The 56,245-nt window shown below is 74.4% G+C and carries 53 protein-coding genes, 1 pseudogene and 1 riboswitch (1 of these 55 cut by a window edge); of the genes and pseudogenes, 16 read left to right on the top strand and 38 right to left on the bottom strand.

Going from position 1 to position 56,245, the window contains the following annotated elements; genetic code table 11:
• Both ACZ34W_RS14240 and ACZ34W_RS14235 read left to right on the top strand, forming a co-directional pair.
• Positions 1-347: the 3' portion of a GNAT family N-acetyltransferase gene (locus tag ACZ34W_RS14240; protein ID WP_465603892.1), read on the top strand. Its footprint begins 211 nt before the window's first position; the window shows 347 of its 558 coding nt (coding positions 212-558); its start codon lies off the left edge, out of view; the stop codon is at positions 345-347.
• Positions 348-456: 109 nt separating this feature from the next.
• Positions 457-813 (top strand): SDR family NAD(P)-dependent oxidoreductase, encoded by a 357-nt coding sequence (locus ACZ34W_RS14235; protein WP_465603890.1) that lies wholly within the window; start codon positions 457-459, stop codon positions 811-813.
• On the opposite strand, the gene metE is transcribed toward ACZ34W_RS14235, so the two are convergent.
• Positions 707-3,016 carry a 5-methyltetrahydropteroyltriglutamate--homocysteine S-methyltransferase gene (metE, locus tag ACZ34W_RS14230; RefSeq protein ID WP_465603888.1) on the bottom strand — a complete coding sequence of 770 codons (2,310 nt, stop codon included), beginning with the start codon at positions 3,014-3,016 and terminating at the stop codon, positions 707-709. The genes ACZ34W_RS14235 and metE overlap by 107 nt on opposite strands.
• A 138-nt stretch (positions 3,017-3,154) precedes the next feature.
• Positions 3,155-3,378, bottom strand: a riboswitch (cobalamin riboswitch).
• 88 nt (positions 3,379-3,466) lie between these two features.
• On the opposite strand from metE, the gene ACZ34W_RS14225 reads away from it, so the two are divergent.
• Both ACZ34W_RS14225 and cobF read left to right on the top strand, forming a co-directional pair.
• Complete coding sequence (locus ACZ34W_RS14225; protein WP_329486603.1) at positions 3,467-3,589, top strand: hypothetical protein; 123 nt, start codon at positions 3,467-3,469, stop codon at positions 3,587-3,589.
• Between the two features lie 151 nt (positions 3,590-3,740).
• Entirely contained in the window at positions 3,741-4,499 is a 759-nt protein-coding gene (gene cobF / locus ACZ34W_RS14220; protein ID WP_465603886.1) for a precorrin-6A synthase (deacetylating), read from the top strand.
• Here cobF and ACZ34W_RS14215 read toward each other — a convergent pair.
• From ACZ34W_RS14215 to ACZ34W_RS14200, 4 genes are all read right to left on the bottom strand, one after another.
• On the bottom strand, positions 4,472-4,744 hold the full coding sequence (locus ACZ34W_RS14215) for a CopD family protein (protein WP_465603884.1): 273 nt from the start codon (positions 4,742-4,744) through the stop codon (positions 4,472-4,474). The two genes, cobF and ACZ34W_RS14215, sit on opposite strands and share 28 nt — an antisense overlap.
• A gap of 93 nt (positions 4,745-4,837) precedes the next feature.
• Complete coding sequence (locus tag ACZ34W_RS14210) at positions 4,838-5,464, bottom strand: hypothetical protein (protein ID WP_465603882.1); 627 nt, start codon at positions 5,462-5,464, stop codon at positions 4,838-4,840.
• A 258-nt stretch (positions 5,465-5,722) separates the two neighbouring features.
• Positions 5,723-6,667 (bottom strand): M56 family metallopeptidase, encoded by a 945-nt coding sequence (locus tag ACZ34W_RS14205; protein ID WP_465603880.1) that lies wholly within the window; start codon positions 6,665-6,667, stop codon positions 5,723-5,725.
• A complete protein-coding gene (locus tag ACZ34W_RS14200; protein WP_465603878.1) occupies positions 6,664-7,053 on the bottom strand; it encodes a BlaI/MecI/CopY family transcriptional regulator in 390 nt (129 codons plus the stop codon). The genes ACZ34W_RS14205 and ACZ34W_RS14200 overlap by 4 nt, the downstream gene beginning before the upstream one ends.
• Before the next feature lie 188 nt (positions 7,054-7,241).
• On the opposite strand from ACZ34W_RS14200, the gene ACZ34W_RS14195 reads away from it, so the two are divergent.
• A complete protein-coding gene (locus ACZ34W_RS14195; RefSeq protein WP_465603876.1) occupies positions 7,242-7,820 on the top strand; it encodes a flavoprotein in 579 nt (192 codons plus the stop codon).
• 16 nt (positions 7,821-7,836) lie between these two features.
• On the opposite strand, the gene ACZ34W_RS14190 is transcribed toward ACZ34W_RS14195, so the two are convergent.
• The 15 genes from ACZ34W_RS14190 to rpe form a co-directional block, all read right to left on the bottom strand.
• Complete coding sequence (locus ACZ34W_RS14190) at positions 7,837-8,862, bottom strand: chitinase (protein WP_329486611.1); 1,026 nt, start codon at positions 8,860-8,862, stop codon at positions 7,837-7,839.
• A 439-nt stretch (positions 8,863-9,301) separates the two neighbouring features.
• The gene (locus ACZ34W_RS14185) at positions 9,302-9,439 is read right to left on the bottom strand and encodes a hypothetical protein (RefSeq protein WP_465603874.1); all 138 of its coding nucleotides are present in this window, start codon (positions 9,437-9,439) and stop codon (positions 9,302-9,304) included.
• 257 nt (positions 9,440-9,696) lie between these two features.
• A complete protein-coding gene (locus ACZ34W_RS14180; RefSeq protein ID WP_329486613.1) occupies positions 9,697-10,602 on the bottom strand; it encodes an AraC family transcriptional regulator in 906 nt (301 codons plus the stop codon).
• The gene (locus ACZ34W_RS14175) at positions 10,599-11,357 is read right to left on the bottom strand and encodes a phytanoyl-CoA dioxygenase family protein (protein WP_465603872.1); all 759 of its coding nucleotides are present in this window, start codon (positions 11,355-11,357) and stop codon (positions 10,599-10,601) included. The genes ACZ34W_RS14180 and ACZ34W_RS14175 overlap by 4 nt, the downstream gene beginning before the upstream one ends.
• Positions 11,358-11,677: 320 nt before the next feature.
• Complete coding sequence (locus ACZ34W_RS14170) at positions 11,678-14,500, bottom strand: condensation domain-containing protein (protein ID WP_465603870.1); 2,823 nt, start codon at positions 14,498-14,500, stop codon at positions 11,678-11,680.
• A complete protein-coding gene (locus ACZ34W_RS14165) occupies positions 14,497-16,320 on the bottom strand; it encodes a non-ribosomal peptide synthetase (protein ID WP_465603868.1) in 1,824 nt (607 codons plus the stop codon). The genes ACZ34W_RS14170 and ACZ34W_RS14165 overlap by 4 nt, the downstream gene beginning before the upstream one ends.
• A gap of 64 nt (positions 16,321-16,384) precedes the next feature.
• On the bottom strand, positions 16,385-18,196 hold the full coding sequence (locus ACZ34W_RS14160; RefSeq protein WP_465603866.1) for an amino acid adenylation domain-containing protein: 1,812 nt from the start codon (positions 18,194-18,196) through the stop codon (positions 16,385-16,387).
• A gap of 27 nt (positions 18,197-18,223) precedes the next feature.
• The gene (locus tag ACZ34W_RS14155) at positions 18,224-19,399 is read right to left on the bottom strand and encodes an acyl-CoA dehydrogenase family protein (RefSeq protein ID WP_359836532.1); all 1,176 of its coding nucleotides are present in this window, start codon (positions 19,397-19,399) and stop codon (positions 18,224-18,226) included.
• 14 nt (positions 19,400-19,413) lie between these two features.
• Entirely contained in the window at positions 19,414-22,524 is a 3,111-nt protein-coding gene (locus ACZ34W_RS14150; RefSeq protein ID WP_465603865.1) for a non-ribosomal peptide synthetase, read from the bottom strand.
• A gap of 513 nt (positions 22,525-23,037) precedes the next feature.
• A complete protein-coding gene (locus ACZ34W_RS14145) occupies positions 23,038-24,324 on the bottom strand; it encodes a non-ribosomal peptide synthetase (RefSeq protein ID WP_465603863.1) in 1,287 nt (428 codons plus the stop codon).
• Positions 24,325-24,375: 51 nt separating this feature from the next.
• Entirely contained in the window at positions 24,376-25,743 is a 1,368-nt protein-coding gene (locus tag ACZ34W_RS14140) for an MFS transporter (protein ID WP_465603861.1), read from the bottom strand.
• 434 nt (positions 25,744-26,177) lie between these two features.
• Positions 26,178-27,278 carry a PP2C family protein-serine/threonine phosphatase gene (locus ACZ34W_RS14135; RefSeq protein WP_465603859.1) on the bottom strand — a complete coding sequence of 367 codons (1,101 nt, stop codon included), beginning with the start codon at positions 27,276-27,278 and terminating at the stop codon, positions 26,178-26,180.
• Positions 27,279-27,707: 429 nt separating this feature from the next.
• Positions 27,708-28,667: a pirin family protein gene (locus ACZ34W_RS14130; protein WP_465603857.1), complete on the bottom strand. Its 960-nt coding sequence runs from the start codon at positions 28,665-28,667 to the stop codon at positions 27,708-27,710.
• A 162-nt stretch (positions 28,668-28,829) separates the two neighbouring features.
• Entirely contained in the window at positions 28,830-29,960 is a 1,131-nt protein-coding gene (locus ACZ34W_RS14125) for an alpha/beta hydrolase (protein ID WP_329486719.1), read from the bottom strand.
• A 121-nt stretch (positions 29,961-30,081) separates the two neighbouring features.
• Positions 30,082-30,765, bottom strand: a complete 684-nt coding sequence (rpe, locus tag ACZ34W_RS14120) for a ribulose-phosphate 3-epimerase (protein WP_329486720.1) — start codon at positions 30,763-30,765, stop codon at positions 30,082-30,084.
• A 369-nt stretch (positions 30,766-31,134) separates the two neighbouring features.
• Here rpe and ACZ34W_RS14115 point away from each other — a divergent pair, with 369 nt between their 5' ends.
• Positions 31,135-31,992: an SCO6745 family protein gene (locus ACZ34W_RS14115; protein ID WP_329486721.1), complete on the top strand. Its 858-nt coding sequence runs from the start codon at positions 31,135-31,137 to the stop codon at positions 31,990-31,992.
• Between the two features lie 114 nt (positions 31,993-32,106).
• Here ACZ34W_RS14115 and ACZ34W_RS14110 read toward each other — a convergent pair whose 3' ends face one another.
• The 5 genes from ACZ34W_RS14110 to ACZ34W_RS14090 form a co-directional block, all read right to left on the bottom strand.
• Complete coding sequence (locus ACZ34W_RS14110) at positions 32,107-32,841, bottom strand: C39 family peptidase (RefSeq protein ID WP_465603854.1); 735 nt, start codon at positions 32,839-32,841, stop codon at positions 32,107-32,109.
• 104 nt (positions 32,842-32,945) lie between these two features.
• Positions 32,946-33,509, bottom strand: coding sequence for a DUF4188 domain-containing protein (locus ACZ34W_RS14105; protein ID WP_465603852.1), 564 nt, complete (start codon positions 33,507-33,509; stop codon positions 32,946-32,948).
• Between the two features lie 131 nt (positions 33,510-33,640).
• Entirely contained in the window at positions 33,641-34,243 is a 603-nt protein-coding gene (locus tag ACZ34W_RS14100) for a TetR/AcrR family transcriptional regulator (RefSeq protein WP_329486725.1), read from the bottom strand.
• A gap of 202 nt (positions 34,244-34,445) precedes the next feature.
• Positions 34,446-35,432 carry an aldo/keto reductase gene (locus ACZ34W_RS14095; RefSeq protein ID WP_352290815.1) on the bottom strand — a complete coding sequence of 329 codons (987 nt, stop codon included), beginning with the start codon at positions 35,430-35,432 and terminating at the stop codon, positions 34,446-34,448.
• A 220-nt stretch (positions 35,433-35,652) separates the two neighbouring features.
• The gene (locus ACZ34W_RS14090) at positions 35,653-36,033 is read right to left on the bottom strand and encodes a winged helix-turn-helix transcriptional regulator (protein ID WP_329486727.1); all 381 of its coding nucleotides are present in this window, start codon (positions 36,031-36,033) and stop codon (positions 35,653-35,655) included.
• A 229-nt stretch (positions 36,034-36,262) separates the two neighbouring features.
• On the opposite strand from ACZ34W_RS14090, the gene ACZ34W_RS14085 reads away from it, so the two are divergent.
• Together ACZ34W_RS14085 and ACZ34W_RS14080 are read left to right on the top strand one after the other, a co-directional pair.
• Complete coding sequence (locus ACZ34W_RS14085; RefSeq protein WP_465603849.1) at positions 36,263-37,453, top strand: serine hydrolase domain-containing protein; 1,191 nt, start codon at positions 36,263-36,265, stop codon at positions 37,451-37,453.
• Positions 37,454-37,898: 445 nt separating this feature from the next.
• Complete coding sequence (locus tag ACZ34W_RS14080) at positions 37,899-39,131, top strand: serine hydrolase domain-containing protein (RefSeq protein ID WP_465603847.1); 1,233 nt, start codon at positions 37,899-37,901, stop codon at positions 39,129-39,131.
• A gap of 169 nt (positions 39,132-39,300) precedes the next feature.
• On the opposite strand, the gene ACZ34W_RS14075 is transcribed toward ACZ34W_RS14080, so the two are convergent.
• Positions 39,301-40,128, bottom strand: a complete 828-nt coding sequence (locus ACZ34W_RS14075; protein WP_465603845.1) for an alpha/beta fold hydrolase — start codon at positions 40,126-40,128, stop codon at positions 39,301-39,303.
• A 77-nt stretch (positions 40,129-40,205) separates the two neighbouring features.
• Between ACZ34W_RS14075 and ACZ34W_RS14070 the strand changes: the two genes are divergently transcribed.
• On the top strand, positions 40,206-40,856 hold the full coding sequence (locus ACZ34W_RS14070; RefSeq protein ID WP_465603843.1) for a sigma-70 family RNA polymerase sigma factor: 651 nt from the start codon (positions 40,206-40,208) through the stop codon (positions 40,854-40,856).
• Between the two features lie 63 nt (positions 40,857-40,919).
• The gene (locus ACZ34W_RS14065; RefSeq protein WP_329486732.1) at positions 40,920-41,372 is read left to right on the top strand and encodes a carboxymuconolactone decarboxylase family protein; all 453 of its coding nucleotides are present in this window, start codon (positions 40,920-40,922) and stop codon (positions 41,370-41,372) included.
• Between the two features lie 135 nt (positions 41,373-41,507).
• Here the strand turns inward: ACZ34W_RS14065 and ACZ34W_RS14060 are convergent, their stop codons facing one another.
• From ACZ34W_RS14060 to ACZ34W_RS14050, 3 genes are all read right to left on the bottom strand, one after another.
• Positions 41,508-42,317 (bottom strand): alpha/beta fold hydrolase, encoded by an 810-nt coding sequence (locus tag ACZ34W_RS14060; protein ID WP_465603841.1) that lies wholly within the window; start codon positions 42,315-42,317, stop codon positions 41,508-41,510.
• 582 nt (positions 42,318-42,899) lie between these two features.
• Positions 42,900-43,109, bottom strand: a complete 210-nt coding sequence (locus ACZ34W_RS14055) for a hypothetical protein (RefSeq protein WP_329486734.1) — start codon at positions 43,107-43,109, stop codon at positions 42,900-42,902.
• A 167-nt stretch (positions 43,110-43,276) separates the two neighbouring features.
• On the bottom strand, positions 43,277-43,711 hold the full coding sequence (locus tag ACZ34W_RS14050; RefSeq protein WP_329486735.1) for an ATP-binding protein: 435 nt from the start codon (positions 43,709-43,711) through the stop codon (positions 43,277-43,279).
• A 196-nt stretch (positions 43,712-43,907) separates the two neighbouring features.
• On the opposite strand from ACZ34W_RS14050, the gene ACZ34W_RS14045 reads away from it, so the two are divergent.
• Complete coding sequence (locus tag ACZ34W_RS14045; protein WP_465603838.1) at positions 43,908-44,768, top strand: helix-turn-helix domain-containing protein; 861 nt, start codon at positions 43,908-43,910, stop codon at positions 44,766-44,768.
• On the top strand, positions 44,765-44,998 hold the full coding sequence (locus ACZ34W_RS14040) for a DUF397 domain-containing protein (RefSeq protein ID WP_465603836.1): 234 nt from the start codon (positions 44,765-44,767) through the stop codon (positions 44,996-44,998). Before ACZ34W_RS14045 ends, ACZ34W_RS14040 begins: the two co-directional genes overlap by 4 nt.
• A gap of 155 nt (positions 44,999-45,153) precedes the next feature.
• Here the strand turns inward: ACZ34W_RS14040 and ACZ34W_RS14035 are convergent, their stop codons facing one another.
• On the bottom strand, positions 45,154-45,972 hold the full coding sequence (locus tag ACZ34W_RS14035) for a class I SAM-dependent methyltransferase (RefSeq protein WP_465603834.1): 819 nt from the start codon (positions 45,970-45,972) through the stop codon (positions 45,154-45,156).
• Positions 45,973-46,174: 202 nt separating this feature from the next.
• Between ACZ34W_RS14035 and ACZ34W_RS14030 the strand changes: the two genes are divergently transcribed.
• A complete protein-coding gene (locus ACZ34W_RS14030) occupies positions 46,175-46,534 on the top strand; it encodes a VOC family protein (RefSeq protein ID WP_465603832.1) in 360 nt (119 codons plus the stop codon).
• A 102-nt stretch (positions 46,535-46,636) separates the two neighbouring features.
• On the opposite strand, the gene ACZ34W_RS14025 is transcribed toward ACZ34W_RS14030, so the two are convergent.
• On the bottom strand, positions 46,637-46,828 hold the full coding sequence (locus tag ACZ34W_RS14025) for a hypothetical protein (protein ID WP_465603935.1): 192 nt from the start codon (positions 46,826-46,828) through the stop codon (positions 46,637-46,639).
• Between the two features lie 110 nt (positions 46,829-46,938).
• Positions 46,939-47,157: pseudogene (locus ACZ34W_RS14020) on the bottom strand (putative immunity protein); the annotation flags it as partial.
• A gap of 106 nt (positions 47,158-47,263) precedes the next feature.
• Here ACZ34W_RS14020 and ACZ34W_RS14015 point away from each other — a divergent pair.
• A complete protein-coding gene (locus ACZ34W_RS14015) occupies positions 47,264-47,617 on the top strand; it encodes an NUDIX hydrolase (RefSeq protein ID WP_465603830.1) in 354 nt (117 codons plus the stop codon).
• 119 nt (positions 47,618-47,736) lie between these two features.
• Here ACZ34W_RS14015 and ACZ34W_RS14010 read toward each other — a convergent pair whose 3' ends face one another.
• The 4 genes from ACZ34W_RS14010 to ACZ34W_RS13995 all read right to left on the bottom strand — a co-directional run bounded on the left by ACZ34W_RS14010 (position 47,737) and on the right by ACZ34W_RS13995 (position 51,603).
• Positions 47,737-47,862, bottom strand: a complete 126-nt coding sequence (locus tag ACZ34W_RS14010) for a hypothetical protein (RefSeq protein WP_465603828.1) — start codon at positions 47,860-47,862, stop codon at positions 47,737-47,739.
• Positions 47,863-47,978: 116 nt separating this feature from the next.
• A complete protein-coding gene (locus tag ACZ34W_RS14005) occupies positions 47,979-49,292 on the bottom strand; it encodes a UDP-glucose dehydrogenase family protein (protein ID WP_465603826.1) in 1,314 nt (437 codons plus the stop codon).
• Between the two features lie 69 nt (positions 49,293-49,361).
• Positions 49,362-49,808: an NUDIX domain-containing protein gene (locus ACZ34W_RS14000; protein WP_465603824.1), complete on the bottom strand. Its 447-nt coding sequence runs from the start codon at positions 49,806-49,808 to the stop codon at positions 49,362-49,364.
• Between the two features lie 28 nt (positions 49,809-49,836).
• Positions 49,837-51,603 carry an asparagine synthetase B family protein gene (locus ACZ34W_RS13995; protein ID WP_465603822.1) on the bottom strand — a complete coding sequence of 589 codons (1,767 nt, stop codon included), beginning with the start codon at positions 51,601-51,603 and terminating at the stop codon, positions 49,837-49,839.
• Between the two features lie 273 nt (positions 51,604-51,876).
• On the opposite strand from ACZ34W_RS13995, the gene ACZ34W_RS13990 reads away from it, so the two are divergent.
• A complete protein-coding gene (locus ACZ34W_RS13990; protein ID WP_465603820.1) occupies positions 51,877-53,268 on the top strand; it encodes a sporulation protein in 1,392 nt (463 codons plus the stop codon).
• Between the two features lie 360 nt (positions 53,269-53,628).
• Here ACZ34W_RS13990 and ACZ34W_RS13985 read toward each other — a convergent pair whose 3' ends face one another.
• The gene (locus ACZ34W_RS13985) at positions 53,629-54,180 is read right to left on the bottom strand and encodes a MarR family winged helix-turn-helix transcriptional regulator (RefSeq protein ID WP_465603818.1); all 552 of its coding nucleotides are present in this window, start codon (positions 54,178-54,180) and stop codon (positions 53,629-53,631) included.
• A gap of 128 nt (positions 54,181-54,308) precedes the next feature.
• Between ACZ34W_RS13985 and ACZ34W_RS13980 the strand changes: the two genes are divergently transcribed.
• On the top strand, positions 54,309-55,205 hold the full coding sequence (locus ACZ34W_RS13980; RefSeq protein WP_465603816.1) for a haloalkane dehalogenase: 897 nt from the start codon (positions 54,309-54,311) through the stop codon (positions 55,203-55,205).
• 83 nt (positions 55,206-55,288) lie between these two features.
• On the opposite strand, the gene ACZ34W_RS13975 is transcribed toward ACZ34W_RS13980, so the two are convergent.
• Positions 55,289-55,792, bottom strand: a complete 504-nt coding sequence (locus ACZ34W_RS13975) for a beta-class carbonic anhydrase (RefSeq protein ID WP_329486750.1) — start codon at positions 55,790-55,792, stop codon at positions 55,289-55,291.
• Between the last annotated feature and the right edge of the window lie 453 nt (positions 55,793-56,245).

The raw sequence follows: 56,245 nt of genomic DNA, 5'->3' as shown, positions 1-56,245 counted from the left end.
GCGACCTCGCCGGCGAGGCCCTCCTCTGGGGCATCGACACCCACAACCGCACCGCCCATCTCGGCCTCGCCCTGCGCCCCGCCCTCCGCGGCCGGGGCCTGGCCCGCGAGGTCGTCGCGCTGCTGTGCCACTACGGCTTCACCGTCCGCGGCCTGCACCGCCTCCAGATCGACACCCTCGCCGAGAACCTGCCGATGATCGCCGCCGCGACCCGCGCCGGCTTCACCCTCGAAGGCACCCTGCGCCGCTCCGCCTGGGCCTACGGCGCCCACCGCGACGAGGTCGTGCTCGGCCTGCTCGCCGAGGATTGGACCACCCCGGCCGACGTGGCCTCCGACCGGGTCTGACCAGCCCCCGAGGCCCGGATGAGGCCCGGGGCAGAGCTGCGATGGTTCCAGCCTGGGCCGCGCCCGGCCGGGCGGACGGCGGCCGGGCAGCGCGCCGGCGGAGTCGACGATGGACCTGCACCTGTCGGGCGAGGCCGCCGTGGCGACCGGGGCGGGCAAGGGCATCGGCCTCGCCGTCACCCGGGCCCTCGCCGCCGAGGGCGTCAGGGTGCTGGCCGCCTGCCGGACCGTGACCGAGGACCTCGCCGCACTCGGCCGCACGACCGACGTCCTGCCGCTCCAGGCGGACCTCACCGCCGCGGACGGCCCGGAGCGGGCGGCGGGCCGGGGGCCGGCCCGCCGCCCGCTCCGGCGCGGTGTCAGCCGCCCAGTTCGGCGCGGACCAGCCTGGCCGCCTCGACCAGGTGCTCCAGCGAGGCCCGGGTCTCCGCCCAACCGCGGGTCTTCAGGCCGCAGTCGGGGTTGACCCAGAGCCGCTCGGCCGGGATCGCGGCCAGCCCGGCGCGGAGCAGCGAGGCCGCCTCCTCGGTGCTCGGCACCCGGGGCGAGTGGATGTCGTAGACGCCGGGGCCGACCTCGCGCGGGTAGCCTGCCCCGGCCAGCTCGTGGGCGACCTCCATGTGCGAGCGGGCCGCCTCCAGGGAGATCACGTCGGCGTCGAGCTCGTCGATGGCGGTCATGATCGCGCCGAACTCGGCGTAGCACATGTGGGTGTGGATCTGGGTGTCGGCGCGGACCCCGGAGGTGGAGAGCCGGAAGGACTCGGTGGCCCACTCCAGGTAGGCCGCCCGGTCGGCGGACCGCAGCGGCAGGGTCTCGCGCAGCGCCGGCTCGTCGACCTGGATGACGGCGGCGCCGGCGGCCTCCAGGTCGGTGACCTCGTCGCGCAGGGCGAGCGCGACCTGCCGGGCGGTGTCGCCGGTCGGCTGGTCGTCCCGGACGAAGGACCAGGCGAGCATGGTCACCGGTCCGGTGAGCATGCCCTTGACCGGACGGTCCGTCAGATCGGCCGCGTAGCGGTACCAGTCGACGGTCATCGGGTGCGGGCGGGAGATGTCCCCGGCCAGCACCGGCGGCCGGACGTAGCGGGTGCCGTAGGACTGCACCCAGCCGTGCCGGGTGGCCAGGTAGCCGGTCAGCTGCTCGGCGAAGTACTGCACCATGTCGTTGCGTTCGGGCTCGCCGTGGACGAGCACGTCGAGGCCCGCCTTCTCCTGGTAGGCGATCACCTCGCGGACCTCGGCCCGCATCCGGTCCCGGTAGGTTCCGTCGTCGATGCGGCCGGCGCGCAGGTCGGCGCGGGCGGTGCGCAGTTCGGTGGTCTGCGGGAAGGAGCCGATGGTGGTGGTCGGCAGCAGCGGCAGGCCGAGCCGGGCCCGCTGCGCCTCGGCGCGCTCGGGGTAGGCCGGGGCGCGGCGGGCGTCCTCGGGGGCGGTGGCGGCGACCCGGGCCCGGACGGCCGGGTCGCGGGTCAGCGCCGAGCCGGCGCGGGAGGCCAGGTCGGCCCGGTTGGCGGCCAGTTGGGCCGCGATGGTGTCGGTGCCGTGGGCCAGGCCGCGGGCCAGGGTGGCGACCTCGGTGGTCTTCTGACGGGCGAAGGCGAGCCAGCGGGCGACCTGCGGGTCGAGGTCGCGCTCCAGGTCGGCGTCGAGCGGGACGTGCAGCAGCGAGCAGGACGGTGCGACGTCGACCCGGTCCGCCAGGCCGAGCAGCGTGCCGAGGGTGGCGAGGGACTTCTCCAGGTTGTTGATCCAGATGTTGCGGCCGTCCACCACACCCGCGACCAGGCGCTTGCCGGGCACTCCGCCGACGGCGGCGAGGTCGTCGAGGTTGGCGGCGCCGGGGCCGGTGAAGTCCAGGCCGATGCCCTCGATCGGGGCCTTGGCCAGGACGGGCAGGGCCTCGCCGAGCCGGTCGAAGTAGCTGGTGACCAGCAGTTGCGGGCGGTCGGTGAGCGCACCGAGCTCGCGGTAGACGCGGGTGGCGGCGTTCAGCTCGGCCGGGGTGCGGTCCTGGACGAGCGCGGGCTCGTCCAGCTGGACCCAGTCGGCGCCGGCGGCCCGCAGGTCGGCGAGGAGTTCCGCGTAGACCGGCAGCAGCCGGTCCAGCAGGGTGACCGGCCGGAAGTCGGCGGCCACGCCGGGGGCGGGCTTGGCGAGCAGCAGGTAGGTCAGCGGTCCGACCAGCACGGGCCGGGGGCGGTGGCCGAGGCCGAGCGCCTCACGCAGTTCGGAGACCGGCTTGGCGGAGTTCGCGGCGAAGACCGTGTCCGGGCCCAACTCCGGTACGAGGTAGTGGTAGTTGGTGTCGAACCACTTGGTCATCTCCAGCGGTGCGACGTCCTGGGTGCCGCGCGCCATGGCGAAGTAGCCGTCCAGCGGGTCGGTGTCGACGGCGGCGCGGTGGCGGGCCGGGATCGCGCCGACCGCGACCGTGGTGTCCAGGACGTGGTCGTAGAGCGAGAAGTCGCCGGTGGGGACTTCGGTGATGCCCGCGTCCGCCAGCTGCCGCCAGTTGGCGCGGCGCAGGACGGCGGCGGTGGCGTGCAGGGCGGCGGCGTCGACGCGGCCCGCCCAGTACCCCTCGACGGCCTTCTTCAGCTCCCGGTCGGCACCCTGCCTCGGGTAGCCGTACACGGTGGCCTGCGGGGTGGTGGAACTCGGTGACACGGAACTCTCCTTCGCGAGTCGCGCTGCGATCCCGGGAGAGCACGACGGCGTGGAGGTACGGCAGTGGGGGCACGGCACCGGGGTGGGCCCGCCCGCTCCGCCGACCCGCCCTCGAGGTCACCGAGATCACCGCGTGCGGGGTGCACGCGGGCAGTGGCAGGTCTTCGGACTCGCGGGCGCGTCCGCCTGGCTTCCAGGCCGGACACCTACTGGCCGTCGCTTCCCGGGCCCGGCTGGGCCCAGTGCGTGTGACGGCGGTCGTTCCCACTCACCGCTGCGGGGCAGTCCCGGATTCCCACCGGGTTCCCTCTTGCGACGCCGTGGCTGGAGGACACGGCGAACCGACTGCACCGCCCACCCTAGGCCCATCGCCGGCGGCGCGTCAGTGATTGTCCGGATCGCGGATGGCCGGCACGGCCCCGGCGGCCCCCGGCCGCCCGGGCAGTTCAGGTGGTGGTCGAGGCGGTGGTCGAGGACGAGCGCGTCACGAAGGACGTGCTGGTCACCCCGGCCAAGGTGCTCGCCGCCGCGCACGCCGTGCCGGCTACCCCTGACGGCGGAGCCAGAACATGACGGCCCGCCATGGCAACGGCCGAAAGGCCGGGTCGAGGGCGCGTGCATGACGTCACAGTGCCACCGGACCGGTCGCCCGCGGCCCACCCGGCGGTTCGCCCGGGACCGGCCGCGCCCGGCGGACGGGCAGCCGCACGGCACAATCACTGTCATGCGGCACATCTTCCTCATCGGCATCGGGGCGGGCGATCCCGACCACCTCACCCTGCAGGCGGTCAAGGCCCTCGCCCGCACCGACGTCTTCTTCATCCTCGACAAGAACGAGGAACGGCAGGACCTCATCCGGCTGCGCCGGCAGCTGCTGACCGAGCACGGCCGCCCGGGCCACCGCGTCATCGAGGTCGCGGACGCCGAGCGGGACCGCGCCACCCCGGCGTACACCGCGGCCGTGGACGACTGGCGCACCCGCCGGGCCGACCTGGTCGAGCGGCTGGTCGCCGAGCACCTCGGCCCGGAGGAGACCGGCGCGTTCCTGGTCTGGGGCGACCCGAGCCTCTACGACAGCGTCATCGCCGTGATCGACGAGGTCCTGGCCCGCGGCGGCGCCACCTTCGGGTACGAGGTGGTCCCGGGCATCAGCAGCGTCTCGGCGCTCGCCGCCCGGCACCGCACCACCCTGACCCGGGTCGGCCGCCCGCTGCAGATCACCACCGGCCGCCGTCTCGCCGAGGGCTTCCCCGAGCAGGTGGACGACGTGGTGGTGATGCTGGACGGGCGGGCCGCGTTCACCGGGATCGACCCCGAGGGGCTGGAGGTCTTCTACGGCGCCTACCTGGGCACCCCGGACGAGATCCTCGTCTCCGGCCCCCTCGCCGAAACCGCCCCCCGGATCCGCGCGCTCCGCGACGAGGCCCGCGAACGCAAGGGCTGGATCATGGACACCTACCTCCTCCGCCGCTCCGGGAGCTGACCCACACCCGCCCCCGGGGCCGACCGGCCCGGGGCCCGGGCGATCCGGGGCATCAGCCGGAACTGGTTGAAGGCGCCCGCGGTGACCAGGCCGACGACCAGCAGGATCTTGACCAGCAGGGCGGTGCCGTAGCCGGTGGTCCAGAGCGGGGAGACCGCGCCGACGTGCTTCCAGCCGAGCCGGAGGCCGGCGACGGTGACCGCGCCGACGCAGATCATCGCGACCGGACTGAAGCGGCGCCACATCTCGGCCCAGAGCAGGCCGACCCCGTCGCCGAGGCGGCCGGGGTGACCGATCAGTGGCGCGCGGCGCCCGTTTCACCTGGTGAGGCGGGACGGCTACGAACCGGCCGGGGCCCCGCCGGCGTCCCGGTCGGCCACGTCCTCGGACCGCTCGCCGGCCACCCCGGGCGCCCCGGCTGCCCCGCCGGCGCCCTCGCGCTCGACGGCCCACTCCGTGCGGCGTTCGCGGGTCAGGACCCAGTCGGCGGCCCGGCGCGGAGCCGAGCCCGCCGAGCCGCTCCGGGCTGCGGCGGCGCACACCCGCCGCAGCAGGGAGTTCAACTGGGTGCGCTCACCGCGCGTCAGGGACACCAGCAGGTCGTCCTGCACGGCCGACTCGTCGCTGTGCAGGATCTCCAGCGCGAGCTGCCCCGAGGAGGTGAGCGTCAGCACCTCGTGCCGACCGCCGACCTGGACGAACAGGGACTGGACCAGGCCCGCCGCGACGAGATCGTCGAGGGTCTGCGCGGTGTCGACCGCACCCCCGTCGATCCCGGCGACCAGGTCGGGCCGGGCGTGCGGGCCCAGCCGGGCCAGCGTGGAGAGGACGGACAGGTGCGCCGGGCTCATCCCCCGGAACTCCAGGCGCGCCGCGAGCAGGGCGTCCGCCGCCCGGCCGGCCGCCGACAGGAGGTGGACGGTCTGCTCGAAGGGACTCGACGATCCCTTCCCCCTGTCGTACACGTCGCATCCAATCGCTGGTGGAGGGCTGCACCACCTCCGGCGGGGGTCACGGGACCACCGACGCCATGCCACGCTGCCGAACGCCGATCACCGGAGGGCCGCGAAGCCCGCTCGCGCGCCACGCCGGGCACGGCGCCGCATCGCGCCGCACGGCGCACCGAGGCCAACGATAGCCGCGCCGCGCCGATCGGTCTACATCGATGTCGTCCGCGACACCCGCTCCCCCGCCGTCGGCGGCCGGCGCCGACAACGGCCCCGTCACCGGCCCGGGACGGCCCGCGCGGCGTACTCCACGTACTCGTGCAGCCCGTACGCCAGCCCCGGGATCAGCACCGACACCGCCACCACCGCCACCAGCCAGGCCACGCCCACCCGCATCGCGCGACCGCGCGGCAGGACCGGCACCGACCCCAGCAGCGCCTCGACCCGCCGCGGCACCGGACCGGCGCCCACCGACAGCAACGGGTTCCGGCTCCCGCCCGCCCGGGTGGCGGCGGACCCGGCCAGCGCCGCCCGCGCGATCGCCGTCGCCGCCAGCCGGCGGTCCCCCACCGACCCGGCCGCGGCCTCGTCGGCCCACCGTTCCAGGTGGAAGCCCAGCGCCTCCCGCAGGCCCCGCAGCGCCGGGTGCACCGCCGCCGCGAGGTCCGTGACGACGGACAGCACGTGGTGGCGCCCCGCCAGGTGGGCCCGCTCGTGCGCGAGCAGCACCTCGCGCTCCGCCGGACCGAGTTCGCGCACCATGCCCGAGGTCACCACGACCCGCCCGGGGCGCCCGCGGAAGCCGGGCAGGGCGAAGGCCTCCGCGTCGCCGCCCGGCACCACCAGCACGTCGCCGTCGGCCACCCCGTCACCGGTGGACTCCCAGGCCTTCGCGAGCAGCGCGCGATGGGCGAGCCAGCGGCGCGCCAGCAGCACGGCCTGGAACGCCAGCACCACCCCGGCCGCACCGGAGACCGGCACGACGGCCGGCCACCGCTCCAGCACGCGCGCCGGCGGCACCCGCTCCATCGAGGCGAGGAACGGCACGTGGAACAGCGCGACCAGCGCCGCCGCGGTGCCGCCCGCCAGCAGTACGGCCGCACCCGTCAGCGCCACGCACGCCTCGCGCGGCGGCAGGAGCGCGGCCAGCCGGCGGGCGGCGGGCGCCGCGCCCCACGGAGCCAGCAGCGTCAGCGCGACCAGGGCGAGGGCCAGGGTCATGCGCGGCCCTCTCCGTCCGGGGCCTCCAGCAGGAGGCGCCGGAGTACCTCCTCGTCCCCCTCGGACAGCGATGACACGAACCGCTTCAGCACCAGCTCACGGTGCGGGTCGCTCTCCAGTTCACGGCGCATCCGCCCGGCCGCCAGACCGGCGGCGTCGGCGACCGGCGCGTACGCGAAGCCCCGCCCCGGGCGGCTGCGCTCCAGCGTCCCGTTCTCGTGCAGCCGGCCCAGCACCGTCGCCACCGTCGTCCGGGCCAGCCCCCGGTCGAGCGCCTCGTTGACCTCCTGCGCCGTCAGCGGCCGCTCGGCCGCCCACAGCACGGCCAGTACGTCCGCGACCAGCTCGCCGTGCGGCCGCCTCGTGTCCCGGCTGTCGTCCACCATGTCTCCCGTCCACGGCCGCGCCGCCGGGCAGACGTACAGCGAACCCGGCGACGCCTGCGCCCTCACCACGGCCGACTACATGGTCGTAGACGATCCGGTCGGATGTTCGTAAGGTATGCCTCACCCAACTGTACTGGCCCCACCGGCAGGGCAGACTGGCCGCAGGAGCGCCGCCCTGGGGCTTCACCATGGTGGCCGGGAGAGTCGGGAGTTCAGGTGTGACCGCGCATCGCGAGCCGTTCCTCTACATCGTCGTCTGCGCGTCGGGCATCGCCGGCGGGGTGGACGAGCTGATCACCGCCGCCCGGGCCGAGGGCTGGGGAGTCGGCGTGATCGCCACCCCGAACGGACTCGGGTTCATCGACCGGAAGGCCGTCGAAGCCCGGACCGGCTACCCGATCCGCTCCGCCTGGCGCACGCCGGGCGACCCCCGGCCGCTGCCCCCGGCGGACGCCATCGCCGTGGCACCCGCCACGTTCAACACCATCAACAAGTGGGCCGCCGGCATCTCCGACACCCTCGCCCTCGGCATCCTCTGCGAGGCGTACGGCCTGGGCATCCCGGTGGCCGTCCAGCCCTACCTCAACGCCGCCCAGGCCGCCCACCCCGCCTACCCGGAGAGCCTGACCCGGCTCCGGTCGATGGGCGTCCTGATCGGTGACGCCACCCCCCACCAGGCCAAGGCCGAGGGGGCCGGCGCCGCGTACGACTGGACCCGGGTGCTCGACCTGCTCCGCCCGGTGATCACTGCGGCGGGCCGGGAGTAACGGCCCGCCGCCACCGTCACCGGGGGGTCTTCCGGAAGGCGTCCGGGGTGCGGGCGGTCCACGGCCGGGAGTGCGTGCGCGGGAACGGGTCGAGGATGCGGGAGAAGTGGGCGGGATCCTGGGCGGTGCCGCTGCACCGCTCAGAGAGGGTGCCCGCCACCGCGCAGGGCCGGTCCCGCCCGACCGACCAGAAGGCGAGCAGCCGGATGCCCTTCTCGGCCGCGAACCTCGCCAGGCGGGCGGCGTCCTCGGTGGAGAAGACCTCGTTGACGGCGTCGTTGACCCCGATCATCGGGGTGTTGCCCTGCATCGCCCACAGCTGCTCGGGGCTCTTCTCCGGCCAGAGCCGCCCGAGTTGCTCGTGCAGTCCGGTCGCGGCCCCGATCGCGGCGGCGCCCATGTCGAGGTCGGGCCCGTAGTCCATCGTCATGACGTTGACCACGTCCACGTCCAGTCCGTGCTGCCGCGCGTTGGTCAGCAGCCACACCCCGTTGTCGGACAGGCCCCAGGGGTTGACCGGCAGGGTGTAGTCCACGTCGAGCGGGCGGCCGACCAGGCGGTACTCCTGCTGCAGTTCGGCGAGCGCCCGGTTGCGGCGGTCGTCGGCCGGCTGGTCGTCCAGCGCCGCGCCCTCGATGTCGAGGTCGATCCTGGTGACGCCCAGGGTGTTCACCACGCGCCGGTAGGCGGCCTTCAGGGCGCTCACCGTGTCGCAGGCCTGGGCGAGTTCGCGCCCACCGGCCCCGCCGAAGGAGACGATCGCGTCGCCGCCCGCCGTCCGCAGACCCCGCAGGGCCGAGAGCCACTCCGGGTCGTCGACGGGGATGGTGCCGTCGAAGGCGCCGTTGCACCCGCCGTCGCTGACGACGAAGGCGAGGGTGAAGTAGCTCAGGCCGGTGTTCCTGCGGACCTCGGCGAGCGTGTCGGGCGAGTTCCAGGTCTCCAGGTAGGGGGCGGTGAAGTGGGCCGGGAACCCGGGGCGGTGGTGGATCGGCGGCCGCACCGGGCCCGTGGAGCCGCGGGAGACGGCGCTCGCGGGCACGACACCGAGCGGCACGGGAGCCGGGGGCGGGGGGCCGGCAGCCGTGGCACCCGGCGGCGTGGAACCGAGCGGCGCAGCTCCGACGGCGGGCGTATCGACAGGGTGACCGCCGACCGCCGGGGTACCGAGAGGCGGGGAGCCGACCGCGAGGCCCGGCATGGCGGTCGCATGGGCGGGTGCGACGAGCAGCAGAGCCGCGCCCAGGGCCAGCGGGGGGAGGAACGAACTCGGACGGAAGGGGCTGGGCAAGGTGCTGCTCTCTCTTCTGATCCTGGATCGGTGGTCCCCGAGGCTGCCGAGGAGGCCGCCCGGCTCAGAGCCGGACGCCGGAGCGGGTGTCGTGCGGGGGCGGAGGTGGCGGGCGAGACCCTCGGTCCTCGCAGGCGGGACCGTGGACGGCCCCACCCGGGCGGACGCAGGGCGCCGGGGCCGACGGGCGTCAGTCCCGGGTGGCCGGGAAATCCACCCCGAGCCCGTCCCCCACCCCGCTGAAGATCCCGACGAAGCACCCGCCGGCCGGCATCAGCGGGCCGCACAGCACGGCGGCGGACTTCTTGGCGTGCGGGAAACGCGACACGGGGGTGCTCCCTCGACAGCGTGAGGCGGGCGGCGCCGGCCTCGATTGCGTCGATTCGTTCCCGTGCGAAGAGTCGGCGGGGGTCGGCCGCCGCGAAATTCACCTGATGGGACGTCACGACCGCCGCCCTGAGGACCGGGCTGCGGGCGGTTCAGAGGCTGCGGGCGGTGATGTCGCCGTGGGAGGTGGTGGCGCGGATGGTGAACGCCCCGCCGGGCCACCGGCCGGCCCGTCGGGGCGCCGCCCCGCCGGGTAACTCAGAGGTGCAGGGTGCCCCGGAGCGTGCGGTGGGCGGCGGGTGGGTGGCCGTGGTGGCGGCGGAAGGCGGTGGTGAAGGCGCGGGTGTCGAGGTAGCCGCAGGACCGGGCGATGTCGGCGATGCCGGTGGCGGAGTCCAGGAGCAGCATCGCCGCCAGGTCGAGCCGCATCCGGCGCAGCGAGGCCATCAGGGAGGAACCGGTCTCGGCCAGGAAGAGGCGTTCGGCATGGCGTGCGGAGAGGTGCGCGGCGGCCGCCACGTCGCGGACGGTGACGGGTCGGGCCAGGTTGTCGGCCAGGTAGCGCCGCATCAGCACCACCGGTGGCGAGAGGCGGGTACCGGGGCTCGCCGTCACCCGCAGGTCCTCCTCGGGGGCGAAGGCCCGGGCCGTCTCCACCACCAGGGCTGTGCCGAGACCGGTCAGCCCCGCCTGGTAGCCGGAGCGCAGCGGGACCGCCTGTTCGGCGAGGGCGGCCACCAGGGAGGCCAGCGAACCGATGCTCCGCGACACCGCCGGCCCGGCCAGGTCGGTGAGTCCGGACCACCAGCCGCGCTCGCCCGGCAGCGGCCCGGGCCGCCCCTCCCGGAGGGTGAACCCCCAGTAGACGATGCCGAGCGGCTCGGCGCGGCTCGACTCGATCTCGTGCACCACGCCGGGGCGGGCGACGAAGACGTCCCCCGCTCCGATCTCGTGGTGCTCCTGGCCGGTGCTGAACCGGCCGGCGCCGCCGTAGGCGAGGCACACCTCGTAGAAGGAGTGCCGGTGCCAGTAGTTGCGCCACGGCGAGGTCGGATAGAACCCCAGGTGGACGAAGTCGGCTCGGAAGTCGTCCACCGGGCAGCTCCGCAGGACGCCGGTGAGCTCGCCGAACGCCCCGGCGTGCGCCAGTTGTCCCAGCGTCAAGCGTTCCTCCTGCCCGTGGGGTCGACCCCGGCCAGCATCATGCCCTGGCCCAGCGACTGGTCATGCGTGCGGACCGCCGGCGGATCCGCCGGGTCGCGGAACTGCACCAGCCAGGTGGTCCGCGCCTCCTCACTGGTGTTGACCCCGGAGGCGTGGATCGTCAGGTAGGAGAAGAAGAGCACGTCCCCGGCCTCGGCGGGCAGGGGCAGCGCCGAGGCCAACGGCACCTGCGGGAGGTGGTGACTGCCCTCCTCCACGTGCTCCAGCGGGCCGAGCCGGTGGCTGCCCGGGACGATGCGCACGCAGCCCCTCTCCTCCGGGGCGTCGTCCAAGTGGAAGATCGCGGCGGCCACCCGGTGGTGGGTGTGCGGGAAGAACGGGTGGTCCTGGTGCGGCGGGAAGGGCGAGCCGTTCTCCGGGGGCTTCACGAACAGCTTGGTGTGGTGCAGTTGCACGTTCGGACCGCCCAGCACGGCCGCCGCGACGGAGGTGAAGCGTTCGTCCACCAGCAGTCGGGAGAAGGCCGCGGAATGGAACTGCGCGTCGTGCAGGTGCTGGATGCGGGTCGGCCGGCCGCCCGCGAGGACGGCCGCCGCACCCCAGGTCGGGTCCTCGCCGGTGTCCAGTGCGGCCAGCAGCCGGTGGGCGCCGCGGCGCAGCTCCGCCGCCTCCGCGCGGTCGAGCAGCCCCTTGACCAGTACGTAGCCGTTCTCCGCGTACTGCTCGGCCAGGGCCGCGAGGTCGGTCACCGTCACGCTCTCACTCCTTCGCCCGGGCGGGAGGCTCCCGCCCGGTTCGGGATCGACGGTAGGCACTCGCCCGCGGCCGTGACAGACACGTGGCGGACGGCTCTGTTCGCGGGACGGACACGCCTGCCGGGGCCTCGTCCAACCGGTCGACGAGGTCCGCGGTGCTCAGGCCCGGGGTGGTCTCCCGCACGACGGCGTCGACTTCGTCCCGGTGGGCGACCCGGTCGGCGTTGCCCAGGAACCGGAGGTCGTCGGCCGTGGAACAGATCCAAGGAGCCCCGCCAGAAGGAGTTCTGGCGGGGCTCCTTGACATGCGGGGGGCCGGCTCAGCCGACCATTGTCGCCAGGACGGTGCGCCAGTCCTCGCCCGGTTCCGGGGTGAGGGGGGCGGTCAGGGTCTCGGTCAGGTAGTGCCAGGGGCGGCGGAGTTCCTCGTCGGTGTCGGGGGCGGTGGTGATCGGGCTGTCGGTGCCGAGGAGGCGGACCAGTTCGGCGGTGAACTCCGCCCAGGAGACGTGTCCGCTCACCGCGTTGACGACCCGGCCGGCCGCCGGGTGCCCCGGCGTGGTGCAGGCGGCGAGGGCGCGGGCCAGGGCGGCGGCGTGCACCCAGGAGGCGCCGTACCAGTGGTCGGCCACCGGGAGGGCGATCGGGCGGCCGGCCAGGGCGGCCTGGTAGAGGGCGCCGGTGGAGCCCCAGCGGAGCTGGTCGCGCAGGCGGTGGTGCGGGCCCCAGACGATCGGGGCGCGCACGGCGGTGGCCTGGCCGCTCCGGGTGGCGGCGGCTTCGAACAGGATCCGTTCGCAGTCCAGCTTGGCCTGCCCGTACGGGGTGACCGCCGCGCCGCTGGGGCTGCCCTCGGGGACTCGGGTGCCCGTCGGGCGGCCGTACGCGTCGATGCTGCTGACGAAGACGAACGGGCCGCCGCCCCGCCAGCCGTCGACCAGGGCGCGCATCGCGGCGAGGTCGGTGGCGTGGTCGGTGAAGGTGCAGGCGGAGTGGATCACGGCGTCCGCCCCCTCGACGGCGCGCCGCAGGCTGTCCGGGTCGGCGAGGTCGCCCTCCGCCACCTCGGCGCCGTTCAGGGCGGGCAGGTGCGCGGACTCGGGCCGGACCAGCACGCGGACCGGCCTGCCCTGGGCCATCAGCTCCTGGAGGACCGCCGCGCCGACCCCGCCGGTCGCGCCGGTGAGCAGCACGGTGCCGGTGCGGGAGCGGGTGCGCGGGCGGGCGCCGGAGGTCCGGGCGAGGGCCGCGCGGCGCTCGTCCTCGCGGCTGGCGAGCACCGCGGCGAGGGCGCGCGGGGTGCGCTGCTCCAGGATGTCGAGGCCGGTGAGCGGCAGCCCGGTGCGGATCCGCAGGCGTTCGGCGAGCTGGACGGCGACCAGGGAGTGGCCGCCGAGGGCGAAGAAGTCGCCGTCGGCGGGCGGGGTGGTGCCCAGCAGTTCGCCGAACGCCTCCCGGACGGTGTCCACCGGGCCGTCCGGAGGCAGTCCGTCACCGGGAGGTGTGGCGGCGCCCGGCAGCCGGGCGGGGTCGGGCGCGCCGTCGGGGTGGCGCGGCAGTCGGTCCACCAGGGTGACGGCGTGCGGGAGTTCGGCGGCCGGGAGGCGTCCGCGCAGGGCGGCGCGCAGCTCGGTGCCGGTCGGGGCGACCGGTCCGCGGACCACCGCGTAGGCGAGCGGCGGGCCGTCGGCGCGCTCGATCACGGCCGCCTCGACCACGCCGGGGTCGGCCAGCAGGCCTTCCACCACCGGGTGTTCGGCGGCGGCCAGGAGGCGTCCCGGCAGTTCGGACAGGTGCGGGTCCGCCTCCCCCGCCACCGCCGTGAGCACGGCGGCGAAGGCGTCGAGCAGGTGGACGGCGGTGGCCTCGTCCAGCACGTCCCGGTCGTGCTGCACCAGGCAGCGCGGCGCGGGGCCCTCCTCGACGAGCAGGGCCAGGCCGAACTTGGCCAGCCCCAGGTCGAGTTCGACGTTCTCGGAGGTCAGGCTCGGCAGCGTCAGCGGTGCGGCGGGCTGGATCAGGTCGCAGGTGACCGACAGCAGCGGGGTGCCGTCGGTGCCGCGGGCGGCCGCGCCGAGCCGCTCGACCACGAGGTCGAACGGCACGTCGTGGTGCCGCTGGGCGTCGAGCAGTTCGCCCCGTACGGCGGTCAGCAGTTCCGCGAACGACGGGTCTCCGGCCGGGTCGGCCCGGACGGCGAGGGTGTTGACCGCGAGGCCGACGGTGTGCCGCAGGTCGGGCCGGGCGCGGTGGCCGCTGGCGCAGCCGAGGACGAGGTCGTCCTGCCCGGAGGCGGTCCGCAGGGTGGCGAACGCGGCGGCCAGGACGACGGTGAACAGGGTGGCGCCGTGCCGGGCGCCGAGGCCGCGCAGGCGGTCCAGGACGGCGGGGTCCAACGGAGCGGCGTGCAGCGCGGCCCGGCGTTCGCGGGCGCCGGGCGGGACGGCCCGCAGCAGCGCCGGCGGGCGGGCGCCGGTCAGCCGGGCGGCGAGCGCGTCGGCGGCGGCCGTGAGTTCGGCGTCCCGGGCGCGCTCCTGGCGGGCGTACTCGGCGTACGACGGTCCCGGCGCCGGGAGTCGGGGCGGCGTGCCGTCGCGAGCGGCCTCGTACAGCGCGGCCAGGTCGGCGGCCAGGACCGGCAGCGAGCCTCCGTCGACGGCGATGTGATGGATCGTCAGGACCAGGGTGTGGTCCTGCGGCCCGTTCCGCAGCAGGAGGGCGCGCAGCACCGGTCCGGTGGCGAGGTCGAACGGGCGGGCGGCCTCGGCGGCGAGCTGCACCGCGGCCGCCTCGTCCGTCGTGGCGTCCACGACCGGCAGCGGCACCGGGGCGACCGGGTCGGTCTGCTGGTACGGCTGTCCGGCGCGGCTCGGGTAGCGGGTGCGCAGGACGGCGTGCCGTTCGGTCAGCCCGGTGAGCGCGGCGGCGAGGGCCGCCCGGTCGAGCGGACCGCGCAGCCGGGCGGCGATCGGGACGTTGTACAGGGCGCCGCCCTGGCCGAGGTGGTCCATCAGCCACATCCGCTGCTGGGCGTGCGAGAGCGGGGCCGGGCCGTCGGGCACGGTCGGGCGGCGCGGCGGGGCGGCGGCGCTGCGCCGGCCACGGGCGCGGCGCAGCAGGTCGGCCTGGTCGACAGCGGTCACCGGCCCGCTCCCGGCGCCTCGTCCGAAGCGGCGGCGGGGACCTTTGCGGCGGGAGCTCCCGCACCGCCCACGCCGTCGGCGGCCCGCAGGCCCCGTTCGAGCAGCTCCGCCTGCCCGGCGACGGTCGGGTGGTCGAGGAAGTCGCCGAGCGACAGCTCGACGCCGAGGTCCTCCCGCAGGTCGTCGACGACCCACATGGCGAGCAGCGAGTGGCCGCCCTCGGCGAGGAAGTCGGCGGCCGGGTCGGTGATCGGACGCTCCAGGGCCCGGCTCCAGGCCTCGGCGACGACCTGCTGGATCGGGGTGAGCGCGACGCGCTCGGCGGGGCGCTGCCCGACCTCGTCGGCGGCGGCCAGTGCCCGCCGGTCCACCTTTCCGGCACCGGTCAGCGGCAGCGCGGCGAGCACCGTCCAGGCGGTGGGCAGCAGATGGGCGGGCAGTCGCTCGGCGAGCCGGGCGCGCAGCGTCCCGACGGCCTGGCCGGCGCCTTCGGCGAGGACGACGCAGGCGGTGAGGGCGGCGTCGTCCTGCCCGGCCCTGCGGACCACGACGGCCGCCTCGGCGACCTCGGGGAGCTGCAGCAGCGCGTGCTCGACCTCGCCCGGTTCGATCCGGAAGCCCCGCACCTTGACCTGCTCGTCCGTACGGCCGTGGAACTCCAGCGTGCCGTCGGGCAGTTCGCGCACCAGGTCGCCGCTGCGGTAGGCACGCCCGACGTCCGGCAGCTCGCGGAAGCGCTCGGCGGTCAGCTCGGGCCGGTTGACATAGCCCTGGGCGAGGCGTTCACCGGCGATCCACAGCTCGCCGACGGTGCCCGGCGGGACCGGCGCGAGCCGCTCGTCCAGGACGAGGACGCGGGCACCGCCGAAGGGCCGGCCGATCGGAACGGCGTCGGCGCAGTCGGCCTGGGTGACCCGGTGCAGGGTGGTGAAGGTGGTGGCCTCGGTCGGTCCGTAGACGTTGACCAGTTCGAGCCACGGGAAGGCGCGCAGCACCGAGCCCGCGTGCTCGGGCGACAGCACCTCGCCGCCGACCGCCAGGGTGCGCAGCACCCCGAAGATCCGCGACTGCCGGGCGGCGAGATGGTGGAAGAGCGCACTGGTGAGCAGCAGGGTGGTGACGCCGAACCGCTCGACGTCACGGCCCAGGTCCTCCGCGGTCGGCCGGTCGGCCGGCGAGACGGCGACGGCGGCGCCGCGGGCCAGCGGGGCCCACAGCTCGAAGGTGGAGGCGTCGAAGGTGACGGCGGAGTGGAAGAGCACCCGGTCGCGCGGGCCGAGCGCGATGGCGTCCGGGGCGGTGACCAGGTCGGTGACGGCGCCGTGCGGGACGAGCACGCCCTTGGGCCGCCCGGTGGAGCCGGAGGTGTAGAAGACCAGGGCGGGCGCGGCCGGGTCGGCGGCGTCGGGCGCCACCGCCCCGGTCGCGTCGGTGCCGTGCTCGGTCAGCACGAGGGTCCGGTCCTCGGTGAGGCCGGCCTCGGCGAGCAGCGCCTTGTCGCCGAGGACGAGCCGGACTCCGGCGTCGGCGGTCATCTCGGCGATGCGCGGGCGCGGGTAGGCCGGGTCGAGCGGGAGGACGTGGCCGCCGGTGCGCCAGATCGCGAGCTGGGCGACGACCAGGCGGGTGGAGCGGGCGCAGAGCAGGCCGACGGCGCTGCCGGGGCCGATTCCCCGGGCGGTCAGGACGGCGGCCAACCTGGCTGCGGCGTGCACGAGTTCGCGGTAGGTGAGGACGGTGGAGCCGTCGGTCACGGCGAGCGCGTCGGGCTGCCGTTCGGCCTGTTGGGCGATCAGCGCGGGCAAGGTCGCGATGGTCATGGTGTTCCCTTCCGGGCGCCCCGGCGGTACGGCCGGGGCGCCCCAGTGAGGCGGTGCGGGAGGGTCAGGCGGTCGCGGCCGGGGCGGCCGCCCGCTCCTCGACCAGTCGGGCGACGGCCCGCAGGTCCGGCTGGCGCAGCACCAGGGGTGCGCGCAGCCGGATCCCGTACGCGCTTTCGAGCGCCTCCAGCAGTCGGGCGGCGGCGAGCGAATTGCCGCCGGAGGCGAGGAAGTTGTCGGCGAGGCCGAGGTCGGCACGGCCGATCAGCTCACGGCAGAGCTTCAGTACGGTGCGCTCGGCGGGGGTGTCGCCCTCCTCCGCCGCCGCGGGCTCCGGCGGCACCGCGGCCAGCAGCGCCCGGCGGTCCACCTTGCCGTTGGCGTCCAGCGGGAAGCGGTCCACCAACCGGACGGCGGAGGGCACCGCCTGCTCGGGAAGCCAGGGCCGGACGGCGTCCAGCAGCCGCGCCGGGTCGATGCCGCCCTCGGAGGCGGCCCCGCCGGCCTCCCCGCCGTCGCCCACCTGGACGAAGGCGAGCAGCTGGACGCCACCGGCGGGCGCCTGCTCGGCGGCCACGACCGCCCGGCGCACCCGCGGATCGCGCTCGAACGCGGCCTCGACCTCGGCGGGTTCGATCCGCACACCGCTGACCTTGACCTGGTCGTCCAGGCGGCCCTGGAACTCCAGCACCCCGTCCGCACGCATGACGACCCGGTCGCCGGTGCGGTAGACCCGGTCGGTGCCGTCCACGCCCTCGGGGGCATCGAGGAAGCGGAGGGCGGTCAGCTCGGGGTCGAGGTACCCGGCGGCCAGGCCGCGCCCGCCGATCCGCAGCTCACCGGAGACGCCGCGCGGCACCGGCCGGCCCTCCTCGTCGGTGACCAGCACGACCGCGCCCGCGATCGGCAGCCCGATCGGCGGTGCGCCGTCGCCGTGGTCGCCGCCGGGGGCCATCGTGTGCACGGTGGTGGTGACGGTGGCCTCGGCGGGGCCGTAGGCGTTGTGGACGGTGGCGGTGACGTCCGGCCCGGGGGCGCGGCGCAGCCGGTCGCCGCCGACGGTGAGGTGGCGCAGCGCCAGCCCGGCGGGCCACGGGCGCCCCAGGACGGGCTCGGCCAGCGGGGTGGGCAGGACGGCCACGGTGATGCCGGCCTCGCCCCACCAGTCGGTGAGCGCGCCGGAGTCCCAGCGGACGGCCTCGGGGGCCACCACCAGGGCGGCGCCGGAGGTGAGACCGGCCCACAGCTCCATCACGTGCGGGTCGAAGGCGACGCCGATCAGCAGGCTGTGCCGCTCGCCGGGGCCGAGGCCGGTCAGCTCGCGGTACCACCGCAGCATCGCGCCGAGCGCGGGCCCGGTGACGGCGACGGCCTTCGGGGTGCCGGTGGACCCGGAGGTGAGCACCGCGTAGTGGGTGCCGGCCGGGACGGGCACCTGCGTGCCGGACGCCAGGGCGGCCACCACGCCCTCGGTGGGCAGGTCCAGCGCGAGGCGTTCGCCACCCGGCGGCAGCAGGTCCGGCTCGCCGACCAGGCAGGCCGGTCGCAGCTGCTCGGCGACGGCCCGCAGCCGGCGCTCGCCGGGGCGCGGACCGAGCGGCAGGTGGACGGCGCCGAGCTTGGCGGCGGCCAGGGTGACGGCCACCAGCGACACCGAGTGGCCGAGGCAGACGCCGAGCAGGTCGCCCGGGCCGACCTTGCCGCGCAGGGCTTCGGCCGTTCTGTCGGCGAGGCGGTCGAGCTCGGCGTAGCTGTAGGTCCGCTCGCCGTCGATCAGCGCGGGGGCGTCCGGGGTGCGCTGCGCCCAGCTGGTGAACAGGTCGAGGATCGCGCCGTCCCGGTACGGACGGCCGGATGCGACGCTCAGGGATTCCATCATGGTCTCCTCAGTCTTGACGGACCGTCAGTTCAGGCCCATGGAGCGGGCGATGATGACCTTCTGCACCTCGGAGGTGCCCTCGATGATCGTGGTCATCCGCACGTAGCGGTACAGGAACTCCAGCGGGTGGCCCCGCACCCATCCGGTGGCGCCGTGCACCTGGAGCGAGCGGTCGACCGCCCGCACCGCGGTCTCGGAGGCGGTGAGCTTGGCGAGCGCGGCGTTCTCGGGCGACTCGGTGCCCTCGTCGACCAGCCGGGCGCAGGCGAGGGTGAGCAGCTTGGAGGACTCGACCTCGGCCCGGGTCGACACCAGGTGCTCCTGGACGTGCTGGTACTCGCCGATCACCCGGCCGAAGGCACGCCGGTCCCTGGCGTACTCGACGCCGATGCGCAGCGCGTACTCCGCGATGCCGTTGCACATCGCGGCGACCACCAGGCGGCCGCGCGAGAGGCTGTCCATGGCGAGGGCGGTGGCGGCGCCGACCCCCTCCTCGCCGCCGATCACGGCCTCCGGGCCGACGGTGACCCCGTCGAGGAGCAGCTCGAACAGCGGCTCGCCGGACATGCCCTCATAGCGCTGGCCGATCCGCAGCCCGGGCTGGTCCATCGGCAGCACGAAGGCGGTGGACCCGGTCGTGGGACCGGCGCCGTCGCCGAGATCGGTGGCGGCCACGACCAGCGCGATCCCGGCGTGCTCGGCGTTGCTGACGAAGGTCTTGCGCCCGTTCAGCACCCACCGGTCGCCGTCGCGCCGCGCGGTGGTGGTGAGCCGGAAGGCGTCGGAACCGGCGTGCGGCTCGGTGAGGGCGAGGCAGCGGGTCTGCTCGCCGCGCACCAGCGGGATCAGGTGGCGCTCGATCTGCTCGGGGGTGCCGTGGCGCAGCAGCGGGCTGGGACCGTCCGAGCCGGCCAGCGCGTACGGGGCCAGGACGCAGCCGCTGCGCCCGGCGGCGTGGTGCAGCAGGACGACGGCGGTGAACGGCATGCCGGAGCCGCCGAGCTCCTCCGGGTAGTCGCCGGCGTAGAAGCCGAGCGCGGCGGAGCGCTTGCGGACGTAGCTGCGCAGGTCGCCCGGCACCTGGTCGGCAGTCTCGGGCAACTCGGCTGCCAGCGGGACGAGTTCGCGTCGGACGAAGCTCTCGAAGGCCTCGACGAGTTCGCGGTGGCCGTCTTCCAGGACGGCGGAGGGCGCGGTCATTTCGGTGCCGCCTTTCACTTCTGGCCGATGAGGGCGCGGGCCTGGTCGGCCAGCACGGCGTGGCGGAACAGGGTGCGCAGCGGCGGGCGGCTGCCGAGGTGCGGCTCCAGGTGGGCGGCGAGCTGCGCGGCGAGCAGCGAGTGGCCGCCGACCTCGAAGAAGTGCGAGTCCGCGGAGAAGCGGTCGTGGCCGAGCACCTCGCGCCAGGCGGCGGCGATCAACTCCTGGGCGGGGTCGGCGAAGGCGCTCGGCACGGTCTCCGCGTCGGCGGCCTCCTCGGCCTCGTCCGCCAGCCGGGCGAGGGCGGCGCGGTCGGGCTTGCCGCCGGGCAGGGTCGGCATCGCCGCGACGGCGGTCCAGCTCGCCGGGACGAGTCCGCCGGGCAGCCGGCGGGCGAGCGCCTCGTGCAGGCCGGCCTGGTCGGGGCGGTCGGTGCCCTCCAGGAATCCGAGCAGCCGGGGACCGGTCTGCGGGTCGGTGTGCAGCACCACCGCGCAGGAACGGCCGCCGAGTTCGGCGGAGGCGGCGGCCTCGATCTCCTCCAGCTCGATGCGGTGGCCGCGGAGCTTGACCTGGTTGTCGGCGCGGCCGAGGAAGCACAGCCGGCCGTCCAGGTCGCGGTAGCCGCGGTCGCCGGTGCGGTAGACGCGGGCGCCGTCGAGCGCGGGGACGCTGACGAAGCGGGCGGCGGTCGCCTCCGGCAGGCCGAGGTAGCCGTCGGCCAGCATCGGCCCAGCGACGACGAGTTCGCCGACGCAGCCGGCCGGCAGCGGGCGCAGGGTGTCGTCCAGGACGTACATCCGGACGCCGTCCAGCTCGGTGCCGAGCGGGACCTCGGCATCCTCGGCGACATCGGCGGCGGTCACCTGGTACACGGTGGAGGTGACGGTGGCCTCGGTGACGCCGTAGCCGTTCAGCACGGTGGTGTGCTCGATCAGGTCCGCGAGCGCCCGGGCGGGCAGCCGCTCGCCGCCGAGCACGAGCAGCCGGGGCGACCAGCGGTCGTCGCGCAGCGCCTCGCACAGGTCCTCGCGGACGGCGAGCAGGTAGCTGGTCGGCAGGTTGGCGACGGTGACGCCGCGGGCGGCGAGGACGGCCACCAGCTCGGGCCCGGTGGGCACCTCGCGCTGCGGCACGACCAGGGCGGCGCCCACGGCGAGCGCGGGCAGCACCTCCTCCAGCGCCACGTCGAAGGACGGCCGGGCGAACAGCAGCACCCGGTCGGCGGAGGTGAGTTCGTAGCGCGCGGCGATCGCGGCGACGTAGCCGGCGAGCGCCGCACGGCCGACCCGGACGGGCTTGGGCACACCGGTGGAGCCGGAGGTGTGGATCAGGTAGGCGGCGCCGTCCAGGACCTCGGCGGGCTCGGCCTTCGGGAACGCCGGGCCGTCCAGGAGCGCCGGGGTGACGCCCTCGGCGGGCAGCGCGAGGGCGCTCTGCCGGGTGGCCAGGACGAGGGCCGGGCTCAGCCGCTCCAGCAGCAGGCCGAGCCGGGCGGCCGGGTCCTCGGTGGACAGCGGCGCGTAGACGGCGCCGTGACGCAGGCAGGCGAGCAGGGCGACCACGCTGTCCGCGCCGCGCGGCAGGACGGTGGCCACCGGCTGACCGGGGGCGACGCCGGCGGCGCGCAGCCGCTCGACCAGCGCGGCGACGCGGCGGTCGAGTTCGCCGTAGCTGATCCGCTCGCTGCCGGCCAGCAGGGCGAGCGCGCTCGGATCGTGGGCGGCGGCCGGGTCGAGCAGTGCCTGGTCGGGCACGGCCGGGGCGTCCGCGGGCACGGTGGCGGGCGGCTCTGCCGCGGGCGCCGGGGCCAGCTCGGCGATCGGCGCCAGCGGGCGGTCGAGGTAGCAGCGCAGCAGCTCCAGCAGCCGCTCGGACAGCAGCACGGCCTCGGACTCGCGGAACAGGTCCGCGTCGTAGTCCCAGACCAGGGTCATGCCGGCGACGCCGTGCTTCTCGCCGACCACCCGGCGGTCGTCGGGCAGCAGCACCAGGTCGAGGTCGAAGCGGGTGGTGCCGGTGTTGAAGCCCTCGTACAGCGAGACCTCCAGCCCGGGAGCCTGGACGTCCGGCAGCGCCGCGTCGTGCGCGCTGAACATCACGTTCCACAGCGGGTTGTCGGCGCCGCTGGTGTGCAGGCCCAGGCGGCGGGTCAGCTCCTGCACCGGCAGGTCCTGGTACGGCAGCGCGCGCATCAGGACGTCGGTCACCTCGTCCACCGCCTCGGTGCCGGGCGCGGCGGGATCGGGCCGCAGGCGCAGCGGCACGGTGTTCACGAACATGCCGACGGTGCCCTCGAAGCCCTCCGGGCGGTTGCCGACGGCGGTGCCGACCACGAGCTCGCGGTGCCCGCTGTGCCGGCGCAGCAGCTCGGCGAGCAGGGCGAGCATGGTGCTGAACGGGGTGTGGCCGTCCGCCTTGCTGCGCTCGCGCAGCCGCTCGGCCAGGTCGGCGCCGATCGACTGGCGCAGCTGGCCGCCCCGGTGGCGGCGCTCGGCGCCCGGCCGGGCCAGCCCGGGCAGCGTGACCTCGCGCGGCGCGTCGGCCAGCTCCTTGGTCCAGAAGTCGAGTGCGCGCTCGCGGGACACGTCGGCGGCGGTCCGCGCGTGCTCCTCGTACGAGGGGGCGGCGGGCAGCTCGTAGGGCTCGCCGAGGACCTGGGCGCGGTAGACGGTGAACAGGTCGCGCAGCAGGATCGCGAAGGAGTGGCCGTCGTGGACGAGGTGGTGCTCGACGTGGATCAGCCGGTGGTGCTGCTCGGCGATCCGGACCAGGTGCCAGCGCAGCACCGGCGCCCGCTCGGTGTCCACCGGCTCCTCGGCCTCGGCGGCGAGCAGTCGCCGGAAGGCGGCGTCCGGGTCGTCCTCGGCGGTGAAGTCGCTGTGGCGCAGCTCCGGTCGACACCCCTCGGCGACCCGCTGGCCGGGCAGGCCCTCGGGCCGGGGCACCAACTCCAGGCGCAGGCCCGGGTGGTGGTCCAGGACGGCGGTCAGGCCCGCGTGCAGCGCGTCCCGGTCGAGGGTGCCGTACAGGTCGAGGACGGCGGTGAAGTTGTAGGCGCGGCTGCCCGGCAGCATCTGTTCGTGCAGCCAGACGATCTCTTGCGACGGAGAGAGCGCGAACATGGGCGGTTCCCTTGTGTGGTGGGCTTGTCGGCACGTCGGTGGTGGCGCCGGCGGCGGGCGTGGGGTGGTCCCGGTCCGGCTGGCGACCGGGGCGCACCGAGGTGACGGTGCGGTCCCGGGTCGGGGCACCTGCACGGTCGGGCCCGTCAGGGCCCGCGCGTCCAGGCGCGGTGGATCCGGCGAGGCGGATCCGGTGGGGGAGCTCAGGCCCGCGCGGGAGGGCGCGGGAGGTCGGGCCGTGGGGGCCGGCAACGGGCTGTCGGGCCGTGCGAGGTCGGGCCGTGGGAGGTCGGGCCCTCGCGGTGGGGCGCGGGAGCGGTGCGGCACGGGAGCGGTGGGGCGCGGGAGCGGTGCGGCACGGGAGCGGTGCGGCGCGAGCCCCGGCCGGGGCGGGCGCGTTCGGACCCGGCGGCCCGGCTGTGGGAGTCCCGCGCCAGGTCGGCCGCCGGATACCGGCGGCAGGTCAGGCGCCGGTGTCCGCCGGAACGTCAGACGCCGGACCCCGGAGACGGATCAGGCGAGCGCGCCCGGGCGTGGCCGGGCGTAGAGGTGCTGCCGCAGGACGGCGAGCAGGTCGGCGAAGGCGGCGTGGGCGTCGGTCTCGGCGAAGCGGTCGCTGTCCCAGGCGAGCCGGACCAGCAGGTCGTCGCCGTGCGAGGCGGAGACGGCGAGCGGGGCGGCGAGCGGTCGTCCGGCCAGGTGGGTCTCCCGGCCAGGCGTGCCGCCGAGCACCAGCGGCGGGCGGCGGTGCAGGTCCTCCAGGGTGAGCATGGCGTCCAGCGCTCCCGACCAGGCCGCCCCCGCGGTCCGTGCGGCGCGCACCACCTCGTCGAACGGGGTGCCGGCGTGGTCGAGGTCGTCCCACCAGGCGTCGGCGAGGGCGTCCAGGTCGTCGGTGGGGGTCGGACCGGCCGGGTGCACCAGGGTGTTGAGGAAGCAGCCGAGCGCGGCGGGCGCGCCGGGCGGGCGGCCGCCCCACGGGTAGCCGAGCGCGAGCGGCCCGTCCACGGGGTGCAGCCGGTGCGCGGCGGCCCCGACGGCGTCCAGCAGGGCCGGGAAGACCGCGCCGCGGGCGGCGCCCTCGGCGGCGGGCAGCCGCTCGGTGAGCATCCCGGTGGACGTGGCCGCGCCGCCGCCAGCCCCGGTCAGGGCGCCGAGCCGACGGCCCCAGTGGGCCTGGGCGGCGGTCCCGCCGGCGGCGTCCTCGGCGGCCAGTTGGAGTTCGACGGCCTGGCGGTAGTCGGCCAGCGCCTGCGGGCCGGGGCCCGCCGCCGGGGCGTCACCGCCCTCGTAGGCCTCGCTCAGCTCGGCGGTGAGCACCCCGAGCGACTGCTCGTCGCAGGCCGCGTGGTCGAGCGCGAGGGCGAGCAGCTCCTCCTCGCCGTCCGGGTCCCGGGCCACCAGCAGGCGCAGCGCGGGGCCGTCGGCGGGGCGGTCCAGCAGGGCCCGGCGCAGCGCCGCGCGGGCCGTCTCGCCGGGGGCGACGGTGATCCGGGCGGCCTCGGCCGAGGGGCCGCCGACCCGCAGGACGGGTGTGCCGCGCACGGTCGCGAAGCCGCCGGACAGGGCCGGGTGGTGGGCGGCGACCGCGGCCGCGGCGCGGGCCAGCCGCTCCACGTCGAGGGTGCCCCGCGGGTAGGCGAAGAACAGCGGGACGACGTCGGAGCGGTCGTGCGGTGCGAGTCGACGGGTGATCAGGAACCGTCGCTGGGCTCCGGTCAGTGGGAGCAGGTCAGTCGGGGAGTCCGCGGCAGCGCTGCGGTACCGGGCGAGGTAGGCGGAGGTGATGCTGGCGTGCACGGGAACGGTCTCCGTTTTCCGGTCGCGGCTCGGCAGGAGGTCTGGGGTCGGTCAGTGGGTGCTGGTGCTCACGGCGGGCTCCTCGGCGGCGCGATCGGGGCTGCCCCCGGCGGCGCGATCGGGTGTGGTCTCGGTGGCGTCCCCGCCGGCGGCGGTCGACCCGGTACCGTCCGGGCCGCCCGGCAGCTCGCGCATCCGCCGCAGCGGCGACAGCAGCAGCGGCACCGGCACGAGCAGGAACCCGACCGCGCAGAGCCAGAGCGCGGCCCGCGGCCCGGCCGAGTCGGCGACGATGCCGCCGCCCAGCGCGCCGATCGGCAGCGTGCCCCACACCAGGAAGCGCATGGTGGCGTTCATCCGGCCGAGCAGCTCCGGCGGGCAGACGCTCTGCCTGAAGCTGACCTGGGCGACGTTGTAGGCGACCGCCCCGAACAGCACCACCCCGGAGGCGAGGCCGAACAGCACCACGCCCAGGCCGCCGTCGGACAGCGGCCACAGCACCGCGAACGGCGCCGTCACCAGCGTGGACAGCCAGATCAGCCGGGCTTGTCCGACCCACCGCGCCAGCCGGCCGGCGCACAGCGCGCCCGCCAGCCCGCCGACGGCGGAGACCGACAGCAGCACGCCGATGGCCCCCGGTGCCAGGTCGAGCACCCGCACCCAGAAGACGGTCTGCACGGCCATCAGCATGGCCGCGAACAGGTTGGACACCGCGGTGGCGGCCGCGATCGCCCGCAGCAGCGGGTGCCCGAGCACGAACCGGACGCCCTCCCCCACCTCGGCGCGCAGCGAGCGCCCGGGCTCCGGCTCCGCGAGCGGCTCCTCGACCCGGATCCGGGCGAGCAGCAGTGCGGAGACCAGGTAGCCGAAGGCGTCGGCCACGATGGCGAGCGGCGCGCCGAGCAGTTGGACCAGTCCGCCGCCGAGGCCCGGTCCGGCGATCTGCGCCGAGGACCGGACCGTCTCCAACGCCCCGTTCCCGTCGACCAGTTGCTCGCGCGGCAGGACGGCGGGCAGGAAGGACTGGTGGGCGACGTCGAAGAACACCGTCGCCACCCCCGTGACCAGCGCAACCAGGTAGAGCTGCGGCATGGTCAGCACCCCGAGCGCCGCCGCCGGCGGGATCGTCCCGACCGCCAGGCAGCGCACGAGGTCGGCGCGGATCAGCACCGGAAGCTTGCGCATCCGGTCCAGCCAGGCTCCGGCCGGCAGTCCGACCAGCAGGAAGGCGGCGGTCTCGGCGGCGGTCAGCAGGCCGACCTCGAACGGGGTGGCGTCCAGCACCACCACCGCCACCAAGGGCAGCGCGACCAGCGTGACCTGACTGCCCGTCTGGGCCGCCGCGGCGCCGGTCAGCAGGAGCCGGAAGTCGCGGTGGCCGAACAGACGGGCCCGACGGGGGTGAGGCTTCTCGTTCATTGGTTCGACTTTCCGTCACCCCTTCGACACCGGGCAACCACCGGGTCCGTTTCCGGACGAACCGCCGGTCGGCCGGATCCCGCCACTCCCCCGACCACCCCTTGCAGGCCTCTTACGCGCCCTTATGGCCCGGGCGCGGGGCCCCCGCGGCCGGTCGGCCTAGGCGGCACGGGCCGAGGAGCGCCCGGGGCCCGTCGACGGTCGGCCGTCCATTTCTCCGTCCGATATTCGGACCCCTACTTTCCGGCCATCGGACGCCTCCGCTCAACTTGGCCGGATTCCGTGGAGTACCGCGAGGACGTCACCCCACCGTGATATGGGCGTGACCGACGGTGGCCGCGTCGAACCATCGACCCGTCCGCCCGTCCGTATGTCCACCCGTCCGCATGTCCACCCGTCCGCATGTCGACCCGTCCACCCGAGCTGCCGCGCCCTCAGTCCTCCGACCGACGGGTGATCGCCAGCACCGCCATGTCGTCGTCCCGCGGACCGCCGGTCCACCGCTCGACATCGGCCACCAGCGCGTCCAGCACCTCGCCCGGCCCGGCGACCGGCCCCAGCCCGGCCAGCCCGAGCACCGGGTCGTAGAACTCCCCCGCCGCGTCCCGGGCCTCGGTCACCCCGTCGGTCACCAGCAGCAGCGTGCACCCGGGCGGGAACGGCCGGCTCTCCGGCGCGGGCCGCGCGACCCCCAGGCCGCCCATCCCCAGCGGCAGCCCCGGGTCGGCCGCGTCCAACCGCAGCACGGGCGGCGCGAGACGGGCGTCGGCGCTCAGCAGGTACGGGCCGGGGTGCCCGCAGTCGAGCGTGCGCACCACCCCCTCCCCCAGCGGGAGCTCCACCAGCAGCGCCGTGATGAACCCCTCCATCCGCAGCTCCTCGCTCATCTGGTCGGCCTCCCGGAGCAGCGAGTCCTCCAGCGCGTCCGCGAGCGCCGCCAGGTCCGCCACCCGGTGCGAGGCCTCCCGGAAGGCCCCCAGCAGCACCGAGACCGCCCCCACCGCCTGCAGCCCCTTGCCCCGCACGTCCGCGATCAGCACCCGGACGCCGAAGCGGGTGGTCTGCAGCGCGTAGGCGTCCCCGCCGATCAGCGCCTCGTCCTGGGCCGCGTGGTAGGAGGCCGCGACCGACAGCTCCCCCACCCGCCCCGGCGGCTCCGGCAGCACCGCCTGCTGCGCCGCCTCCGCCACCGACCGCACCCGCGCCAGCCGCCGCCCGTGCCGGGCCACCACACGGTTCACCCCGACCCCGAGCAGGGCGGCGAAGGCCGTGTTGGCCAGCTCCAGGAACCCGTCGGCGGTACCGATCGACCCGTCCTGGGTGGACAGCACCAGGATCCCGGCCACATTGGCCAGTCCGACCGCACAGGTGTCCCGCAAGGTCAGCAGCGCCCCGGACAACACGGCGGCGGCGGCCAGCAACGGGTCACCCCAGTAGTCGGCCGGATCCAGCGAATTCCACACCAGCCCGCCGACGATCAGCAACCACGGCGCGACCCGCACATACGGCGGCCACTGCACGGACCTCGGGGGCATCGGCGACCTGGCTTCCGTCTCACCACCATCCGGAAGGGCTCCCTCCGATCGTAGCCACGTGCCGTCGAAACTCGCACGACGGATGACGTCGCCGGGCGGTGAGCGCCGAAGGACGGACCCCTCGTGAAGCGCCGACGCCCCACCCGGCCGGCGGGCGGCGCACCCCGCCGGCGGACGTCACCCCACCGCCCTCCCCGCTCTCCTACCTGCCGCTGGTCCTCACCCACCCGACCCGGCCTCCAACTGCCCAGCCCACCACGGACTCATCGGCCTGCACGAACGCGCCGAGAACCTCGGCGGCACCCTGACCAGCGGCCCCACCACCGACGGCGGCTTCCGCGTGCGCGCCACCCTGCCCGACCGCAGGCACTGACCCGGTGGTCGTCGGAGCGGCGAACCGATGCCTCCGGCGGTACCCGTGGCAGCGGGTCAGCGCACCCGTCCGCGTGGCTTGAGGGGCAGCGCGGGGAGTTCCGGGGCGCGGAGCCGGGCGCCGTCGTAGCCGTGGACCTCGCCGAAGCGGGTGGTGGTCATCCAGTCCTCGCGGGCCTGGAGGATCTCCTCACCGGATCGGCCGATGAAGTTCCACCACATGACCAGCTTCTCCTCGAACGGCTCTCCGCCGAGGAGGAGGACGGCGGCGTCGGTGCGGGCCAGGAGGGGGAGTTCGCGGCGGTCGGTGCCGAGGTAGAGCATGGAGCCCGGTTCGACGCGGACGCCGTCGACGTCGACGCTGCCGGACATGGCGAGCACGGCGTACTCGAAGCCGGGCTCCAGGGGGAGCTTGAGGTCGGCGCCCTCGGTCAGGGCGAGGTCGGCGCCGACCAGGGGGGTGTAGGCGGTGCCGGGGGAGGTCGCGGTGTCGAGGCTGCCCAGGATGACGGTGCCGCGCAGGCCGGGGGCGGTGACGACGGGCAGGTCGGCGTGGTGCTCGAAGGCGGGGGCGGTGTGCCGGTGGGCGTCCGGGAGGGCGACCCAGAGCTGGGCGCCTTCCAGGAAGCGGGCGTGCGCGCGCGGGGACTCCTCGGAGTGGGAGATCGCACGGCCGGAGGTCATCAGGCCCAGCTCGTAGGGGCGGACGGTCTGCAGGCTGCCGAGGCTGTCGCGGTGCAGGACCTCGCCCTGGTGGAGCCAGCTGACCGTCTGCAGGCCCATGTGCGGGTGCGGCGGGACCTGCATGCCGGGCTCGTCGGCGATGTCGTCCGGGCCGTAGTGGTCGACGAAGCACCAGGCGCCGACCATCCGGCGGCCGAGGTTGGGCAGCAGGCGGCGCACGACGGTGCTCTCGCCCAGCGGGACCTGGCGTCCGGTCAGCAGTTCGCGGACCGGTCCGGCGCCGGACTCGCCGCCGCAGGGGGTCGGAGCGGGCTTCTGGTCGAGGTTGCTCATGTCGCGGATCCACCACCGTACGGGTCGGGGCCGGCCGGGGCCGTGCGGTCCGGGCCGGAGGGGCGTCGACAGTGATCATCCACCATGCGGGGACGGCGCTCCACCCACTCCGGACGGCCGGCCACCCGGTGAGCCGATCAGCCGGCCACCCGCCCCGCCCCGTCAGCCGGCGCCGCGGCCCGCCAGCGCGCGGCCGAGGAAGGCGACCGCGTCCGGCAGGACCTTGCGCCAGTACGCCGCGTCGTGGACCCCGGGGGTGAAGCGGGCCTGGACGGTGTCGCCGGCCAGTTTGCGGGCCGCGTCGCAGAACGGGTCCTCGGTGCCGCACCAGACGCCGATCGGGCGGCCGTGCGGCTGGTCCTGGTGGAGCAGCGGCTCGTTCTCGCGCCAGTCGGCCTCGTCCTTGAAGACGCCCACCGCCTTGGCGTCGCCCCAGCTGCGGAACAGCGCCGGACTGAGCACCGCGACCGGGCCGAAGCCGGCGCCCCGGTTGCGGGCGTAGCGGAGCGAGCCGAAGCCGCCCATGGATATGCCCATCGCCGCGTCGGGCGCGCGCAGCCCCTGCTTGGCGAGCCAGCCCGGCAGCTCCTCCAGCAGCATCTTCTGCGGGTCGTCGCCGGACGGCGTGCGCCGCCAGTAGGTGGCGTCGCCGCCGTCGACGGCGACCACCGCGAACGGGGGGACGCCGGCCGCGATGGCGGCGACCAGGATCTGCGGCAGTCCGAGGTCGGTCCACGCCTGGGCGGTGGCGCCGCGCCCGTGCAGGGCGACGCAGACCGGCAGGTCGGCCGGGCGGGCGATGCCCTCCGGGACGATCGTGATCATCTTCACCGCGGCGCCGTTCCGGGCCGCCGAGTGCTGCTCCTCGCTGCGGAGCGAGGGGACGACGGCCGTGGCGCCGGACGGTGCCGCCGTACCGGTGGGCGCCGTGGCGGGGGTCGTACCGGCGGCGGAGGGCACGCCCGGGCCACCGGAGCCGCCGGACCGGCTGCCCGAGCCGTCCGAACCGCCGGACAGGGCCACCGCGGTACCGGTGCCGACGACGGCGAGGCCGCCGAGGCCGAGGCCCGCCCTGAGCAGCCGGCGCCGCCCGAGCGTGCCGGGGCCGAACGCCCCCGGGCCGAACGAACCCGTGCGGGCGCGGCCGGTCACGCCGATCACGGGCGGCACGGCGGGCGGCGGCGCCATCACGGGCGGCGGCGGGGCGACGGGGGGCGGCGGCACCGGAACGCCGCCCGCCACCCCGACACCCACCGCTCCGGCGTGTCCACTCCCCTGCTGGTCCAGGTCCACGGTTCTCCCCTCCGACAGTCAGCCGGCACTGTACGTCGGGCCCGGCCCGCGGGCCGCACCGTGTCCGTCACAGCTGATCAACAACTCGTCACCGCGGCCCGGGGGCGGTGTCCCCGACGACTCAGTGCTTGCAGGCCCACCAGGAGTCCGCGGTCGCCGCGTCCGCGAGCGCGCGCAGCTTGGCGACGGCCTCGGCCGGGTCCTCCGCGCCGTACACCGCCGAGCCGGCCACGAAGACGTCCGCGCCGGCCTCGGCGCAGCGCTCGATGGTGCTCGCGGAGACCCCGCCGTCCACCTGCAGCCACAGCTCCAGGCCGTGCTTGTCGATCAGCTGCCGGGTGCGGCGGATCTTCGGCAGCATGATGTCCAGGAACGCCTGGCCGCCGAAGCCCGGCTCGACCGTCATGATCAGCAGCATGTCCAGCTCGGGCAGCAGGTCCTCGTACGGCTCGATCGGCGTGGCGGGCCGCAGCGCCATGGACGCGCGGGCGCCCTTGGCCCGGATCTCCCGGGCGAGCCGGACGGGCGCGGCCGCGGCCTCGACGTGGAAGGTGACGGAGCCGGCGCCGGCCTCGACGTACTGCGGGGCCCAGCGGTCCGGCTCCTCGATCATCAGGTGGCAGTCGAGCGGCGTGCCGGTGGCCCGGGCGAGGGCCTCGACCACCGGGACGCCCAGGGTCAGGTTGGGCACGAAGTGGTTGTCCATCACGTCGACGTGCAGCCAGTCCGAACCCCTGACGGCCTCGGCCTCGTCGGCGAGCCTGGCGAAGTCCGCGGACAGGATGCTGGGGTTGATCTGCGCCATTTCCGATGCTTCGCTTCCTACGAGGGTTCCCGGCGCCCGAAACGGCCACCTCGCCCCATCATCTCGCGGGGAGCGGGCGGGAACTGAACGGCGAACCCTCCCCGTGACCCGCATCACACCCGCTCGGGGGTTAACGCGAGCGCCGCCGTGGTCATCAGCCCTGTGAAACCCGTCGTTCGCACCTCCGGCCGCCCTCGTTCCCGCCCCTCTTCCGCCACACACCCTCCGCGGAGCCCGCACGGAACTCCCCCCGCGGACCCCTGCCCGCTCCGCGGAACCACCCCTCTCCCAGCTCCCTCACGCAGTCGCGGAACCACCCGCTCCCACCCCTCACGCACTCTTCGTGCTCACTCCGAGGAAGGTCCTCCGTTGGCCGATCTGGTCCATCCCGCCCGGGCCCTGTGGTGGCTCTTCGAGCCGGTGCACGCCGTCACCTACTTCTCCCCCGAGGGCCGCGCGGCGTTCGAGGAGGCCGGACTGCGCGGCGGCTGGCGCGGCTACTTCGCCGGGCGGGCGGCGCCGCTGGGCGCGGTCGACGCACCGCCGGTGGTCGCCGCGTTCTTCAACTTCGCGCCCTCGATGGTGGAACGCGCCCTGCCGGACGTCTGGAAGCGGGCGGATCCGGACAGCGCCCTGGCGGCCCGGGTCGCGGGCGCCTCGGCGGCGCTCGCCCGGCTGCTGGAGCACGTGGAGCCGGAACAGGTCGAACGGGTGGCCGACCTGCTGGAGCGGGCCGTCGACCGGCTGGACTGCGCGGGCCGGGTGCTGGCCGCTGCCAACGCCGCCGTCCCCCGCCCGGCCGGCCTGTACGGACGGCTCTGGCAGGCCGCCACCGTCATGCGCGAGCACCGCGGCGACGGCCATGTCGCGGCGCTGGTCTCCGCCGGGCTGGACGGTTGCGAGGCGCTGGTGGTGCGCTGCGCGCTGGACGTCCGCCGCGAGGTGCTGCAGCCGATGCGCGGCTGGACCGACGAGGAGTGGGCGGCCGCCACCGCCCGTCTGGTGGAACGCGGTTGGCTGACGGAGCGCGGCACGATCACCGAGTGCGGCCGGATCCGTCACCAGTCCCTGGAGGCCGCCACCGACCTGGCCGCCGCCCGGGTGTGGGAGAGCCATCCGCGCACCGAACTCGACCGGCTCGCCGCCGCGCTCACGCCGATCTCGGCGCTCTGTCGCAGTGCGCTGCCCCCGATCAACCCGATCGGCCTGCCGGCCACCACGGCGTGACACCGAGGACCTGATCCGTCGACACCGGACGCCCGGCACCGGCCACTTCGACCGCCGGTGCCGGACGGCCGGGCCGATGGCCGGTTCCCCCCAGCCGCCCGATCCGGCCGCCGCTCAACTCCCCGCGTTCGCCGCCCCCGGAGCCCCCGCCGCGTCCGCCGCGTCCGCCGTCTCCACCGCCTCCCGCTCTCCCGCCTCGGCCGACCGGCCGTGCGCCGGCGGGCCGAGCACGATCCCGCGCCCCGCGTAGAACCGGTCGAACAGCCGCCAGGGCACGTGCGCGTAGGCCTGCGACTCCCCCGCGAACCCGGACGGGTTGTGGATCACCAGCGCCGTGCCGGTGACGCCCACCGCCAGCACCAGGTGCCCGCCGCGCCGGTGCGGCTCGGGTCCCTCGGGTTCACGGATCGCGGGGTGCACGGACAGCATCACCAGGCGCCCGGCGGTCACCTCCGCCGCCACCTCGTCGGCCGTCAGCTCCCGCGCCTGCGCGGCCAGTCCCCAGCGCTCCCGGACATACGCGGCGAACGGCGTGTGGATCAGCCCGTGCAGCCGCTCGCCGTCCTGCTCGTACGCACCGGCCGCCAGGCACTCCGCGGCCAGCGGGACCTGCGGCGGCGCCACACCCCACCAGCGGTCGAGCGCCATCCGCAGGCACGCCACTCCGCAGAGCCGCCAGGACCAGTACGCGTAGTCCTCCGGCGTCCGCGCCCCCGACTGCCCCCAGCGCGGGTCGTCCGCCGCGCCCACCGATCCGTCGATGATCTCCTGCACCAGCTCCGGGGATTCCCACTGCGCGTAGTACGGCACCTCGTGCACCACGGCCACCCGGCCACCGCTCTCCACCATCCCCCGACGCTCTCACGCCGCCCGTCCGCCACGGGCCCGCGACACACACTCGCTCAGGCCGGGGCCCGGGCGACCCGCCGAACCCCCGGGGGTCGCCCGGTCTCCTACTGCGGCGCCGACCCGGACGCCGTCCCGCCCCCGGATGTCTCCCCCGGCGCCTTCTGGCTCCCCGCCGCCGAGCGGTAGGCGAGCCGGTCCGACGCCCGGCGCCCCCGGCTCTCCAACGGAAGCGACCCGTGCGCCCCGGCCAGCCCGAACGGCGGCATGTCGAAGTAGATCGCCTCGTACGACCCCTCCGGCACCATGTACGTCTCGTGCCAGAGCCCCACGTGCCCGCGGACCTTCCCGGCGCGTATCTTGCGGTTCACCATCCCCCACACCTTGTGGTGGAAGGCGTCCGGCGCGGACGCGTAGGCGTACAGCTTCTCCTTGGACTCCCAGTACTGGACGATGTAGTACGTCCGCGGCGAGGCGGTCAGGAGGATGCGGCCGCGCAGGCCGCGCTCCGGCTCCTTGGCCAGGTCGTGGAGCATCCGGAACATCGCCGCCATCACCGGCATCCAGTGGTGGACGGCCCAGAAGCGGTTGATGCGCATCCCGATCAGCAGCACCACGGTGTCCCCGGTGACGGCCGCGGTGGTGTATCCCGGAGTCGGTTTGGCGAACATGTGTGCCCCCAGCTCTCTGCTCCACCTATGTAAGCGGCGATTACATCAGCGAGCGGGAGTCCGGTCAAGGCTCCGCGTGCCCTCAAATCCGCTACTTGGAAGGGTGGTTGATGATCAGAACTGACACTCGGTCAGCTCCGGCCGGCGATCCCCTGGCCGAAGGTGTCCAGCACCTGCACCGCCAGCCCCTCCGCCTTCTCCGGCGGCAGGTACCCGTCCACGATCATCTGCGCGAGCCCGTAGACCAGCGCCTGCCCGGCCAGGCCCACCAGGGCCGGGTCCCCGGGGCGCAGCCGGCCCGCCTCCTGGTCCGCGACGATGAAGCCGGTGAGCGCCTCGTCGATCCCGGCGAGCCGCTCCCGCAGCTCCGGCTGCCGGGCGGCGGTGAACACCCGGGAGCGGACCAGCTCGAACCGGTGCGGGTGATGGATGGTGTAGCGGACGAACCCCAGCCCCATCGCCTTCATCGCGGGGCCCTCGCTCCGCTGGATCTCGGCCAGTTGCCACCGTTCGAAGTCGGCCAGCACCTGGTCCGCCAGCTCGGTCAGCAGCGCCTGCCGGTCGGGGAAGTGCCGGAACGGCGCGCCCGGGGACACGCCCGCCCGCCGTGCCACCTCCCGCATGGTGACCTTCGCCTGCCCCTCCTCGTCCAGCAGCGCGAGCGCCGCCGCGACCAGCGCCGCGGGGAGGGACCCGTGGTGGTAACTACTGCGCTCGGCAGGCCTTTCCGTCATGTCAGCCAGTGTTACCACAGCCCACCGGGGTGACCGGCGGGTACGCCGAAGGCCCGCGGCCCACGCGTGCGCGCCGCGCCGAAGCCCTTCGCGCCGCGCCCGGGACCGGGGCACGGCGCGAAGGGCGCGACGAGCGGGATGAGAAAGACGAGAGGGACGGGAGGGACGGGACGAGTGACACCGCGCCAGAGGCCGGCCCGTCCTACCAGGCGTAGTCCTCCGGGGCGGGGCGGTGGCCGGGGAAGATCTCGTCCAGGCGGTCGAGGGTCTTCTGGTCGAGCTTGAGGTCCAGCGCGGCGACGGCCGCGTCGAGGTGGGCGGCGGTGCGCGGCCCGATGATCGGCGCGGTGACCACGGGGCGGCTGAGCAGCCAGGCGAGGGCGAGGTCGGCCGGGTCGGCGCCGAGTTCGGCGGCGAAGTCCTCATAGGCCTGGATGCGCTCGCGGTTGGCCTCCAGGACCTCGCTCGCGTGGCCCATCGCGCCGCGGACGGCGGCGCCCTCGCGCAGCTTGCGCAGCACGCCGCCGAGCAGACCACTGCGCAGCGGGGACCACGGCAGCAGGCCGAGGCCGTAGTGCTGGAGGGCGGGGACGACCTCCAGCTCGATCGTGCGGTCGATCAGGTTGTAGAGGGACTGCTCGCTGACCAGGCCGAGGAAGTGCCGGGAGCGGGCCGCCTCCTGGGCCTGGGCGATGTGCCAGCCGGCGAAGTTGCTGGACCCGACGTAGATGATCTTGCCCTGGGCGACCAGGACCTCCATCGCCTGCCAGATCTCCTCCCAGGGCGTGTCCCGGTCGATGTGGTGCATCTGGTACAGGTCGATGTGGTCGGTGTTCAGGCGGCGCAGGCTGGCCTCGACGGCGCGGCGGATGGCGAGCGCGGAGAGCCGGCCCTCGTTCGGCCAGTCGCCCATCGGCGCGTACGCCTTGGTGGCGAGCACCGTCCGCTCGCGGCGGCCGCCGCCCTGGGCGAACCATCTGCCGATGATCTCCTCGGTGCGGCCCTTCTGGTTGCCCTCCTCGTCGCGGCCGTAGGAGTTGGCGGTGTCGAAGAAGTTGATGCCCCGCTCGTGGGCGGTGTCCATGATCTGGTGGGCGTCGGACTCCGTGGTGTGCGGGCCGAAGTTCATGGTGCCCAGGCAGAGTCGGGAGACGGTCAGGCCGGTACGGCCGAGATGGGTGAACTCCATGGTGCCCACCATCTGCCGCACCGGCCCCGCTGTCCAGCACATTCCCACGACCGGATAGCAGGTCCGGCGGGTCCGGCGGGTCAGGCGCCCGGCGGGTCAGGCGGGTCCGGCGCCCGGCGGGTCGGCGCCCGGCGCCGGTCGAACACCGCACCGGCCGGGACAGTCCGGACAGCACAGTCCGGACGACACAGGCCGGACAACACAGGCCGGACGCAACACCTCAGGCGTCGAAGCGGCTGCGTGCGGTCTCGATGTGGTCGAGGTTGCGGCGGGTCCAGTCGCACATCCGGTGGACGGTGTCGCGCAGGCCGAGGCCCGGCTCGGTGAGGGTGTACTCGACCCGCGGCGGCACCACGGGGAACACCCGCCGCTCCACCAGGCCGTTGCGCTCCAGCATGCGCAGGTTCTGGGTCAGCATCTTGTGGCTGACGCCCTCCACCTCGGCACGCAACTCACTGAACCGCAGGGTGCGTTCACCCACGGCCTCGATGATCAGGAGTGCCCACTTGTTGGCGACGTCCGAGAAGATCTCCCGTGCCAGGGAGTCCGCCCGCCGGAGGTCCGCCTCCTCGGGCGAGTCACCGAACTGCTTGGTCACCATGAGGTTCCCCCGTCACTGGAAAGTGCGTTCTTCCATGTCAGTGATCACTCTCCTACGGTTCCTGAGTAACCACAAGTGACCAAGGAGGGGCGCGGGACCGGGGCGGGGCAGGCCCGCCCGACCCCCGCTCCCCCCGTAAATCGTTCGTGGCCGGGCCGCCCCGCGCCGTACCGTGGGCCGGTCGATGATCTTGGCCGCCGGGTGCGGTCGCACACGGAGGGACGGACCGATGCAGCAGCACCAGGGGTGGGCCGACGAAGGGTTCGGGGCGGTCGCCGACGCCTTCGCGCGCAACTACGCCGACTTCCCCGAACTCGGCTCCGCCGTCACGGTGTTCGCCGGCGGCCGCAAGGTCGTCGAGCTGTGGGGCGGCGTCGCGGACGAGCGCACCGGCCGGCCGTGGGAGGCCGGCACCGTCGTCCCGGTCTTCTCCTGTGCCAAGGGCCTCGTGGCGATCTCGGTCCACCTCCTCGCGCAGCAGGGCCTGCTCGACCTCGACGCCCCGGTGAGCCGCTACTGGCCCGAGTTCGCGGGCCCGGACGCCGATCCGAAGCGCACGGGCCGGTACGACAAGGACGCGATCACCTGCCGGATGGTCCTGGGCCACCGGGCCGGGCTCCCGGCCCTGGACGCCGCGCTCTCCTTCGAGGAGATCGCCGCCTGGGCGCCCGTCGTCCGCGCCATCGAGGAGCAGCAGCCGCTCTGGGAGCCGGGTACGACCTTCGAGTACCACGGCCACGTCTTCGGCTTCCTGCTCGGCGAGGTCGTCCGGCGGATCACCGGCCTCACCCCGGGCGCCTTCTTCCGCCGGACCATCGGCGAGCCGCTCGGGCTGTCCGCCTGGCTCGGCCTTCCGCCGTCCGAACTCGGCCGCCTGGCGCGGCTGGTGGAGGCCGAGGGCCGCCGCCCGCTGCCCGGCCCGGAGCACCTGCTGACCCGGATCGTGACGATGAACGGCGCGCTCGTCTTCCCCGGCCTGGACGAGCCGCGCGGGTGGAACGACCCGGCGCTGCACGCCGTCGAGCTGCCGGGGGCGGGCGCCGTCGCCTCCGCGACCGGTCTGGCCGGCCTGTACGCGGCCGCCGTCACCGGCGTCGAGCGCACCACGGGCGGGCGGAGCGAGCGACTGCTCTCCCCGGCGACCGTCACCGACGCCGTCCGTGAACTCTCCTCCGGCGCCGGTTTCCTGGGCTTCGACCTGGGCGCCCGCTGGGGCTCGGGGGTCCTGCTCCCCTCGCCGTCGTTCCGGCCGATGCTCGGCGCCCGCAGCTTCGGCAACGACGGCGCCGGCGGCCAGTTCGCCTTCGGTGACGACGAGTTCGGCATCGGCTTCGCCTACACGGCGAACCGCATGGTCGGCCACGGCGACGCGCGGGCCGATCGCCTGGTCGAGGCCGTCCGCGACAGCCTCGGCGACTGACCACCTCACCTTTGCGCGCGGGCCCCGGCGCACGGGGCCCGCGCGGCTGCGCGCCCGTACGCCCCCTTTCGGCCTGACGCGTCCATGACTAGAGTCCCGGGCACACGCCGTCGAACCGTGGAGAGCCCCTCATGTGCAGAAGACCGAGCCCCACCGGAACCGCCGCCGCCACCCCCGGAACGCCCGACACCCGAACCGTCCCCGATGCCCTCGCCGTCCCCGACACTCCCGGTAAGCCCGCCATGCCCGGCACGCCCGACTGACGCCGCCACCCCGCACCTGGCCTCCGCCCCCTCTCCACCGCTGCCCGATCGGGCCGGTATGACGGGGGGTTAGCCCCACCCTCACCTGGGCGGACAGCAGGATCGTCCCGGACGGTCGCCCCTGGACATGCTGGGACCAGCACGTACCGCTGGATTCCCGACGATCACCCAGGAGTTGCCCCGTGCGCGAGCAGGCATCGCAGAGGTTCCGTTCTTCCGACCGGCAGCAGGGCGGTGGCCGGCGCAGGGCCCTGCGGGCCGCGGCCGCCGTCGCCGGGGGCGCCATGACGATGGGGCTCCTCGCGGCGCCCGCGGCCTCCGCGGCCTCCGGGACGTCCGCGGCCTCCGGGACGTCCGCGGCCTCCGGGACGTCCCGGCCGGACGCCGTCCAGCAGGGGCTGACCGCGCTGCTGCAGTCGGACGGCACTCCCGGTGCACTGGCGAGCGTCACCGACCGGTACGGCCGCACCCGCACCTACACCGCGGGGGTGGGCGACGTGACGACCGGCGCGAAGGTGCCCGACGACGGACAGGTCCGGATCGGCAGCAACACCAAGGCCTTCACGGCGGCGGTCGTGCTGCAGCTGGTCGGCCAGCACAGGATCGACCTCGGCGCCAAGGTCGAGGACTACCTGCCGGGCCTGGTCCGCGGCGAGGGTGCCGGGGCGGGCATCGACGGGAACGGCATCACCGTCCGCCAGCTCCTCCAGCACACCAGCGGACTCCCCAACTACAGCAAGTACCTCGACGACGACGTCCGCTACTACGACCCCCGCGAGCTCGTCGGCATCGCGCTGCGGCACCCGGCCGACTTCGACCCGGGGAAGGGCTGGGCGTACAGCAACACCAACTACGTGCTGGCCGGCCTGATCGTCGAGAGCGTCACCCACCGGTCGCTCGCCACGGAGATCGATCGGCGCATCATCAAGCCGCTCGGTCTGCGCCACACCTACTTCCCCGCCCCCGGTGACGCGACCATCCGGGAGGCCCACCCCCACGGCTACTACCGGGACGAGGCGGGCGCCCTGGTCGACATCACGGACATGGACCCCTCCTGGGGCTGGGCGGCGGGCCAGCTGGTCTCCACCAACTCCGACCTCAACCGCTTCTACAGCGCGCTGCTGACCCCCGGCCGCCTCCTCCTGCCCGAGCAGCTCCGCCAGATGCAGGACACCGTTCCCGCCGAGGGGACCTTCGGCCCCGGCGCCGGTTACGGACTGGGCCTGGTGAGCATGCCGCTGCCGTGCGGCCCCGGCGTCTACTGGGGTCACGGCGGCAGCTTTCCCGGGTTCGAGACCCGGGGCGGCGTCACCACCGACGGCCGGGCCGCCAACGTGGCGGTGACCGTCCAGCTGACCGACCAGCCGTCCCGGTCCCGCGTCGACGACGTGGTGCGCACGGCCCTCTGCCGCTGACCCGCACCGGCCCGCACCCGGCCCGGACAACCCGCCGGCCCGTCACCCCGGGAAGCCGGCCCACGCCACCCCGGGAAAAGCCGGCCCGGACAACCCGCCGGCCCGTCATCCCAGGAAGCCGGCCCACGCCACCCCGGGAAAAGCCCGGCCCGGACAACCCGCCGGCCCGTCACCCCAGGAAGCCGACCACCGTCGCCACGAACCGGTCGGCGTCGTCCAGCCACGGGTAGTGGCCCGCCCCGGGCTGGACGACCGGCTCGGCGTCGGGGAACAGTGCGGCGAACTCCGCGACCGGGCGCGGCGGGCTGTTCAGGTCGAACTCCCCGGTCAGCAGCAGCGCCGGCGAGGGGAGGGCGGCGAGCGCCGCCCTGGTCGCCCCGGGGGTGAAGGCGCCGTCGGCCGCGAACCGCGCGACGGCCTCCGGGTTGCCGGGCCGCCCGGCCTCCTGGACCTGGCGCGCCGCCGCGTCCCACCGCCCGTGGAAGAACGGGTCGACGGCCGCCCAGTCGGTGCCGGTCCCCTCGGTGATCGCCTCCAGCGCGGCGTACGCCGCCGGGAACCACGGCTCGCCGCTGCGCAGCCGCGCCACCTCGCGCCGGGTCCCCCCGTCGATCTCGATGCCGACGGCCCGCGTCCCGGGGCCGACCAGCACCAGCCTGCGGACGTTCGCCGGGTGACGGGCCGCGTACTGCGTGGCGATGTTCGCGCCGGCGGAGTGGCCGAGCACGTCCACCCGGTCGAGTCCGAGGTGGCGGCGCAGGGCCTCGACGTCGTCGACCAGGCGGTCGCAGCGGTAGGAGGCGGGATCCTCCGGGAGGGCGGACCGGCCGGTGCCGCGCAGGTCCGGGACGATCAACCGCCGGTGCGCGGACAGGCCGCCGAGGTCGCCGAGGTAGCGGGAGTCCGCCGGACCGCCGGGGATGCAGAGCAGCGGGTCGCCGGCCCCGTGGACGCGGTAGGCGAGTCGGGTGCCGTCGGGTGCGGAGTAGGTGGGCATGGCAGGGATCATGGCACTCATAACCAGGTTATACAACCCGGTTATGGGCACCGCCGCCGCAGGTGTATAACCGAGTCATGGCAGGCGACCGCGACACCCACCCGACGTACGAGGCCCTGACCGAGGACCAGGCCGAGCGGATCATCGCCGGCATGAACGAGGTCATCCGGGCCGGTGAGGAGATGCGGACCCTGCGCACCGAGATGATCCAGGTGCTCGTCGGCCTCGGCTGGAGCCAGAGCAGGATCGCCCGGCTCACCGAGATGAGCCAGCCGGCCGTCTCCAAGCAGGTGGCCAGGCACGGGAACGGCGAGCCGCACCCCCCGCTGGACGTCTCGCTCGACCAGCACGACACACCCTGGCTCGAAGGGCGCCTCTGGGGCCTCGCCGAGGAGGTCTCCGAGACCCTCGACGACCGCGCCCACTGCACCCGGCACGTCACCGCACTCGCCCGGGGCCGCAAGCGCTTCACCCCCCAGGGCGTCGACGAGCTGCGCCGGCTGCTCGAAGAGGACCTGCGGGTGCACCGGGAGCGGCTGCCCGGCAGCCACCGCGCGGCCTACGACGCGATCAGCCGGGCCCTGGACGTCCCCGCCGCGCGTACCGCACCCCCGGCCGGTCCACCGAAGGCCGTCATGGCCTCCGCCTCGGTGCGCCGCGCCCTGGCCCACCGGGTGCAGCGCGACCGGCTGCGGGGCGGCGAAGCCGGGACTTCCGCGCAGAATTGACCCACCGAATCCCCTGCGGAAAGCACCATCTCGCGGGCCGCATCCGCTCCTAGGCTCGTAGGCATGACACCCGTTCAGATCCCCCAGCGCATGAACCTCTCCGCCGTCGCCCCGAAGGTCTTCAAGGCCGTCCTGGCGCTGGACGCAGCCTCCCGCCAGGGCCTCGACCCGGTCCTGGTCGAACTCGTGCAGATCCGCGCCTCGCAGCTCAACCACTGTGCCTACTGCATCGATTACCACACCGGCGACGCCCGCCGGGCGGGCGAGCGCGAGGAGCGCATCTACCAGCTGAGCGCCTGGGAGGACTCCAGCCTCTTCACCGCCGAGGAGCGCGCGGCGCTCGCCCTCACCGAGGCGGTGACGCTGCTGCCGCTGGGCGTCTCCGACGCGGTCTACGACGAGGCGGCCGCGCACTTCGACGAGAAGGCGCTGGCCCAGCTCATCGCGCTGATCTTCACGGTCAACACCTGGAACCGGATGAACGTCGCTACCCGCAGGACACCCGGAGCCGCGTGAGGCGCTCCGCCGAGTCCCACCCACGGGGCGGAGTTCCGGCGGGGCCGCAAACACCCTTCCTCCCCCCAGGTGAACCAGCCCCCGGCGGCCGCCACGGGGCGTGTGCGCTCCGGGCGCACGCCCCCCAGGCGCGCCTCACCCCAGGATGCGCGGGAGGGTGACCCGCACCCATTCCTCCGGCTGCGACAGATGCGGAGCGTGACCGGCGCCCGCGTACAGGTGGCGCTCCGCCTTCGGCAGCACGAGATCGATCATGTCCAGCACCTCGCCGTACATCGGCGCGTTGTCATCGCTCTGCGTGAGCAGCGCGGGCTCGGTGAAACGGGACAGCGCGGTCAGGTCGAGGTCCAGCGCGTCCGGATCCCGCAGCTCGTCCAGGTACGTCGGGGCGTTGCGGATGTAGGTGTGCCGGATCGGCGCGGGCAGCTGGGCCCACGCTCCCGGGCCGAAGGCGAGCGTCTCCACGAACAGCTCCGCCGCGGCCGCCGACTCCGCCTGTTCCAGCAGTTCCCGCACGTCGGCGATCCGGCCGGCGAACGCGGTGGCGATGGGCCGCAGGTCCGGGTCGGCCAGCAGCATCGACGTCCCGGGCGGCTCGTGCACGGCGACGCCGCGCAGCAGGTCCGGGCGGGCGGCGGCGAGGCGCAGCGTGATCAGCGAGCCGTAGGAGTCCCCGCAGACGAAGACGGGGGCGAGACCGAGGCCCTGGATCAGCCCGGCGAGGTCGGCCGCGTCCTCGTGGACCGAGCCCTGGGTGAGCAGGTCGTCGCTGCGGCTGTGCCCGCGCCGGTCGTAGGCGACCACGGTGGCCTGCTCGGCCAGCCCGGGCACCACCCGCGCCCAGCTGTCGGCGTCGCTCCAGGACCCGTGGACCAGCACCACGCCCGGCCCGGCACCCCGGGCCTCGTAGTACAGCGACACCCCGTTCACCTGTATCTCGGCCATCGCGAGCCTCCCGACCGCGGTCGTGCTCCAGCCCCTCTCCGACAAGCCTGACACACCCGTGTGGGCACCGGTCGGATCAGCGCACCGAACAACCCCACGGCCCCGGGTGCCCCGACCGGGAGGCGGTGACGGAGCGCTGTTCCCGCCCCTCGACCGCCCCTCGACCGCGCCTCCCCGGGGCCCACCGCCGCAGCTCTCACCGAGGGTGACGGGCACGGGCGACCGGACTCAGACCGCCACCGGCCACCGGTCGGCGAGCAGCAGGGCCGGCGGGCCGCCCGGAAGGAGGAGTCACCCCTCGCCGACTGCGGCGAGGGCGTCGTCCATCGACCACCACATCAGCCCGAAACCCGTCCTCACCGGGCGCGAGCTGCTGCGGGCCGACGGTCAGGCCACGGGCCTCGAAGAGCTGGAGTCGCGCCGTGGAGCCCGGCACGGAGGAAACGGCGCGGTCAGTACGGCGACCAAACCTCGGGAGTCACGGGCGACGACGACGGCCGCGTCCCGGTTGGGCAGCTGCGTGTTGGACATGTACGGAGACCGGGCCCCGGCGCTCCGCCATGCAGGCGAACGGCACGTTGGTCACGGTGGGGTAGACGATCCCGAGCCCCTCGGGTCCATGGGCTGCTCCCTCCCCTGGTGGCGGCGGTCGAGGAGGGTGTCCGACCAGGTGACGCCCCGCATCAGGGCGGCGGCGAGGGTCGTCCACCAGACGACGCGGGCGGTGGCGGGCTCACCGGGTCCGACCAGGGCCGCAGCGAGGAAGGCGAGCCCGAGGCTGAGCGCGAACACGACCGCTAAGGCGACGAGTTCGGCGGTCGAGGGGCGGTTGGAGGGGCGATCGGCGGAGCCGGCTCGCGGGACCGGATGACCTTCGCGCGAGGCGTGATCACGTCCGGTGAGGATGCGGCGGCGGTGCTTGGGACGGCGGCGGTGCTTCGCTCGGCAGTGCATGGTGCTCAATTCCTGAGAAGGGGAGGAGGATCGGCGTCCGCCAGCAGGACGCGCACCCAGACGCGCTTGCCCGCACCGCGCCGCACGACCACGCCGAAGTCGAAGGCCAGCTCCCGGACCAGCTCGATCCCGCGCCCGCCCTCGTTGAAGCGGCGCGGACGCCGCTCCTGGAGCGGCAGGTCGTAACGCGGGTCCCACACCTCCAGGCGGCAATCGCCGCCGAACTCCTGGAGGTAGATCCGGACTTCACCGTGGCCCTGGCAGGCGTGCACCACGGCGTTGGTGACGAGTTCCGAGGTGATCAGGACGAGATCGTCGACGCGTTCGCCCTGCCACCCCCACTCGGTGAGTCGTTGACGGACCTGATGGCGGGCCGTCCGCACCGAGCCCGCGTGCTCGGTGAGGGCTGCTTCCCAGGTCTGGAGGACAGGTCTGCTCAAAGTGGACATAGTTCGCCCCTTCGCATCTCAACACCCCGTCAGGAGCGTGTTCGTGCGGTCACTTTGAGTGTGGGGGATGCGAATTCGAAACCGCAACCGCAATGCTCGAAGAAATTAATTGATCTTGAAATGGACTTGAGTCCGCACCCTCCATCTGGTGAGACTGGTCGCCCACACCCGAACGGAGGGGCGCGACTTGAGCAAGGACCTGTCAGCGATCAGGCAGATCCGCCTCGGCGATGAACTGCGCGCCTGGCGGCTGGAGAACAACAAGACGTTGATCGGCATGACCACTGGCCTGAAGGGGTGGAGCCCCGGTCGGCTCAGCAGGATCGAACGGGCCCAACAACAGATCACGGCCACCGACCTGGCCACGCTGTTGGACCACGTCGGTGTCACGGGCCAGGAGAGGGAAGACTTCGAGAGCCTCCTTGGCGCAGGACCGCCGAAGCAGTGGTGGCGCGATCTCGACTACGCCGAGGCCATCACCCCGGCCTTCGCCGAGTACCTTGCTCTCGAAGCCGACGCGTCGCACATACTGAACTACTTCCCTTCGGCCTTCCCCGGTCTGGTTCAGACGGAGCGCTACGCCAAGGAGATGATCGCCGCCGGGCTCGACTCTCCCAACGAGGAACGCGTCGAGGCGGGAGCGGAGGTCCGGATCCTTCGCCAACGTCGCCTGACGCAGGATCCGAGGCTGACGTTTGAAGCCTATTTCGGCGAGGTCGCCCTTCTCGTGGCCGGCGATCGAGCCACCCTGACCGAGCAGATCCGACACGCGATCAAGGTCGCCCGTTACCCCAACGTCGCTCTGTGCATGGTGCCTCTGAGCGCGGGACGCCCCGGCATCCTGTCGTCCGGAATTACCCTGATGCGCTTCCCTGACGACCCCGAAAACGGTTTCGTATTCATCGAGGCCGTCGGCGGTATGCTCCCGCGTAGAACTGGACGTGACGTACGACGGGCCGAGCGAGTCATCGGCCGAGTCAAGCGGCACGCACTGTCTCCGGAGGACACCATCGCCGCCCTTGAACGCAAGTTGGAAGAGCTGACGTGAGCGAGAAGCACGACCCCTACGACCACGATCCCGCCACCGCCGCCTGGGTCAAGTCCCCCTTCTCCGGTGACGGCAACGGGGACTGCGTGATCATCGCCCGCTTCCCCAACGGCGACGTCTGGCTCGGCGACGACAAGGACCTCACCCGCCCCCACCTCGCCTTCGACCAGGCCGAGTGGAGCGCCTTCGTGAAGGCCATCGAAGCCCACTCCCCCAACTTCACCGCCTGACAGAGGTCCCAGGCCCTGCCCCGCCCGGGCAGGGCCTGCACCGCGCCTCCGGCGAACGCTCTCTCCTCCGCTAGCCCGATGGCGTGACCCTCGCGGACCAGAGCACCTGGGTCGCCCGCGGCATCTGCGAGAAGTGAACCCGGCCGGCGGCCCCGCTACACCGGCTTCGTCGCGCGGATCGAGTAGATCAGCGGCACGCGCGGCTGCCCGGCCGGATAGCGGTAGGCGCCGTCCTCCGACTCCAGGACGGGGAAGCGGGGGAACAGCGTGAAGTCGTGCTCGTGCAGGAACTCCACCCGCAGGCCGACCGCCACCAGGGCGCTGAGCACCTCGCCGATCCCGTGCTGCCACTCGATCGTCACGTTGGCGGTGGTCGCCGCGCCCAGGTCGGCATAGGTGCCGGGCTCGTCCCAGACCATCGGGTCGCGCCGGAAGTAGTCCGTCTCGACGGTCCGGCCGTCCTCCGCCAGGATGTCGGCGAACGGGTGGAACTCGGCCAGGTAGAGGAAGCCGCCCGGGGCGACCAGCGCGGCCGCCGTCCGGGCCCACCGGTCGATGTCGGGGAGCCAGCACAGCGCGCCCAGCCCGGTGTAGACGATGTCGAACGTGCGGGCGTCGAGCACCTCGACGGCGTCGTACACATCGGCGGTGACGAAGCGGGCCGTGGCCGCGCCGATCTCCTTGGCGATCCCCTCGGCCTCGGCCACGGCCGGCGCCGAGAAGTCCAGCCCGGTGACCGCGGCGCCCCGCCGGGCCCACGCCAGCGTGTCCAGGCCGATGTGGCACTGCAGGTGGACCAGCGTCTTCCCGGTGACGTCGCCGACCTCGGCGAGCTCGAAGTCCCGCAGCGGGTCCTGGCCGGCGACGAAGCCGGGCACGTCGTAGAACGCCCCTGAGGTGTGGATCGGGACGCGCTCGTCCCAGTTGGCGCGATTCACCGCGCGCCAGTCAGCGGCTCCCGGATGCTCAGTCATACCTGCCACGCTAACCAGCGACCCGGGCAACCCCCAACCCCATACCGACGACCGGACGCACGGCACGGTGGGCTTCCGGCCGCGCGACCGAACCGCCGGAGCCGCTACGACCGGCCGCCCACGACCGGCCGCGACGCGGACGCGCCCGAGGCGACAGTGCCGATTCCGGCAGGTTGGCGGACGACACCTCTGGAGGTGTTCGGTGTTCAAGAGCGTCACCACCGTGATGACCTTCGCGCTCGACCCCGAGGCGTCGGCCCGCTGGTGGGGTGAGTTCCTGGACGTGCCCGTGACCACGGACGTCAGTGACACCGGGTCCGTCTACGCCTGGGTGGAGATCGCCGGGGTCGAGGTCGGGTTCCACCCCGCCGATGACGAGCGCAATCGCCGGGGCGCCAGCCCGGTCGTGTACTGGGGCGTGGACGACCTCGACCAGGTCCGTGAACGGCTGTTGGCGGCAGGCTGCGCGCACCACCGCGGGCCGCTGACGATCGCGCCGGGCCGCCGGATCGCCCAGCTGCGCGACCCGTTCGGCACCGTCGTCGGCATCGAGGGCCCGTAGCCGGACCGCGCCGAACGCCTCTCCCCCTGCTGGTGGTTCGGCACCTTCCGCGGCCCGGCCTGCCTCCAGGCGGCCGTCCGCCCCCCAGGGCCGGGCCCCCGGTCAGCCCCGCAGCTCGGTTTCGAGGCGGTCGCGGAAGGCGTCCAGGCGGCTGCGGCCGGGAGTGAAGGGCGGCAGCTGGCGCAGGATCGCGCCGACGGCGGGCGGTGCGTGCTCGATCGCCCACCGGATCTCCGCATCACCGGCCGCCCGGTCGCCGGCCGCCGCGAGTTCCCGGGCGTGCGCCGCGTACATCGCCGGGCCGAGGGCGTGTTTCGCTGGTGGGGGGTGGCCAGCGGGTGGATGTAGGGGCTCGCCGCCGCGTAGCCCGCGGCGCGGGCGGCCGCCGTGGCCGCCGGGTCGGCGACGTCACGCGCGGCTGCGAGCGCCGCGAGGGCGACGACGCGGAGCCGCCCCGTCCGCTTCCCGTCGCGAGTGAAGAGGCGGATGCCCTCGATCGCCTCGCCCGGGCGGGTGTCGGCGGGGGCCCGCGCCTCGAACAGCGGCAGGACGCGCTCGGCGCATTCGGCGGTCCAGGCTCCGAGGAGCCGGCGGTCTTCGTCGCTGATCGTCACCGTGTCCATCCGCCCATCCTGCCCGCCCCCGCCACCCGCCGTCGCGCGCCCGCCACCGTGCACCCGCTCGCCGTCGTCCGCCGAGGCACCCGGCCGGGGCCGTACAGTCCTGGCCATGGCGACCGAGACCCCCACCCCACCCTGGCGCGAGCTCGAACGCGCAACCGTATTCGGCAAGTTCGGCCGGTCCGTCGACCGGGTCGACTTCGAACTGCCGGACGGCAGCCGGGCGGACTTCTACCTGAAGCGCGAAAGCCCGGCCGGTGCGGTGCTCGCGCTCACTCCCGACCGGCGGGTCGTCCTCGCCCGCCAGTACCGGCCCGGGCCCGGCCGGGTGCTGTACGAGCTGCCCGGTGGCCTGCTGGAGCCGGGCGAACTCCCGGTCGACGCCATCGCCCGGGAACTGCTGGAGGAGACCGGCCACCGGGGCGGGATCCAGCCGGTCGGGCAGCCCCCTGTCAAGTTCTAGTGTTCAGATCTTTTTGTCCCACCGCCCGGCAGAATCCGGCCGTCAGCAGGGGCAAGGCAGGGTGGATGTGGGGGTGCCCCGAGCCGTCCGGACGGCTAGGGGCACTCACGTGTGGTGGGTCAGGCGCTCGGCTTGATGGGGGCGACGCCGCTGCCGGGACAAGGGGCGGCGAGGTCGGCCGTGAACTCGGAGAAAGCACCGGCCAGCGGCTCGGCGCCGCGCGACCTGGTGAGGGTGTCACTCATGGTGCTCCTCCTTGACCTCCTGTTTCGGGTGTTGCCAGGCCCGTGCCCAGCCGCCGTGCATCCGTGTGCGGCGGCCGGGCCGGGAGTCTGTGGATGTGCCGTGTGGCCGGTGCGGATCAGGGGCGGCCGAGGGCGCGGAAGGTCCAGCCGGCCGCGCGCCAGCGGTTCGCGTCGAGGCTGCCGCGGGCGTCGATGACCTTGGGGACGGCGATGTGCCGGGCGAGGTCGGCCGGGTCGGCGTCGGAGTACTGGGTCCAGTCGGTCAGGTGCAGCAGCAGCCCGGCGCCGGTGACGGCCCCGGTGGGGTCGTCGGCGTAGTCGAGCTGGGGGTAGGCCCTGCGGGCGTTCTCCATCGCGGCGGGGTCGTGGACGGTGACCTCGGCGCCGGCCCGCTGGAGGGCGTCGGCGACCGAGAGGGCCGGGGAGTCGCGGATGTCGTCGGTGTGGGCCTTGAACGCGGCGCCCCAGACCGCGATCCGCTTGCCGATCACGGTGCCGCCGAGGGCCTCGCGGGCGAGCTCGACGGCGTGCTCGCGCCGGCGCCGGTTGATCGCCGCGACCTGGCGGAGCAGACCGGTGTCGGCGCCGAGTTCTTCGGCGCGGTGGATAAAGCCGGCCAGGTCCTTGGGCAGGCAGCCGCCGCCGAACCCGAGGCCGGGCCGCATGCCCTTGGCTCCGATCCGGTGGTCATAGCCCAGGGCGAGGGCGATCTGCTGGACGTCGGCGCCGGTCTTCTCGCAGAGCTCTGCCATCGCGTTGATGAAGGAGATTTTGGTGGCGAGGAAGGCGTTCGCGGCGCCCTTGATCAGTTCGGAGGTCGGGATGTCGGTGACGATGAGTGGGGAGCCGGTGGCCAGGATGTCGGCATAGACGGTCCGGAAGACGGCTTCGCTGCTGGCGTCTCCGTCCTCGATGCCGAGGACGATCCGATCCGGCTCCAGGGTGTCCAGGACGGCGAAGGACTCGCGCAGGAACTCCGGCGACCAGGCCAGGCGGGCGCTCGCCCCGGCGCGGACGTGCTCGTCCAGGGTCTGCCGCAGCTTCGCGACGGTGCCGACCGGGACGGTGGACTTGCCGATGATCAGCGCGCCGTCGCCGAGCCGTGGGGCCAGCTGGCGGACGGCGGTGTGGAGGTGGGTGAGGTCATAGGCCCCGCTGCCATCCTGCTGGGGGGTGCCGACGCCCAGGAAGTGGACGTCGGCGAAGGCGGCGGCCTCCGCGTAGGAAGCGGTGAACCGCAGAGCGCCTGCGGCGGTGTGCTTGCCGAGTAGGTCGTCCAGGCCGCGCTCGACGAACGGGGCCTGGCCCTTGTTCAGGGCGTCGACCTTGTCGGTGTCGGTGTCCATGCCGAGGACCTGGTGGCCGAGCTCGGCCATTGCGGCGGCGTGGGTCGCGCCGAGGTAGCCGCAGCCGATCACGGTGAGCTTCACGAACGTGTCCTTCCAAGGGGGCGGGGGCCGCCCGGCCAGGCGCCCCAACCCCCTTTGAGGACGGGGGCGTCAGGCGCCCGGCTGGGCGGCCAGGAAGCGGTGGATGCCGTCGCGGATGAACGGCGGGATGGTCAGAACGGGCAGGTGCTCGGGGGCGAAGAACTGGAGCTTGACCCCCTCGGCCAGCGGCAGCGCGGTCTCGTCGCCGTCCCAGGAGCCGTCGAAGAAGGTGATGATCTGCCCCGAGCCGTGGACGTCCCGGGTCTCGAACAGCTCGGCCAGGCCGCCGTCGACGGCCAGGCCGGCTTCCTCGTCGAGCTCGCGGACGATCGCCTCGGTCGGGCGCTCGCCGGGGTCGCAGCCGCCTCCCAGGAGGCTCCAATGGCCGGGCCAGGTCACACCGTCGAGGTCGTCGCGCAGGTGCAGGAGGAGTTCGCCGCGCCGGTTGGTGATGATCGCGACCGCTCCGCGCGGCTCGGCGGCGGACGGCTCGGTGGGGAGAGTCTGGGGGTCCATGCGCTCACCGTAGTGAGCCGACGATGCGTCATGCTGCCGTCGTGAGGGCGTGGTCGCAGAACCAGGCCGCGGTCATCAGCGCCTGCATGCGGGTGCGGTCGAACCGCCCGCCCGGCTTCAGGCCGCCGGCCAGCAGCGGCCGAAGCGAGACGGGGGCCTGGTCGAGAGCGGTGGAGATCTGCGCGGTCGCCCAGGGCTCCAGCGGGCCGGACAGCCAGCTCGGGACCGGGGAGGCGAAGCCAAGCTTGTCCCGGCTTCCCCAGACCTCTCGGGGCAGTCCAAGGGCCTTCGCGGCGTCCCGCAGGATCCGCTTCCCAGCCGCCGGATCGGCGATCTTGTGCTCGACCGGCAGCCGGTAGGCGAACTCGACCAGGTCCCGTGCCAGGAACGGTGAGCGTCGCTCCAGCGCGAAGGCGGAGGCCAGCTTGTCCGAGGTCATCACCAGCGGACGCCAAGCCGTGGCCAGGTCCGCCAGCGTCAGCCCCCGAGCCAGGTCCCCGTCGGCCCGGCGGAGGGCGTCGGCGACAACCTCCCGTAGGCGGCCGTCCGGGTCCTGCCCGCGCAGGATGAGCTTCACGATCGCCTCGGCTGGGTCCAGCGCGCCGCCAGCGTCGCCAAGGAGCTTGGACGCGAGCGGCCGGTAGGCGTCCAGCCCGGCGCCCAGCACAGCCTCCGGGCCGAAGAGGACGAGCGCGTGGCGGACGTAGCCCATCAGGAACTCGTCCGGCCCGAGTCCGCCGACGGCGACGCGGATGCCGCGTTCGGCGATCGCCCGGTAGGCCATGTGCTCGGAGAACGTGGACGCGTTGCCCATCGGGTAGTCCAGTGCGTGCATGATTTCCGGCAGCGTGCGAGCGAAGTCGGCGGCGGTCGGCTCGACGACGACCAGCTCGGCACCGATGTCCCGGGCGACGACGGCTGCCGTCGCGGACTCGTCGAGGCGGTCCTGTCCGGGGTAGCGGACCGTGATGCAGAGCTGGGGCCGCATCAGGTAGGCCAGCACCGAGGAGTCCAGTCCGCCCGACAGCAGCAGCGCGAAGTCGCCAGCCGGCGCCCGCATCGGGATCCGGTCGGCCAGCAGGGTCGACAGCCTGGCGAGCGCGGTGCGGTAGTCACCCTGCCAGGGCTCCAGGCCCTCCAAGGTCCACCAGGTCCGCTGGACCAGCGAGCCGGTGGCGACGTCGAAGGCAAGAAGCCCGGCGGGCGGGAGGAGCTGGATGCCCTGGAACGGGGTGTCGGCGCCGGTGGGCGTCTCGATGCTGAGCATCTCCGGGCGGACGACCAGCGGGGCGGCGCCGTAGCCGGTCAGGGTGGTGACCTCGGAGGCGAAGGCGAGCCGGCCACCGTCCAGGCGCCAGTAGAGCGGCTTCTCGCCGAGCCGGTCCCTGGCCAGGAACAGGCGTCCCTCGCACGGGTCGTAGGCGGCGAGGGCGAACATGCCGTCCAGGCCGGCCAGGCAACCGGGGCCGAGCTTGGCCCAGGCCCGCAGGACCAGGTGGGCGTCGGTCTCGCCGGGCTCTAGGACGATGCCCCAGGCCGCGGCGACCTGCCGGTAGTTGTAGATCTCGCCGTTGAAGGTGAGGACGATGCCGCTGGCCGGGTCCTGGTACGGGCCGGGGGCGCCGGCCGTGTCGACGATCAGCAGGGTGTTCATGGACAGCACCGCCCGGCCGTCGGCCGAGGTGAGGTGCCGGGTGCCGTCCGGTCCGCGGTGGTGCTGAGCGAGCCCCATCGCGGCGACGGTGGTCCGGTGGCGGACGGCGTCGGCGCCGGCCAGTCCTGCGATTCCGCACATCTGGTTGTCACCCCTGAGCGTGAAATCGGTGGTGGCCCCCGCCGGGAGGTTCTTCCCCAGGTCCCGGCGGGGGCCCGGAACACCAGGCAACCGCCTGACGGCCGATGAAGGCAGGGCTCGCAGGGGGGCTCACAACTCGTGAAAGCGGTTCACTGCGAGCGGTGGAGGCAATACCCTCGGTGATCCGGCATCAGGTGCCGGGCGTACGAATTCTCGTGCCCAGTCGAGTACGACTCCCCGTGCCCAGCCGGGGAACGGATTGAGGGGGACGCTGTGGCGTCGACCACCCGCCGGGCCAAGCCGCCGAACGACGCGCTGGCCCGGATGATCGAACAATGCGAGGGCGCCAGCCACAAGTCGCTGGCCCACCGCGTGAACCAGCTGGCCGACGAGGCCGGGCTGACCACCACATATACGCATACCTCGGTCGCGAACTGGTGCCGCCGGGGCATGGTCCCCGACTGGCCGGTGCCCAAGCTCCTTGCGCGGGCGATCGGCGAACGGCTCGGTCGGCCAGTGCAGTTGGCGGAAATCGGTATGGCGGATGCGGAGACACCGGGCGCCGCGCTGGGGTTGGATTTCCCGCGAGAGCCCGCCGACGCCGTGCGCGTCGCCACTTCGTTCTGGAGTTCCGTGAACCGCCGCGACTTCCTCACCGGATCCAGCTTCGCCGTCGCCTCGTTCACGACCCCGGTGACCCGGTGGCTGGTGAGCCCTGCCGACGACCGTGCCGACCACCGCGGCGGCGCCCGCGTCGGTCGGGCCGACCTGGACGAGCTCCGCGACGCCGCCGACGAGGCCCGTCGCTGGGACTCGAAGTATGGCGGCGGCAACTGGAAGGCAAACTCCGTCACCGACTGCCTCCAGCGCCGGGCCGCCCCGCTGCTGTCCGGCACGTTCTCCGACGAGGTGGGCCGCGAGCTGTTCTCGGTGACCGCCGAGCTGTCCCGCCTGGCCGGCTGGACCGCTTTCGACATCGGCCAGCACGACGTCGCCCAGCGCCACTTCATCCAGGCCCTCCGCCTCGCCCGGGCCGGCGGCGACGTGCAGCTCGGCTGCTATGTGCTCACCACCATGGCGATGCAGGCCCTGCTGCGGGGCTTCCCCAGCGAGGCCGTCGACATGACCCAGGGCGCCTTCGCGCGCGCCAACGGCCAGGCCGCCCCCCGGGTGCTGGCCTTCACCAAGCTCATCGAGGCCCGCGCCCATGCCCGCGACGACAACGCGAAGGCGGCGGCCTCCGCTCTGGCAGCCTCGGAGATACTGCTCGACCGAGCCCGCGACCGCGCCGACGAGCCGGCGTGGATCGACTTCTATCACCACGCCCGGCTCTCCGCCGACGCCGCCGAGGTCTTCCGCGATCTTGAGAAGCCCAAGGAGGCCCTGGCCTGGAACGCTCAGGCCGCCGCCATGCAGCCCGGGCTGTTCACCCGCTCGGTCGGGATGCGCCTGGCGATCGTCGGAACCGCCCACCTCCAGAGCAAGGACCTCGACCAGGGCCTGGAACTCGGTAACCAAGCCGTCGACATCCTCACCCGCGTCCAGTCCAGCCGGGCCAAGGACTACGTACGCGAGTTCAACGCCGCCCTTACCCCCTGGCGCCGCGAGACAGCGGTCCGCGACTTCCTCCATCGGACCCGCAGCGAGCTCACCGTCGCCGCCTGATCCTGGCTGGTCCCGACAGCGGTGCTGCCGGGACCAGCGGGCCGACCGTCGACCGGTCCGGTCAGTGCTTGGGGAAGCGCAGGACGTTGTCGGGCAGCCGCGCCTGCTCCTCGGCCTTGCGCAACCGGTCGGTCAGGAAGGCTCCCGCGAGGGCGAGGTGGGTGACCTGGCCCCCAGCGCGGTGTTCTCCTCCGTCAGGTCGGTAACCCGCTCCTTGAGCTTGGTGATGGTCCTCCGCAGCCGCTTCTCGTCCTCCGGGGCCTGCTTGGCCTCGGTGCGGACGCGAGCTGACCGACGCCGCCGCGGCCTACCTCGCCCTGGACCACCTCGGCCTGCTCTGACCGGCCGGGCCCGGGGCGGTCAGCCGGCGGAGCCGGGCGGCGCCACCTTGGCGTGGTGGTCCATGAGCCTGGCCAGCAGCTCGGTCAGCGTGCCGCGCTCCGCGGCGCTCAGCGGCGCGAGCAGTTCCTCCTGCGCCGCGTCGACGATCGCGTCGAGGCGGCGCAGATACCCACGGCCCTCCGAGGTGACCGTGACGACGTTGCGGCGGCGGTCGTCGGGATCGGGCGCGCGCTCCACGAAGCCGCGGTCGGCGAGGTCGTTGACGACAGCGACCATGTCACTGCGGTAGACGCCGGTGCGGCGGCTGAGCGTCGACTGGCTGGCCGGGCCGGCCTCGGCGAGGGCGACCAGGACCACGAAGTGCCACTTGCGGGCGCCCTCGGCGGCGAGGCCGTCGCCCACCAGGCGGTCGGCGTACATCGCGTTCATCGCCAGCAGCCTGCTCGGCAGCGCGCGCACCCGGGCAGGCGCCGGATGGTCGGCCGGGCCGTCGTCGCGGACGGCGGCAGCGGCGCCCGTCGGGGTCGGGGTCCGGCTCGGGGTCGGGCCCTTGGCGCCCTGGGTGTCCATGGCCCTGATTCTACTCATTGCGTTAGTCCCACTAACGACATACGGTGGGGAGTGCATCGAAACCGTTAGTGCTACGAACGTTAAGACGGCAAACGAATCACGCGGCACCGCGAGAGGACCGACCGACCATGCCCACCGTCGACGTCATCGACTCCCACATCGCCTACACGGACAGCGCCCCCGCCGGCGGCCCCGACAGCGGCACCGACAGCGGCCCGGGCCACCCGCCCGTGGTCTTCCTGCACGGCAACCCGACCTCCTCCCACCTGTGGCGCGGCGTCACCCCGCACGTCGCCGGCCGCGCCCGCACCCTCGCCCCCGACCTGATCGGCATGGGCGCCTCCGGCAAGCCCGACATCGCCTACGACTTCGCCGACCAGGCCCGCTACCTGGACGCCTGGTTCGACGCGCTGGACCTGCGGGACGTCGTCCTGGTCGGCCACGACTGGGGCGGCGCTCTCGCCCTCGACCGGGCCGCCCGCCACCCCGAGCGGGTACGCGGCGTGGTCCTGCTGGAGACCATACTCAAGCCCCTCACCGCCGCCGAACTCCCCGCGCCCGCCCGCGCCCGCTTCGAGGCGTTCCGCACCCCCGTAGTCGGCGAGCGACTGGTCCTCGAACAGAACGTCCTCATCGAGACCGCGTTCACGGGCGGCGTGCTGACCCCGCTCGCCGAGCCGGACGTCCGGCCGTACCGCTCCCCCTACCCCACCCACGCGAGCCGGCGCCCGCTGCTCGCCTGGCCGCGCATGATGCCGATCGACGGCGAGCCGGCCGACGTCGTCGCCCGGATGACCGCCTACGGCATCTGGCTCGCGAACAGCACGGACGTGCCCAAGCTGCTGCTGACCTTCGACTCCTCGCCGACCCTGCTGATCGACGAGGCCATGGTCGCCTGGAGCCGCGAGCACATCAGCCGTCTGACCGTCGAGCACTGCGGCCCGGCCGGGCACCACGCCCCCGAGGACCGGCCCGACGCGATCGGCGGCGCGATCGCCGACTGGCTGGCCGCCCAGGCCTGGTGACGGCCCCGGCACCCCGCCCGCGCGAAGGACACTCCGCCCGCGCGACATGGCACGACGGCGGGGCACCGGGACCGCTCACCCCGCTACAGCACCACCTCCGCGAGCTTCCCGGTCGCGATGTCGAAGACGAAGCCGCGCAGGGCGTCGGTCCTCGGGACGAACGGACTGTTCCGGATCCGGGCGGCGGACTGCCGGACGTCCGCCTCCAGGTCGGCGAAGGCCTCGGCCGCCCACGGCGGCTTGATGCCCGTCTCCTCCCGGATCGACTCCCGGAAGGCGTCGTCGCCGAAGGTCAGCATGCCGCAGTCGGTGTGGTGGATCAGGATGATCTCCTGCGTGCCCAGCAGCCGCTGACTGATCGCCAGCGAGCGGATCGCGTCGTCCGTGGCCACGCCGCCGGCGTTGCGGATCACGTGCGAGTCGCCCTCGTCGAGCCCGAGCGCCGCGTAGACGTCGAGCCGCGCGTCCATGCAGGCCAGGACGGCACTCCGGCGGCCCGGTGGGAGCGGCAGCGGCCCCTGGAAGTCGACCGCGTAGGCGGCGTTGTTGCGGAGGTAGTGCTCGGTGGCGGCACCGGCTTCGGTCATGACTGTCTCCTTCGAGGACGTTCGAGGACGTTCGAGGACGTTCCAGGACATTCGAGGACATGCAAGGACATGCGAGGACAGGGGTTCACCGTGGGAGGCGCCCGGCCGCGGGGCACCGGCGGGCACGCCGGAACGGCGCGGCCGCCTCGGGCACTTCGGGACATCGAGCCCGCTCACGGAGACCGCGGCGACCGGCGAGGACCGGACGGCGACAGCGCGGGGCACGGGAGAGGCGCGCGCGGAAGGCCGTACGTCAGCGGTCGAGCGGACAACTCGCGCTGGACAGGCGGCCGTAGTCGACGTGACGACGGCGGACGAGCTCGGTCATGGCCGCACGGTAATACCCAACTCACCATCTCCGCCAGGGAATCGACCCGACACCACCCGAACGAGGCAATCGGACTCCCCCCACCCGGGGCACAATGACCCTCCACAGCACAGGAACCCGGGGCC

Source organism: Kitasatospora sp. NPDC022856 (assembly GCF_055561235.1).
The sequence above is the reverse complement of the archived record's forward strand: the minus strand, read 5'-3'. Positions and strand labels throughout refer to the sequence as shown.

Coding starts and splice junctions, on each gene's coding strand:
- ACZ34W_RS14235 (WP_465603890.1), top strand. CDS start 457: ATGGACCTGCACCTGTCGGGCGAGGCCGCCGTGGCGACCGGGGCGGGC.
- cobF (WP_465603886.1), top strand. CDS start 3,741: ATGCGGCACATCTTCCTCATCGGCATCGGGGCGGGCGATCCCGACCAC.
- ACZ34W_RS14215 (WP_465603884.1), bottom strand. CDS start 4,744: ATGTGGCGCCGCTTCAGTCCGGTCGCGATGATCTGCGTCGGCGCGGTC.
- ACZ34W_RS14205 (WP_465603880.1), bottom strand. CDS start 6,667: ATGACCCTGGCCCTCGCCCTGGTCGCGCTGACGCTGCTGGCTCCGTGG.
- ACZ34W_RS14200 (WP_465603878.1), bottom strand. CDS start 7,053: ATGGTGGACGACAGCCGGGACACGAGGCGGCCGCACGGCGAGCTGGTC.
- ACZ34W_RS14195 (WP_465603876.1), top strand. CDS start 7,242: ATGGTGGCCGGGAGAGTCGGGAGTTCAGGTGTGACCGCGCATCGCGAG.
- ACZ34W_RS14165 (WP_465603868.1), bottom strand. CDS start 16,320: ATGACCATCGCGACCTTGCCCGCGCTGATCGCCCAACAGGCCGAACGG.
- ACZ34W_RS14160 (WP_465603866.1), bottom strand. CDS start 18,196: ATGGAATCCCTGAGCGTCGCATCCGGCCGTCCGTACCGGGACGGCGCG.
- ACZ34W_RS14155 (WP_359836532.1), bottom strand. CDS start 19,399: ATGACCGCGCCCTCCGCCGTCCTGGAAGACGGCCACCGCGAACTCGTC.
- ACZ34W_RS14150 (WP_465603865.1), bottom strand. CDS start 22,524: ATGTTCGCGCTCTCTCCGTCGCAAGAGATCGTCTGGCTGCACGAACAG.
- ACZ34W_RS14140 (WP_465603861.1), bottom strand. CDS start 25,743: ATGAACGAGAAGCCTCACCCCCGTCGGGCCCGTCTGTTCGGCCACCGC.
- ACZ34W_RS14135 (WP_465603859.1), bottom strand. CDS start 27,278: ATGCCCCCGAGGTCCGTGCAGTGGCCGCCGTATGTGCGGGTCGCGCCG.
- ACZ34W_RS14130 (WP_465603857.1), bottom strand. CDS start 28,667: ATGAGCAACCTCGACCAGAAGCCCGCTCCGACCCCCTGCGGCGGCGAG.
- rpe (WP_329486720.1), bottom strand. CDS start 30,765: ATGGCGCAGATCAACCCCAGCATCCTGTCCGCGGACTTCGCCAGGCTC.
- ACZ34W_RS14110 (WP_465603854.1), bottom strand. CDS start 32,841: ATGGTGGAGAGCGGTGGCCGGGTGGCCGTGGTGCACGAGGTGCCGTAC.
- ACZ34W_RS14105 (WP_465603852.1), bottom strand. CDS start 33,509: ATGTTCGCCAAACCGACTCCGGGATACACCACCGCGGCCGTCACCGGG.
- ACZ34W_RS14100 (WP_329486725.1), bottom strand. CDS start 34,243: ATGACGGAAAGGCCTGCCGAGCGCAGTAGTTACCACCACGGGTCCCTC.
- ACZ34W_RS14095 (WP_352290815.1), bottom strand. CDS start 35,432: ATGGAGTTCACCCATCTCGGCCGTACCGGCCTGACCGTCTCCCGACTC.
- ACZ34W_RS14090 (WP_329486727.1), bottom strand. CDS start 36,033: ATGGTGACCAAGCAGTTCGGTGACTCGCCCGAGGAGGCGGACCTCCGG.
- ACZ34W_RS14085 (WP_465603849.1), top strand. CDS start 36,263: ATGCAGCAGCACCAGGGGTGGGCCGACGAAGGGTTCGGGGCGGTCGCC.
- ACZ34W_RS14075 (WP_465603845.1), bottom strand. CDS start 40,128: ATGCCCACCTACTCCGCACCCGACGGCACCCGACTCGCCTACCGCGTC.
- ACZ34W_RS14070 (WP_465603843.1), top strand. CDS start 40,206: ATGGCAGGCGACCGCGACACCCACCCGACGTACGAGGCCCTGACCGAG.
- ACZ34W_RS14065 (WP_329486732.1), top strand. CDS start 40,920: ATGACACCCGTTCAGATCCCCCAGCGCATGAACCTCTCCGCCGTCGCC.
- ACZ34W_RS14060 (WP_465603841.1), bottom strand. CDS start 42,317: ATGGCCGAGATACAGGTGAACGGGGTGTCGCTGTACTACGAGGCCCGG.
- ACZ34W_RS14035 (WP_465603834.1), bottom strand. CDS start 45,972: ATGACTGAGCATCCGGGAGCCGCTGACTGGCGCGCGGTGAATCGCGCC.
- ACZ34W_RS14025 (WP_465603935.1), bottom strand. CDS start 46,828: ATGTACGCGGCGCACGCCCGGGAACTCGCGGCGGCCGGCGACCGGGCG.
- ACZ34W_RS14015 (WP_465603830.1), top strand. CDS start 47,264: ATGGCGACCGAGACCCCCACCCCACCCTGGCGCGAGCTCGAACGCGCA.
- ACZ34W_RS14010 (WP_465603828.1), bottom strand. CDS start 47,862: ATGAGTGACACCCTCACCAGGTCGCGCGGCGCCGAGCCGCTGGCCGGT.
- ACZ34W_RS14000 (WP_465603824.1), bottom strand. CDS start 49,808: ATGGACCCCCAGACTCTCCCCACCGAGCCGTCCGCCGCCGAGCCGCGC.
- ACZ34W_RS13995 (WP_465603822.1), bottom strand. CDS start 51,603: ATGTGCGGAATCGCAGGACTGGCCGGCGCCGACGCCGTCCGCCACCGG.
- ACZ34W_RS13985 (WP_465603818.1), bottom strand. CDS start 54,180: ATGGACACCCAGGGCGCCAAGGGCCCGACCCCGAGCCGGACCCCGACC.
- ACZ34W_RS13980 (WP_465603816.1), top strand. CDS start 54,309: ATGCCCACCGTCGACGTCATCGACTCCCACATCGCCTACACGGACAGC.
- ACZ34W_RS13975 (WP_329486750.1), bottom strand. CDS start 55,792: ATGACCGAAGCCGGTGCCGCCACCGAGCACTACCTCCGCAACAACGCC.